The organism is Pseudomonas putida W15Oct28, assembly GCF_000708715.2.
In the GTDB taxonomy this organism is placed as follows: domain Bacteria; phylum Pseudomonadota; class Gammaproteobacteria; order Pseudomonadales; family Pseudomonadaceae; genus Aquipseudomonas; species Aquipseudomonas putida_R.
This window is the reverse complement of the sequence record NZ_JENB01000007.1, coordinates 114,997-171,260: the sequence shown is the minus strand read 5'-3', so window position 1 is coordinate 171,260 and position 56,264 is coordinate 114,997. Positions and strand designations below refer to the sequence as shown.

Here is a 56,264-nt window from a genome sequence, read left to right as displayed (position 1 = left end):
ACGAGATCAAGGAAGTGCTGATGCAGAGCGCGATCTATTGCGGTATTCCGGCGGCCAACGCCACCTTCCACATGGCCGAATCGGTGTGGGACGAGCTGGGTGTAGAGTCTCGAGAGCAGTAATGCCTGCACTGGCCCTATCGCCGGCAAGCCAGCTCCCACAGGGATTGCATCAGGCTTGAGGGCAGTGAATTCCCTGTGGGAGCTGGCTTGCCGGCGATAGGGCCGTGGGATGTTTACATTGCCGTGTTCTTCTGACGCATGGCTACCGGGCCTGCGTTGTTTTCTACGGCCTGTTTCAGGGCCGGGCACAGGCCCAGCATGAACGCCGCTTCTGCCACCACGAACAGCGGCCCGATGATCAGGCCACTGACATCGTCGACAAATGCAGGTTTGCGGCCTTCGTAGTAATGGCCGACGAACTGGATGACCCAGCCCACCACGAATGCCCCCAGCCCGGCGCTAAGCCACAGCGCTGTCGTCTGTACTGCCAGCACCTGGCCGACCCACAGGCACAGGCCCAGCAGCAGCCCCATCACCAGCCCGAAGCGCAGGTCCAGGCGCAGGTAGAACCATACCGAAGCCGCCGCTGCCAGCAGGGCAGGGGACAGCCACATGCCTGCCACTTCCCCGCCAGGGCGCGATAGCAAGATAGTGACTGCCAGCACGATCATCGGGATGCCGACGAAGTGGGTGGCGATGTTGCGTGGGTCGCGGTGGTAGCTGGCATATTGGCTCAGGTGGTCGACGAGGGTTTTCATTGTTGTGCCTCCCTGTTCAGCTTTGTTTTGCCTGTACCGGCCTCTTCGCGGGCTTGCCCGCTCCCACAGGATCACCACACTTTTCAAACCTGGTGGATTACCTGTGGGAGCGGGCAAGCCCGCGAAGAGGCCAGTACAAGCAACCAGTGACCTGATAGTGATCAGGATAGCCCGCAGCCACCACTATCATCAGCTCAGCGAATGGCAGCAGCCCTTACTGGCGTATCCAGCCCCACCAGTGTCTCGATCATCGCCCGCGCCGCCGGCGACAACCGGTAACCGCTACGGCTGACCACCCCGCAGCGCACACTCAACACCTCCAGCGCCGGCGGCAGGTTGCGCCAGTGCAGGCGTACCAGTGTGCCTGCGGCCAGGTCTTCGGCCACGGCCTCCTCGCTGGCCGTGCCGATGGCGTCGCTGGCCTGCACCACGCTGCGCAGTATGGCCAGGTGCTCGGTCTGCAGGTGCGGGAGGAAGTCGCTGCGCCCGCTCAGGTTGGCCAGGCGCTTGCGCACGCCGGGGGCGAGCAGGGCGCTGGCCAGCGGGTAGCTGAACAAATCGTTGGTCGACAGGCTGTCCTTGGCCAGCAACGGGTGGCCCGGCCGGCAGAAGAACAGGCCGGGGCGTGGCGACAGGGGCTCGGTGTGGAAGTTGGGGTCGGCTTCGAACGGGCGGATATCGTCGACGAAAAACTCGATCTGTTCACGGCGCAGGGCCTGGCCCAGGCGTTCGGCATTGTCCACCAGCAGCGAAGTGCGGATGCCCGGGTGGCGCTCGATGAAGTGGCGCAAGGCGTCGGGGACCAGGCGCACGGCCAGCGCCGGGCCACTGCCGAAATGCAGCTCGCCGGCGTCGAGCTTGGTCATTTGCAGCACTTCGTTGCTCAGTTGCGCGGCGCCCTGCACCAGGCGGCGGGCGTGTTGCAGTACCACCAGGCCTTCTGGGGTTGGCAGCAGGGCCTTGCTGGCGCGGTCTACCAGCGGGCAGCCGAACGTGTGTTCCAGGCCCTGGATGGCGCGGCTGAAGGCGGGTTGGGTGATGCCCATGGCCTCGGCGGCACGGACGAAACTGCGGTATTCGGTGAGGGCGATGAAGTAGCGCAGCTGGCGGAGGTCCATGTCACGGCTCTGGGGCGGGAATCAGGGCCCTATTCAAGCTGTTACAGCTTATGTCGTCCAAGAAGGTTTATGGATTTGTTTATATCTTTAAGTTATTTGAATGGGCTTCTGGCCTCTTCGCGGGCGCGCCCGCTCCCACAGGATCGGCACAGCTTCTTAAAACTGTGGCGGTCTTGTGGGAGCGGGCGTGCCCGCGAAGCATTCAAAGGAGATTCAGCGGGTAACTCACAATCAACCGGTTCTCATCGAACGCATTGGTGCTGAAGTCACGGCGCATGGTGGAGTTGCGCCATTTGACCGACAGGTCCTTCAAGCTGCCCGACTGCACCACATAGGCCAGCTCGGTCTCGCGTGCCCATTCCTTGCCATCATCCACGCTGCCCACGGTGACGTTGTCACCCTTGATGTAGCGGTTCATCAGGGTCAGCCCTGGCACGCCGACGGTAGCGAAGTTGAAGTCATGGCGCACCTGCCAGGACCGCTCCTTGGCATTGTCGAAGCTGGCGTTGTAGCTGTCGTTCGCCAGGGTGCCGCCACTGGTACCGTTGACCCGCATCCAGGCATCGTCACCGCTGACCTTCTGCAGGCCGACGTAGAAGGTGTGGCCCTGGTAGCGCGCCGAAAGCATGGCCGAGGCGGTGCGGTTGTCCAGCTTGCCGGCGCGCTCTGCGCCGTCTTCCTTGCCGATGAAGTAGCCCAGGTTGGCGCCCAGGGTCCAGTCGCCCAGCGGCTGGCTGTGCGTCAGGTTCAGGTACTGCTGGCGGTAGATGTCCTTGAGCTGGGCATCCCACAGGCCGATCATGGTGCGCTTGTCGTTGAAGGTGTACTCGCCGCCGCCGAAGTTGAAACGGTCGGAGGTGAACGCGCCTTTGCCGTTCATCGACATGTCTTCCATGCTGGCGTCGTTGCGCGGGCTGTTGCCGCGGAACTGGCCGGCGTACAGCGTCAGGCCGGCAATTTCCTTGGAGGTCAACTGGCCACCGCGGAAGGTTTGCGGCAGCGAGCGGCCATCGTCCGAGCGCAGGATGGGCAGTACCGGCATCCATTCACCGACTTTCAGCTCGGTTTCGGACAATTTGGCTTTCAGCGCCACGCCCAGGCGGCCAAAATCATCGGCCGGGCGGCCGTCGTCATGCACCGGCAGCAGGTTCGTGTTGGTGGTGCCTTTGCCGCCGTCGAGCTTGACCGAGTACATGCCCAACACGTCCACACCAAAACCGACGGTGCCTTGGGTAAAGCCGGAGCGGGCGTCGAGAATGAAGCTTTGCGTCCACTCTTCGGCCTTGCCCTGCGGGTGGGCCGGGTCGACGAAGTTGCGGTTGATGTAGAAGTTGCGCAGGTTGAGGGTGGCCTTGGCGTCCTCCATGAAACCGCCTTCGGCTGCAAACAGCGGGAAGGCGCAGGACATGGCCAACAGGCCGGGCAGCAGCTGGCGTGCGGGTTGCAAAGTGCTCATCTGTCGTGGATCTCTTGTTTTTATGGGGCGAGCCGGTGCACTGCTGGGTCGAGCCTGCAGGTGCGGGTCTTTTTTGATGAACTTGGGCAACGTTGCGTAAGGGGATGTTGCGGGGAAGCGCGGGGGTGAGGCAATTCGTCGCAAACGGAACGGGGCGATAATCGAACGGAATGTTCCAGTTAGTTAATTGTTTTCCTGTATCGCCCTCTTCGCGGGTGAACCCGCTCCCACAGGTACGGCGCAAGGTTCATGACCTGTGCAATACCCGCGAAGAGGCCGGTACAGGCAACAGATAACAAAAAGCCCACCGCGAAGGTGGGCTTGGTGCTGCTACAAACGCAATCAGCCTTTCGGTGTCTCCACCGATGCCTGCTGGTTGGCCTGCCCGGTCTGCTCGTACCAGCCACCACCGAGCGCCTTGTACAGGTTGACCTCGCTGGTCAGCTGCGACAAGCGGTCGGTAATCAGCGACTGCTGGGCGCTGAACAGGTTGCGCTGGGCGTCGAGGAAGGTCAGGTTGCTGTCGATACCGATGCGGTAGCGGCGTTCGGCCAGGCGGTAGTAGTCCTGGTTCGCCTGCACCAGGTCGCGCTGAGCCTGCAACTGCTCTTCGAAGGTCTTGCGCGCGGCCAGGCCATCGGAGACTTCCTGGAAGGCAGTCTGGATGGTTTTTTCGTACTTGGCGACGTTGATGTCCTTCTGGATCTTCGAGTAGTCCAGGCTGGCCTTCAGGCTGCCGGCGTTGAAGATCGGCAGGTTGATCTGCGGCTGGAACAGCCAGGTGCCCTGGCCACCCGCGAACAGGTGCCCCATGTCGGGGCTCAGGCTACCGGCGTTGGCGGTCAGGCTGATGCTCGGGAAGAACGCTGCACGGGCGGCACCAATGTTGGCGTTGGCGGCCTTGAGCAGGTGCTCGGCTTCCTGGATGTCCGGGCGACGCTGGAGGATGTCCGACGGCAGGCCGGCCGGTACTTCGGCCAGCTGGTCGGCATTGAGCTCCAGCGGCTTGGCCAGGTTGGCAGGAACGCCGGTGCCCAGCAGCACGGTCAGGCTGTTGACGTCCTGGGCGACCAGGCGCTGGTACTGCGAGTATTTGACCCGGGCGCCTTCCACGGCGGTGCGCGCCTGGCTGACGTCGAGTGCCGAAGCCACACCCACTTCATTGCTGCGACGGGTGAGGTTGTAGCTTTCCTCGTAGGTCTTCAGCGTTTCTTCGGTCAGCTTGAACAGCGCCTGGTCGGCCTGCCAGGTGTAGTAGGCGTTGGCCACGCTGGCCACCAGGGCGATCTGCGTGGACCGACGCGCCTGCTCGCTGGACAGGTAGGTTTCCAGGGCCTGCTCGGTCAGGCTGCGCACGCGGCCGAACAGGTCCAGCTCATAGGCGCTGACGCCGAGAGTGGCCGAGTACTGGCTATTGATGCTGGATTCACCAGTGGTCGACATGTTCGCTGGCGTGCGCTGGCGGCTGCCGCTGCCGGTGGCCGAAACCGCCGGGAACAGGTCGGCACGTTGAATGCGGTACTGCGCACGGTAGGCGTCGAGGTTCAGCGCCGCGACACGCAGGTCGCGGTTGTTGACCAGCGAAGTCTGGATCAGCTGTTGCAGTGCCGGGTCGTGGAAGAACTGGCGCCAGCCCTGTTCGGCTGCAGCAACGTCTGCCGACTGGGTCGGCGAGTACGCAGGGCCTTGCGGCCACTGCGCGGCCACCGGTGCTTCCGGGGTCTGGTAGTCAGGGATCAGCGAGCAGCCGCCAAGAATGAAAGCGGTTACCGCCAGGGACAACAAAGACTTGGTCATTGCCCAGCCTCATAACGTGGAGTTTCAGGGGTGGCGTCTTTTTCCGGCTCTTTGCTGCCGAACAGCGACGACACTGCGACGAAGAACAGCGGTACCCAGAAGATAGCCAGCACGGTCGCACTGATCATGCCGCCGATCACACCGGTACCGATGGCGTGCTGGCTGCCGGCACCGGCGCCACTGGCGATGGTCAACGGTACCACGCCGAGGATGAACGCCAGCGAGGTCATGATGATCGGGCGCAAGCGCATGCGGCACGCTTCGATGGTCGCGTCGAACAGGCTGCGGCCTTGTTCATGCAGTTCCTTGGCGAATTCGACGATGAGGATCGCGTTCTTCGCCGCCAGGCCGATGGTGGTCAACAGGCCGACCAGGAAGTACACGTCGTTGGACAAACCGCGCAGGCTGGTGGCAATCAACGCACCGATGATACCCAGTGGAACGACCAGCACGACGGCGATCGGGATCGACCAGCTTTCGTACAGGGCTGCCAGGCACAGGAACACGAACAGGATCGAGAGGGCGAACAGCGCCGGCATCTGCGAGCCGGAGAGTTTTTCCTCGTAGGACATGCCGGTCCAGGAGTAGCCGATGCCGGTAGGCAATTCGCCGACAATGCGCTCGACTTCAGCCATGGCTTCACCGGTGCTGTAGCCAGGCGCCGGGGCACCCAGGACTTCGACCGCTTCCACACCGTTGTAGCGCGACAGCTTCGGCGAACCGTAGGTCCATTCGCCCTTGGCGAAGGAGGAGAACGGTACCATCTCGCCTTTGCCATTGCGCACGTACCATTTCTGCAGGTCTTCCGGGCTCATCCGTGCGTTTGGTTCGCCCTGGATGTACACCTTCTTGACCCGGCCACGGTCGATGAAGTCGTTCACGTAGCTGGCACCCAATGCAATCGAAAGGGTGTTGTTGATGTCGGCAATGGTCACGCCCAGGGCGCTGGCACGTTCGTCATCGATGGTCAGCTGGTACTGCGGCTCATCGTTCAGGCCGTTCGGGCGCACGGCCATCAGTATCTTGCTCTGCGCTGCCTTGGCCAGGAACTGGTTGCGTGCTTCCATCAGCTTCGCGTGGCCGACGCCGGCGCGGTCCTGCAGGAACACGTCGAAACCAGTGGCGTTACCCAGTTCCAGTACTGCTGGCGGGGCAAAGGCGAACACCATTGCATCGCGGAAGCTGAAGAAGTGTTGCTGGGCACGTTGCGACAGGTTGAACACGCTGTTCTCGGCCGAACGCTCGCCCCACGGCTTGAGCATGATGAACGCCATGCCCGAACTCTGGCCACGGCCAGCGAAGTTGAAGCCGTTGACGGTGAACACCGAGGCCACGGTATCGGCTTCTTCCTTCAGCAGGTACTCACGCATCTGGTCCACGACCACCTGGGTGCGCTCGGCACTGGAACCGGCCGGGGTCTGCACCTGGGCGAACAGTACGCCTTGGTCTTCTTCCGGCAGGAAGGCGGTGGGAATGCGGGCGAACAGCCAGATCATGCCGACCACGATCAGTGCGTAGGCCAGCAGGAACGGCACCTTGTTGCGCAGGATGGTGCCCACGCTGCGCTCGTAACCCAGCACGCCACGGTCGAAGTTGCGGTTGAACCAGCCGAAGAAGCCACGCTTGGCAGTGTGATGCTCACCTTTCTTCACCGGCTTGAGCATGGTGGCGCACAGCGCCGGGGTGAAGATAAGCGCTACCAGCACCGAGAGGCCCATGGCCGACACGATGGTGATGGAGAACTGCCGGTAGATCACACCTGTGGAACCGCCGAAGAACGCCATGGGCAGAAGTACCGCCGACAGCACCAGGGCAATACCCACCAGGGCGCCCTGGATCTGCTCCATCGAGCGTTTGGTCGCCTCCTTGGGCGGTAACCCTTCCTCGGACATGACCCGTTCGACGTTCTCCACCACGACGATGGCATCGTCCACCAGCAAGCCGATGGCCAGGACCATGGCGAACATGGTCAGGGTGTTGATGCTGAAGCCTGCGGCGGCAAGGATGCCGAAGGTACCCAGCAACACCACCGGTACGGTCATGGTGGTGATGATGGTGGCGCGGAAGTTCTGCAGGAACAGGTACATCACCAGGAACACCAGGACCACGGCTTCGATCAGGGTGTGGATTACCCCGCTGATCGATTCGGTGACCACCGGGGTGGTGTCATACGGGAACACGGCCTTCACGCCAGGCGGGAAGAACGGCTCCAGGTCGGCGATGGTCTGGCGCAAGGCCTTGGCAGTGTCCAGGGCGTTGGCGCCGGTGGCCAGCTTGACCGCAAGGCCGGAGGCCGGCTTGCCGTTGAACTGGGCGCTGACCGCATAGTTTTCACCGCCCAGGCCAACCTCAGCGACGTCGCTCAGGCGTACCTGCGAGCCATCCTTGTTGACCTTGAGCAGGATCTTTTCGAACTGCTCGGCGGTCTGCAGGCGGGTCTTGCCGATGATGGTGGCGTTAAGCTGGGTACCCGGCATGGCCGGCAGGCCGCCAAGTTGGCCGGAAGATACCTGCACGTTCTGTGCGGCAACCGCAGTCTTGACGTCGACCGGGGTCAGCTGAAACTTGTTCAGCTTCGCCGGATCCAGCCAGATACGCATGGCGTACTGCGCACCGAACACCTGGAAGTCACCCACGCCCGCAGTACGCGAGATCGGGTCCTGCATGTTCGAGACGATGTAGTTGGCCAGGTCGTCCTTGGTCATGGTGCCGTCTTCGGACACCAGGCCGATCACCAGCAGGAAGTTTTTCACTGCTTTGGTAACGCGGATACCTTGCTGCTGCACTTCTTGAGGCAGCAGCGGGGTGGCCAGGTTGAGCTTGTTCTGCACCTGGACCTGGGCGGTGTCGGCGTTGGTGCCTTGCTCGAAGGTAGCGGTAATGGTCATGCTGCCGTCGGAGTTGCTCTCCGACGATACATAACGCAGGTTGTCGATACCGTTGAGCTGCTGCTCGATCACCTGCACCACGGTGTCCTGCACGGTTTGCGCCGAAGCGCCCGGGTAGGTCACGGCGATGGCGATGGCCGGCGGCGCGATGCTGGGGTACTGGTTGATCGGCAACTTCAGGATCGACAAGGCGCCGACCAGCATGATCACCAAGGCGATCACCCAGGCGAAGATCGGGCGATCGATAAAGAACTTCGACATGGTTTACTCCGCTTTGGCGTCTGCTTTCGCCGCGTTGGCCTGATCAGGGCTGCCCGGCTTCTTGACGTTGGTGGCTTCGCTGACCTTCACCTCGACGCCCGGGCGCACGTACTGCAGCCCTTCGGTGATCAGGCGGTCACCCGGGTTCAGGCCTTCCTCGATCAGCCAGTCGCTGCCCAAGGTACGGCTGGCCTTGAGCTGGCGCAGTTCGACCTTGTTCTCCTGGTTGACCACCAGTGCGGTCGGTGCGCCTTTAAGGTCACGGGTTACGCCCTGTTGCGGTGCCAGGATGGCGTTGGCGTTGACCCCGGCCTTCAGCCGCGCATGCACGAACATGCCCGGCAGCAGGGTGTGATCGGGGTTGGGGAACAGCGCACGCAGGGTGACCGAGCCGGTGGTTTCGTCAACCGAGACTTCCGAGAACTCCAGGCGGCCTTCCTGCTTGAACAGGCTGCCGTCTTCCAGCACCAACTGCACCGAGGCTGCATTGTCGCCAGCCTTCTGCAGTTGGCCGCTTTCCAGGTCACGGCGCAGCTTGAGCAGCTCGGCGGTGGACTGGGTGACGTCGATGTAGATCGGGTCGAGCTGCTGGATGGTAGCCATGGCGTCGGTCTGGCCATTGCTCACCAGCGCACCTTCGGTAAACGAAGAACGGCCTATGCGGCCGTTGATCGGTGCCAGCACCTTGGTGTAACGCAGGTCGATCTGTGCGCTTTTCAGCGCAGCCTCAGCCTGCAATCGTTTGGCATTGGCGTCGTCGTATTCCTGCTTGGACACGGCCTGCTCATCGATCAGCTGCTTGTAGCGCTCGGCCAGCGAGCGGGTAGCCTGCAGGTTGGCCTGGGCATTGGCCAGGTTGGCTTCGTACACGGCAGGGTCGATCTGGTACAGCTGCTGGCCTTCCTTGACCTCACTGCCTTCCTTGAACAGGCGCTTGAGGATGATGCCATTGACCTGTGGGCGCACTTCGGCGACACGGTAGGACGTGGTGCGCCCCGGCAATTCCGAGGTCAGGGTGAAGGCTTGCGGCTGAAGGGTAACCACGCCGACCTGAGGAGCCTGCGCCGCTGGCGCTGCTTCTTCTTTCTTACAGCCACTGAGCAGGGTTGCCAGGGCGACGGCGGAAACCAGAGCGGTAACGGCTGGCTTGAATTGCATGAGGATCCTCGGGGCGGTGGAGCAGGAAACGCTCAAGAGTAGTGGAAGAGTCTTGATCTGGAAAAATTGCTATCGGGTGGATAAATAGCTTGCTAAGGAATATACTTACATTCATGGTTGTTTGTAAATACCGCTGGGGTGTACTCGGGTACTTCCACAGTCCTTGATTAGCTCATCCGCGAGGCGCCCTGCAGAGGTGCCCCCGGAACGTTCCCCGTACGCGCCGTGCGTTCGGGCCAGATGAGGTTGTACTGCCATGGTCCGTCGAACCAAAGAAGAAGCCCAGGAAACCCGCGCCCAGATCATCGAGGCGGCGGAAAAGGCCTTCTACAAGCGCGGGGTTGCGCGAACCACCCTGGCCGACATCGCCGAGCTCGCGGGTGTGACGCGCGGGGCGATCTACTGGCACTTCAACAACAAGGCGGAGCTGGTGCAGGCGCTGCTCGACAGCCTGCACGAAACCCATGACCACTTGGCGCGGGCGAGTGAAAGCGAGGACGAAGTCGACCCGCTTGGCTGCATGCGCAAGCTGCTGCTGCAAGTGTTCAACGAGTTGGTGCTCGATGCCCGAACCCGGCGTATCAATGAAATTCTGCATCACAAGTGCGAGTTCACCGATGACATGTGTGAAATTCGCCAGCAGCGCCAAGGCGCAGTACTGGATTGCCACAAGGGCATTGCCCTGGCGTTGGCCAATGCCGTTCGCCGAGGCCAGTTGCCTGACACGCTGGATGTCGAGCGCGCAGCGGTGGCGATGTTTGCCTATGTCGATGGCCTGATCGGGCGCTGGTTGTTGCTGCCTGACAGTGTCGATCTGGCGGGCGATGTCGAAAAATGGGTCGACACCGGGCTGGATATGCTGCGCTTGAGCCCGGCCCTGCGCAAATGACACTTTGTTAAGGATTGTGAGGGAGTGTTTCCCGTCTGTATTAAGAGAGGATTAATACTTCCGAGTGCTCTGAACCAAGCACAGGTTCTGTAGGAGCGGCCTTGTGTCGCGATGGGCCGCAAAGCGGCCCCGGCAATCTGTGCTGTATTCAAGATCCTGGGGCTGCTGCGCCCCGCCCATCGCGACACAAGGCCGCTCCTACAGGGCCTGTGCTTCGTTCAGCGGCCGCGTAATTGCCGGTCGGGCAGGGCAAATGCCGCAAACACTCCCAGCACCGCAACCAGCGCACTCCCCATCAGCAAATGCCGGAACGTCTCCGTCAACCGGCCCTGCGTCACCAGGTCCACCTCACCGGCTTTCAAGCTCCCCAGCAAGGGATTCCCCAGCATTTCGAACCCGCCCTGGTGCAGCAGAGTCAGCAACAGGCTGGACATGCAGGCCACGCCCATGGCCCCACCCAACGAACGGAACAGGTTGGTGGTGCTGGTGGCCACCCCGATGTCCTTGCTGTCCACCGCGCTTTGCGTGCCCACCAGCGATGTCGGGAACTGCAACCCGCAGGCAATGCCGGTCAGCAGCATGAACAATGCACTGAGCCACCCGGACTGTGGCGGGGTCAACGCCATGGCAAAAATGGCCAATGGCATCAGCAGCGCACCGGCCAGGATCTGCGGCTTGTAGCGCCCGGTCCGGCTGGTCATGCGCCCGCCGGTGAAGGCGCCCAGGGGCAGCCCCATCGCCAGCGGCAGCAGGTGCAGGGCGGCGCTGTCGGCACCGGCGCCGGTGATGCCCTGGTAGCGCAACGGCATGAGCATGGTCAGGGAAATCGACTGGAAGCTGGCGATAAAGATTACGCCCCAGCACAACACGGCTACCCGGTTGCCGAACAGGCCCAAGGGCAGCAGCGGCTCCGGGCAGCGGCGCTCATGAACGATGAACAGCGCCAGGCCCAGCACGGCGCAGGCGAACAGGGCCACTACGGCCGGGTCGACCCAGGCGTGGCCCTGGCCGACCAGGGTGATGCCCAGTAACAGGCTGCCCAGGCCGAGGATCAGCAGCACGGCGCCGAGGTAGTCCACCTGCGCCTCGCGGCGCTGCGCGGGCATGCCGCCAAGTGCCCGGTGGATCGCCCACAAGGCAACCAGCCCCAGCGGCAGGTTGATCCAGAACACCCAGCGCCATGACAGGTACTCGGTCAACCAGCCCCCCAGCACCGGCCCGGCGACACTCGCCACTGCGTACATGCTGCTGAAATAGCCTTGGTAGCGGCCGCGTTCACGCGGGGGCACGAAGTCGCCGATGATTGCCTGGCTGACCGAGACCATGCCGCCCGCGCCAATGCCCTGCAGCACGCGGGCCAGCACCAGTTGTTGCATGTCCTGGGCCAGGGCGCAGGTGATCGAGGCCAGGGTGAACAGGCTGATGCCGGTCAGGATCATCCGCCGCCGCCCGTACAGGTCACCCAGCTTGCCGTAAATCGGCACGGCCACGGTCATGGCCACCATGTAGCCGGAGATGACCCACGCCAGCAGGCCGACATCGTTGAACTGGCCGAGATCGCGGGCAGCGACACGGCGACGATGGTCTGGTCCAGTGCGCCGAGGAAGATCGCCAGCATCAGGGCGGTCAGCACGTTGCGCAGGGTGGTGGGGGGCAGGGCGGCGGTCACGGGAATACCTTGTTTGTCTGTGGCGGCCTCTTCGCGGGCAAGCCCGCTCCCACAGGTGCAGCACAACTTCGGGCCATGTGTTGTACCTGTGGGAGCGGGCTTGCCCGCGAAGAGGCCTGCGAATTGTAACCTGAGTTAGGTAGCTTCCTATGTACTATCTGCATCCCCTATGCCGAATCGGCATTGGCGCATTCATTCAGTGATGCATGGCTGCGTGATATCGTTGGTATGCCACAGGGGCTGAAATCCGGGGCTTGCACCAGCTTGGTGCAACAATATGCCGCAGGTTTTTCAGGCCGCTGTCTCCCACACCTTTTATTCCTCTGCCTGCATGTCGAGCATGACCGCCCAGATGGCGACGGTTGGAACAGGTCAGGTAGACCCGATTACAGGGGTCGGTAGTTACCGTTCAAATTTCAACTTATTTGCGGAGTGATCATGCCCAAGGCTTCCCATCAAGATCTGCGTTTTGCCTTCCGCGAACTGCTCGCTTCAGGTTCCTGTTACCACACGGCATCGGTGTTCGACCCGATGTCGGCACGCATTGCCGCAGACCTGGGCTTCGAGGTCGGCATCCTGGGCGGTTCCGTCGCTTCGTTGCAGGTACTGGCCGCGCCGGACTTCGCCCTGATTACCCTCAGCGAGTTCGTCGAGCAGGCCACCCGTATTGGCCGGGTAGCGCAATTGCCCGTGCTGGCTGATGCCGACCACGGTTATGGCAACGCGCTGAACGTGATGCGCACGGTGATCGAACTGGAGCGCGCCGGCGTGGCCGGGCTGACCATCGAGGACACCCTTCTGCCCGCCCAGTTCGGGCGCAAGTCCACCGACCTGATCCCGGTTGATGAGGGCGTCGGCAAGATTCGTGCGGCCCTGGAGGCGCGGGTCGATTCGTCGTTGTCGATCATTGCCCGCACCAACGCTGGCGTGCTCACCACCGAAGAAATCATCGTGCGCACCCAGAGCTACCAGAAGGCCGGTGCCGATGGCATCTGCATGGTGGGCGTAAAGGACTTCGAGCAGCTCGAGCAGATTGCCGAGCACCTGACGGTGCCGCTGATGCTGGTCACCTATGGCAACCCCAACCTGCATGATGATGAACGCCTGGCGCGCCTGGGCGTGCGTATCGCAGTCGATGGCCACGGCGCCTACTTCGCTGCGATCAAGGCCACTTACGATTGCCTGCGCTTGCAGCGTGGCAAGCAGAACAAGTCGGAGAACCTGAGCGCCACCGAACTCTCGCACACCTACACCCAGCCCGAGGATTACATCCGCTGGGCCAAGGAATACATGAGCGTCGAAGAGTGACCGGCAGCGCGCCGTCAACTCAACGGACGGCGCTCAAGGTTGCAGTGTGAGGCACGCAATGTGCCTGCTCGCAGCTGGCTGCGGCGCTGGGCTGGCTGCGTAGCAGCTCGGCGCGCCAGCAGGCAGAACCATACAGCCCTGCGACGGCCGTCAGGGCCATGGCAAGGGCGACTCTTCTGGATTTGATGCCCATGGTACTCACCTCCTGTTACAGCGCTAGGTGGTACCTTCCAGCTTAGGCCAATTTCAGCGTTACAGATCGCGATCCCACTCCGGTTCGTCCTTGAACCGCTGCACCAGAAAATCCAGCATGCTGCGCAAGGTCGCCGGCATGTGCTTGCGCGACGTATATACCGCATTCAGGTTCAGTGTACGCGGCTCCGCTTCGGGCAGCAGGCGCACCAGTTCGCCCCTGCGCAGGGCGTCGGCGGTCTGGTAGCTCGGCAGCATGGCGATGCCTGCGCCGGCCAGCGCCGCCTTTTGCAATGTCATCGCTTCGTTGGCGCTGATGTTTCCCGCCACCGGCACGGCGACCTGCTGGCCTGCCACCTCGAAATGCCACAGGCTGTGGCCGAAATAGGCATGGGTAAGGCAGTTGTGCCGGCTCAGATCCTCGACCTGTTGCGGTACGCCGTGCTCACGCAGGTAGGCCGGGGCCGCGCACACTACCGAACGGCACACGCTCAGGCGTCGGGCGATCAGGTTGGGGTCCAGCTCGTTGCTGGTGCGGATGGCCAGGTCGATGCGCTCATCCACCAGGTTGACGGTGCGATCGAGCATCTGCAGCTCCACCTTCACCCCAGGATAACGCCGCACATAGGCAGCCACCGCGTCCACCAGCTGCGCCTGGCCGAAAGAGGTGCTTACGCTGATGCGCAGCGCGCCTTTTGGCGCGTCATCCGGCTGCTGCACCGCAGCCTGCAGGTCGCCGGCCAGTTCCAGCAGTTGCCGGCAGCGGGGCAGGGTTTCCTGGCCGGCGGCGGTGAGGCTGAGCTTGCGAGTGGTGCGCTGCATCAGCCGCGCGCCAACCCAGTCTTCCAGCTCTGCCAGGTAACGCGACACCACAGGGCGAGACAGCTGCAGGTGGTCCGCCGCTGCCGACTGGCTGCCCAGGTCGACGACGGTGACGAAAACGCGCATGGCGTTGAGACGGTCCATGATTTGCCCGTTTTTAGAAACAAACTATGTTCAAGCATGGCATTTTTTGTCACGGATCGGGCAACTAAGCTGTTGGGCATTGTTCAACTGAAGGCCTTGCCCATGTCCCTGTTCACCCCCCTACGAGGCCTGCTACTGGCCTGCGTCACCCTGGCCGGCCCGGCGCTGGCTGCCGAACCTTTGCAACTGGACGTCTACAACCCTGGGCACGCGGCCATTTTCCCGGTCAGCTCGGTGATTGTCAGTGGCGAGCACGATGCCGTGCTGGTCGATGCCCAGTTCGGCAAGGCCCAGGCCCAGCAACTGGTGCAGCGCCTGCAGGCTGGCGGCAAACACCTGACCACCATCTACATCAGCCACGGCGACCCGGACTATTACTTTGGCCTGGACACCCTGACCCAGGCCTTCCCCGACGCCAAGGTGCTGGCCTCTGCCGCCACGGTTGCACATATCCGCCAGACCATGGACGCCAAGCTGGCGTACTGGGGGCCGCAGATGGGGGCAGACAAACCGGCGCGGCTGGTGGTGCCGCAGGTGCTCGAAGGCCAGCGCCTGACCCTGGAAGGGCAGGCCCTCGACGTCGTTGGCCTGGACGGCCCGCAGCCAGACCGCAGCTTCGTGTGGATCCCGTCCATCAAGGCGGTGGTCGGTGGTGTGGTGGTGTCCGAGAACATTCATGTGTGGATGGCCGATACTCAATCGGCCAAGTCCCATGCCGACTGGCTTGGCACCTTGGCGCACATCGAGGCGCTGGGGCCACGCACGGTTGTCCCAGGGCACTACCTGGGAGACAGCAGCCGTTCGCTGCAGGCTGTGCGCTTCACGGCAAATTACATTCGTGATTTCGATGTTGAAACCGCCAAGGCGAAAGACGCCAACGCGTTGATCGAGGCCATGAAGCAGCGTTACCCGGGCCTGGCCGATGAAAGCTCGCTGGAGCTCGGGGCCAAGGTCGCCAAGGGCGAGATGAAGTGGTAATTCCGTTCAATTGATGGAGAGTATTCCCATGAGCAAGATCGCAATCATCGGTGCCACTGGCCGCGCTGGCAGCCAGTTGCTGGAAGAAGCCCTGCGCCGTGGCCACAGCGTATTGGCCATCGCCCGCGACCCTTCGCAATTGCAGGGCCGGGAAGGGGTGACCGTCAAGGCGCTGGATGCCAAGGACAGTGCGGCCCTGCAAGCGGCGGTAACGGGTGTGGACGCCGTGTTGAGCGCGGCGCATTTCTCGACCATCGAGCCGCAGGCGATCATCGAGCCGGTCAAGCGGGCCGGGGTCAAGCGCCTGCTGGTGGTCGGCGGGGCCGGCAGCTTGTTGCTGCCGTCGGGGCACCGTGTGATCGACAGCCCGGATTTCCCGGAAGCCTACAAGGCCGAAGCCACTGCCGGGGTGCGTTTTCTGGAGACGTTGCAGCGCGAGCCAAACCTTGACTGGACCTTCCTCTCGCCGTCGGCGGAGTTTGTCGAAGGTGAGCGCAGCGGGCGTTATACGTTGGGCAAGGATCATCTGCTGATCGGTGCGGATGGCAAAAGCTCGATCACCTTTGCCGATTATGCGATTGCCATGCTCGACGAGCTGGAAAAGCCCGCGCATTCGCGCCAGCGGTTCACGGTCGGCTACTGAGTCGCTTGCTTCGTTTGCATGAATGTATCTGGTGCAGGCAGCTCGCCTGTAGGAGCGGCCTTGTGTCGCGAAAGGGTCGCGCAGCGGCCCCAGGATATCCGCCACAGTGCAATATCGCCGGGGCTGCTGCGCAGCCCTTTCGCGACACAAGGCCGCTCCTACAAGGGCTTGTGCACATCGGCGAATAGGGGGAAACGGGCCTTAGAAGCTGGCCTGTCCCTCCAGCCAATCCAACAACTCCACCAGCCCCGGCGGCAAGCTCTTGCTCTGGCTCACCAGGTAATACCCTTTCCCGGTCACCACCTTCAGCGCAAACGGCATGCACAGCCGCCCCCCGCGCAAATCATCGCCAATCAGCGACCAGTCGCCAATGGCTACGCCCGTCCCCTGCGAGGCCATGGCCATCGCCATGTCCAGCGTCTCGAAATGCTGCCTGGGCCCATGAGTGGCCAACGTCACCCCAGCGGCCTGTAGCCACAACTGCCAGTCATGTTCATCCCGCGAGGGGTGCAGCAGCATGTGCCGCGCCAGGTCTTCCACCTGCTGCAACGGTATTGGCCCCTCGCGCAGCGAGGGTGCGCACACCGGCGTGAGTTGTTCATCGAACAGCTTTCGTACATGCAGCCCGTGGTTCGGCGCATCGCCATAGACCACCGCCGCATCGAAGCCCTCGCGACTAAAATCCACCCCATGCTGCACCGTGGTGGTCAATTCGACCGGTACATCCGGGCGCAGTGCCTGCCACTCCACCAGGCGCGGCAGCAGCCAGCGCATCACGCAGGTGGGGGCTTTGAGCTGCAAGGTCGTGCTGCGTCCACCCACTTCACGCACGCCTTGCTCGATCAGCGCGAACACCTGCTGCACCCGAGGCAGCCAGTCCTGGCCTTCACGGGTCAGGCTCAGCCCGCGGGCCTGGCGCTGGAACAGGGCATAACCCAGATGCTCTTCGAGGGCGGCGATCTGGCGGCTGACGGCGCCTTGGGTGATGTGCAACTGTTGCCCTGCACGGGTGAAGTTGCAGTGCTGGGCGGTGACCAGAAAGGTGTGCAGGGCGGGCAGGGGCGGGAGGCGTTTCATCGCACTGAGCCATGATGACAAGACATGGCTAGTATGTGTTTTTTTGCATTGTGGCGATAGCCGTGGCTTGGGTCCAATAAGGGCATACTCCAACAAGATTCATGGTGAAACACGATGGCAACCTGCGGCGAAGTACTGGTCAATCTCCTTGAAGGCTATGGCGTCGACCATGTCTTCGGCATTCCCGGTGTACATACCGTTGAGCTCTACCGTGGCCTGGCGGGCTCGTCCATTCGCCACATCACCCCGCGCCACGAGCAGGGTGCCGGGTTCATGGCTGACGGCTATGCGCGCACCCGTGGCAAACCCGGGGTGTGCTTCATCATTACTGGCCCGGGCATGACCAACATCACCACTGCCATGGGCCAGGCCTATGCCGACTCGATCCCGATGCTGGTGATTTCCAGCGTGCAGTCCCGTGACCAGCTGGGCGGTGGCCGCGGCAAGCTGCACGAACTGCCCAACCAGTCGGCGCTGGTGTCGGGTGTGGCTGCGTTTTCCCACACCTTGATGAGCGCTGCAGACCTGCCACAGGTGCTGGCGCGGGCATTCGCCGTGTTCGAGAGCGCCCGGCCGCGCCCGGTGCATATCGAAATCCCGCTGGACGTGCTGGTCGAACCGGCCGACTTCCTGCTGCCGGGCCGTCCGGTGCGTGGTAGCCGGGCAGGGGCAGCGCCACAGGCCGTGGCACAGATGGCTGAGCGCCTGGCAGGTGCCAAGCGGCCGTTGATCCTGGCGGGCGGTGGTGCGTTGGCCGCGGGTGCTGCGCTGGCGCGCCTGGCCGAACACCTTCAGGCCCCGGTGGCGCTGACCATCAATGCCAAGGGTTTGCTGCCTGCCAGCCACCCGCTGCAGATCGGTTCGACCCAGTCGCTGCCGGCTACACGAGAGCTGGTGGCTGAAGCCGACGTGGTGCTGGCGATCGGTACCGAACTGGCTGAAACCGATTATGACGTGACCTTCAAGGGTGGTTTCGAGATCCCGGGCAGCCTGCTGCGCATCGACATCGACCCGGACCAGACCGTGCGTAACTACCTGCCGGAGCTGGCGCTGGTAGCCGATGCCGAACTGGCCGCCGAAGCGTTGCTTGGTGCGTTGCAGGCCCAGCCGCAACCCGTGAGCGAAAGCACTTGGGGGGTGGCGCGCGTAGCCCGCCTGCGCCAGGCACTGGCGGCAGATTGGGACCAGGCAACCTTGAGCCAGACGCGTTTGCTGAGCGCTATTCTCGAACGCCTGCCCAACGCCGTGCTGGTGGGCGATTCGACCCAACCGGTGTACACCGGCAACCTGACCCTGGACATGGACCAGCCGCGCCGCTGGTTCAACGCATCGACTGGCTACGGCACCCTGGGTTATGCGCTGCCTGCGGCAATGGGCGCCTGGCTGGGGAGTGCGGAGCAAATCGGCCAGCGTGCGCCTGCGGTGTGCCTGATTGGTGACGGCGGTTTGCAGTTCACCCTGCCGGAGCTGGCCAGTGCGGTGGAGGCGCAGGTGCCGCTGATCGTGCTGCTGTGGAATAACCAAGGGTACGAGGAGATCAAGAAGTACATGGTCAACCGGGCCATCGAGCCGGTCGGGGTCGATATCCATACCCCTGACTTCATCGGCGTTGCGCGGGCACTGGGGGCTGCCGCGGAGCATGTGGCGGATGTGGCGCAGTTGCAGGCGGCGCTGGGGCAGGCGGTGGAGCGCAAGGGGCCGACCTTGATTCAAGTTGACCAGAATCAGTGGCAAGGGACAGTTTCGGGTTGAAGTGAAGCTGTTGTCTGTACCGGCCTCTTCGCGGGCTTGCCCGCTCCCACAGGTGCTGCACATACGCTGAAAGTTGTGCTGTACCTGTGGGAGCGGGCAAGCCCGCGAAGAGGCCGGTACAGCCACCAAGAAGTTCTAGCCAGCAGTGGCTCTCAATCTGGCCACATCCCGAATCGGCGGCGCACCATACAGCCGGCTGTATTCACGGCTGAACTGCGACGGGCTTTCATACCCCACCCGATAGGCCGCCACCGCCGCCTCTAGCCCGTCGTTGAGCATCAACCGCCGCGCCTCCTGCAGGCGCAGCTGCTTCTGGTACTGCAACGGGCTCATCGAGGTTACGGCCTTGAAGCGATGGTGCAAGGTCGAAGTGCTGAGGTTGACCTCCCGGGCCAGGTCCTCGATGCGCAGGGGCAACTGATAGTTGTTGTTTAGCCAGGTAATGGCCTGGCAAACCCGGTGTGTCTGGCTGTTGGCCAAGGCAATCTCATACAGCCGGCAACCCTGCGGCCCACGCAGCAGGCGGTAGAGAATCTCGCGGCGGAACAGTGGCGCGAGCATGGCGATGTCGCGCGGGGTGTCCAGCAGGCGTAGCAGCCGCAGCAAGGCGTCGAGCAATGCGGCATCGGTCTTTTCCACATACAAACCACGGCCCGAAGGCCGGTTGGGTACCAGCATCGGCCCGCTTTCGGCGATCAGCTGGCTGATCTCGGCCGGGTCCAGGTCCATGCGCAGGCCAAGGCTTGGGTTCTCCGGGCTGGCGTCGAGCTTCACGCCGCTCAGCGGCAAGGTCACCGACACCACCATGTAGTGCAGCGGGTCGTAGGCGTACTGCTCGTCACCGAGGAACAGGGTTTTGCTGCCCTGAGCAAGGATGCACAGCGCAGGTTGGGCCAAAGTCGGCACCGAGCGCACGTTCTCGGTGTAGCGCACCAGGTACAGGTCATCGATGGCCGATGCCGGGCCATAGGGTTCGCCGGCGTAGCGGCGGATCAGCTCGGCCAGCTCCAGGCGCTGCAGTTCAAGGGGCGGGTCGATGGACGTGGCGGTGGTCATGATGGCTTTCCTCTACTGACCGACGCAGCATAGGTTTGGGCAAAGACGGGCGCTAGTCGAAAGCTGCACGTCGATTGCCTGATCCTGCCGCGCTGCAGGATCAGGCAATCGGCGAGCAGTAATGGCCTAACGCGCCGCGCGGGTGAGCCCCTAACCTTGGCAGCCTGGCTTTTCCGTCCGCCTGCTTCAAGGAGATTGTGCAATGACCCTAAAACAACCGGTCACCCATCTTGCTTTCATCCGTGCCAGCAGCGGGCGCTCGGCAGAGCTGGGCGTGCGCCTGCGCGACCTGCTCGAGCCCTCGCTGCGTGCGCCGGGTTGTCTGAGCTTCACGGTACAGCGCTCTCAGGCCGATGCGGACCTGTGGTTGCTCAGTGGCAGCTGGCAGGATCAGCAGGCGATGAGTGGCTACTTTGCCTCGCCGACCCTGGACGTGTTTGGCGAGCTGGTGCAGGCGCAGGTGGTCAGCAGCCTGGACTTGCATACCTTCGACTGAGGGTGGATGAGGTAAAGTGACGCCCTTGTTCAACCAAGCGGATAGCAACATGGCACGTAGGGAATTCACTCATTTCGAAGCGGTATCGGCGATGGTGCCGGTGGAAGGTGGCGGCTACAACGCGGCCATAGCGGTCAAGGCCCTGAGCATGGGCGGTGCGCCGCGCTTTCACAAAGTCCTCGACGGGCAGGTGTTCAAGGGCGCCGTGGCTGCTGACGAAGCGGCCACGGCCGAGCTGCAACGCCTGCAAGGCGTCAGCGAAGAGGGTGAACTGATCTGGTGATCAGGCCGGCGGGCGGGCCATCTTGAACAGGTTGCCCAGTTCGAAATAGTCCGCCGGGCCGCCACCGCGCAGGATCGGTTCGGCGGCAGCGGTATCGTAGATGCCGTTTTTAAGCAGGTGCTCGGCAATGTGCACCGCCACCACTTCACCGAGGATCAGCCAGCTGGGCACCAACTCCTGGTCGGCCCGCTTGAGCTGGACGATCTGGCTGACCTTGCACTCGAACGCCACCGGGGTTTCGCCCACGCGGGGGACGCTGACGATGCTCGACGGCGTGGCGGTGAGGCCGCTCAATTCGAACTCGCTCACCTCGGCAGCAACCGGCGCGCAGCTCTGGTTCATCTGCTCGGCCAGTGGGCGGGTGGCCAGGTTCCAGACGAATTCGCCGGTCTGCTCGATGTTGTTCAGGCTGTCTTTGCGCCCGACGCTGCAGAAACCGATGATCGGCGGGATGTAGTTGAAGGCGTTGAAGAAGCTGTAGGGCGCCAGGTTCAGGCGGCCTTCGCGGTCTTGCGAGGAAATCCAGCCGATAGGGCGTGGGCCGACGATGGCGTTGAACGGGTCGTGGGGCAGGCCGTGGCCTTTGGCAGGTTCGTAGTAATACATCTGTGCTGGGCTTGTGGGCCCTACCTCCTGGTGGACAAGGTGCCTAGTGTGCCAAGCCTGTGCTCGCCTGCAAATGATCAAGCCCGGCCGAAGCCGGGCTGGTTGCTCGCATCAGCTTTTAGCTGATGCGGTGGGCGTTGGTGCGGTCGAAGCCGTCTTCGGCAAAACGTTGGCCGCCAGTGCGGTCGAAGCCATCTTCAGTAAAGCGCTGGCCACCAGTGCGGTCGAAACCGTCTTCAGCGAAACGTTGGCCACCGGTGCGGTCAAAGCCGTCTTCGGCGTAGCTGGCGGACTGGGTTTGAGCGGCGGCAAAGGTATGAGCGTTGGTATGGTCGAAGCCATCTTCGGCGAAGGCGCCAGCTGCGAAAACCGAGAGGGCCAGGGTGAGGATCAGTTTGTTTTTCATGGTCATTGCTCCGGGGTTCGAGAAGTTGTTTGTTTCTATGGGTTTAATCCTACGCCGATTAATTTGATTAAAAAGCGCAAATAATAGCGTTTAAGAATCGAATTAATCGATGCATCTGGGCGCGCTTCGCGTGGGTCAGGCAGCGGTGTCACTCAGTCGCCGCGAGCCCTCACGTCGTCGTTCTGTCAGCCATTGCAGCTTGACGGGCGGGCATTAATGGGGCGTTAAGAGCGAAATATCTTGTTTCAAAGTCTGATCAACACTTTTTTCATACCTCACCAACCGATTTTTCAGACCTGGCTCAGCACCATCGCCGCATCTCAAACTGGAGCGGCACAACAATGAACAAACTCCCGCAAATCACCCTGGCCTTCTGGGTCATGAAGATCTGCGCTACTACCCTTGGCGAAACGGCAGGTGACTTGCTGTCGATGACGCTGAACATCGGCTATGCCCTCAGTTCGTTGATGCTGATCAGCGTGTTCCTGCTGACCTTGCTCGGCCAGCTTTACTCGCGCCGCTACCACCCGATGCTGTACTGGCTGGTGATCCTCTCCACCAGTACCGCTGGGACCACCATGTCCGACTTCATGGACCGCACCCTGGGCCTGGGTTATGCCACGGGTTCGGCCCTGCTCATCGGTATCCTGCTGCTGACCTTCCTGGTCTGGCGCCTGAGCGGCAACCCGCTGGATGTCACCCGCATCAAGAATCGCTCGGGCGAGCTGTTCTACTGGGTAGCGATCCTGTTTTCCAACACGCTTGGCACCGCCCTGGGTGATTACCTGGCCGATGATTCGGGGCTTGGTTTTGCCGGCGGCGCGCTGCTGATCGGCAGCGCCATCGCATTGGTGGTCGTGGCCCGTTACTGGACGCGCATCCCTGGCGTGGTGTTGTTCTGGGTGGCGTTCGTACTCACCCGCCCGTTTGGCGCCACCTTGGGCGATTTCCTCACCAAACCACATGAAAAGGGCGGCCTGGACTTCGGCACAATCGGTTCGTCGGCGGTGCTGGGCGGGGTGCTGCTGGTACTGGTGCTGATGGCCAGCTGGTACCAGCGCCGTGAGCCGCGTCAGGCGTTGGAGATGTCCTGAGTGTTGATGCGATAGCGGGTACTGCGGCCCCCGGCTGGCAAGCGAACCAGACAAGCCTTGTCGAGCAGGTCGGTAAGGTGGCGGGTCGCAGTGGCCTTGGAAACCTTTGCCACTGCCTGGTACTGCGTGGCGCTGATGCCTTCCTCGAAACCGCGGGGGCCGCCATCAAGCAACCTGTTGAGCACCTTGACCTGTTCGGGCAGCAAGCCATCTGCGCGATGCGCCTGCCAGAACCTGGCCTTGGCCAGTATCCGGTCGATGTTTGCCAGTGCCTGTTCGAAGCTGCGCAGCAACGTGGCAAGGAACCAGGACAACCAGCGGGTGATATCCAGATCGCCTTTCTGGCTGCTCTCCAGGACCTGATAATAGCCGGCCCTGTCTTCGAGGATGCTGGCGGACATGGCATAGAAGCGAATGGCCTGGCGCTCACCTTGAGCCAGCGCCAGGTCGGTGATCGCCCGGGTCAGTCGACCATTGCCATCGTCAAACGGATGCAGCGTGACAAACCAGAAGTGGGCAATACCGGCGCGTAGTAGCGGGTCCAGCCCGGCGATATCGAGGCTGTTGGCAAACCAGTCGAGAAACGCCGCGAGCTGTGGTTCAAGACCATCGCGCGGTGGTGCCTGGAAATGCACGGTGGGCTTGTCCAGGCGACCAGAGATCACCTGCATCGGCACTTCATCACGTAACTGGCCGACCAGCACCGCCTTGCTCAAGGTGCCTTGCTCCAACGGGAATAGCCACTGGTGCCAAGTGAACAGACGCTGCAGGGTCAGCGGTCGGTCATACCCCTTCGTTGCATCCAGCATCAGTTCCGCCAGCCCTTCACTGCGGGCACTGGTAGCGCCCTGTTCTTCCATGCCCAGCCGGCGGGCAAGAGAAGAACGGACTGAGCCCACATTCAACTGTTCACCTTCGATTGCCGAGGAAGTGACGATGTTTTGCAGCAGCGTATCCAGCATGTTCTGGCACTCGCTGAGCTCATCGACGCTGCCGATCTTGCCCAGCAGACGCCCTTGCATGTCGATGCAGTTGCGCAGGAGTGGGGCGATGGCTTCGTTTTGCCATGTGAATTGGGGCCAGGCAGGCTGCTGCCAGATCCACAAAGGGCTGTTCATAATTGTGCCGATTCATCCTGTGAGCCGAATAAGCCGGCTATTCGGCTCATTGAGTGAGCCGAATAATAGCGTTATTCGGCTCAACCTGTGAGCCGAATAGCTCCATCAATCGGCTCACAGGTTGTCGAGAGTCATGAAAAAGGGGCGCCCCATGCAATGGAGCGCCCCTTTCAATATTGCCCGGCCAGCGTCAATCAGTGGTAATCCGCGAGTGCTGCTTGGTGTCCTTCATGGTCGCGTAAACCAGCAGCGAACAGGCGATGCAGGCGGTGACGTACCAGTAGTAGCCGCTCTCCATGCCAGCGCTCTTGAACCACAGTGCCACGTATTCGGCGGTGCCGCCGAAGATCGACACGGTCAGGGCGTACGGCAGGCCCACACCCAGGGCGCGGATTTCTGTTGGGAACAGCTCTGCCTTGACCACGGCGTTGATCGAGGTGTAGCCGCTGACGATGATCAGCGCCGCCATGATCAGGAAGAACGCGCCCCACCAGGTCTCGATGGTGTGCAGGGTGCTGAGGATCGGTACGGTGAACAGGGTACCGAGCACACCGAAGGCGATCAGGATCGGGCGTCGGCCGATCTTGTCGGACAGGCCGCCGATCACCGGCTGCAAGCACATGAACAGGAACAGCGTGGCGGCCGAGATGGTGGTCGAGTCGCTGATGCTCATGCCCACGGTGTTGACCAGGTACTTCTGCATGTAGGTGGTGTAGGTGTAGAAGGCCAGGGTGCCGCCCATGGTCAGGCCGACCACGGTCATCAGTTCCTTGGGGTGGCGCAGCAGGGTGCGCATCAGGCTTTCCTTGGCCTTTTCCTTCTTGGTGAACGAGGCGGTTTCTTCCATGCCGCGACGCAGGTACAGGGCAACCACGGCGCACAGCGCACCGATCACGAACGGCACGCGCCAGCCCCAGGAATACAGCTGCTCTGTGGTCAGGGTCTGCTGCAGGACGATCAGTACCGCCAGGGCGATGAGCTGGCCGGAGATCAGGGTCACGTACTGGAAGCTGGAGAAGAAGCCACGGCGTTCCTTGCTGGCCATTTCGCTGAGGTAGGTGGCCGAGGTGCCGTATTCGCCACCCACCGACAGGCCTTGTAGCAGGCGTGCGATGACCAGCAGGACCGGAGCGGCAACGCCGATGGTTTCATAGCCCGGGGTCAGGGCAATGACCAGCGAGCCGGCGCACATCAGCAGTACCGAAGCCATCAGCGCGGCCTTGCGGCCTTTGCGGTCGGCGTACAGGCCCATCAGCCAGCCACCGATCGGGCGCATGAGGAAGCCCACGGCGAAGATCGCAGCGGTGTTGAGCAATTGTGCGGTGGAGTCACCGGCCGGGAAGAAGGCCTTGGCGAAGTACAGCGAGAATGCGGCGTAGACGTACCAGTCGTACCATTCGACCATGTTGCCGATGGACCCGCTGAAGATCGACTTCAAACGGCTGGCGGTGGTTTTTTCTGCGGCAGGCGCAGTGGCCGCCCCAGCGGGCAGGGAGGTGGCGTTATCCATCAGGGATACCTTCTCGTTGTTTTTGTGGAGCGCGCCGTGGCGCAGCTTGCCAAGGCAATTGCAGAAGGTGTGCCAAATGGGTGCGGCGTGATTCATTTGAGGGCGCCGCATGCCCCAAAACCCGCGATATAGCAGCTTTACATCGCCCCTTGTAGGAGCGGCCTTGTGTCGCGATGGGCTGCAAAGCAGCCCCAAAATCTTGAGTGATAAGCGAATTCTCGCCTATCAATCCATGCCCATAAGCGGATTTCCGCTCATTCGCGCCCGACAAAATCCTCGCGCACCAACCCATGCCGCTGCATCTTTTCGTTAAGCGTGCGCCGAGGCAGCTGCAACGCCTCCATCACCGCGCTGATAGCCCCGCCATGCTGACGCAGCGCCGCGCGCAAGCATTGCGCTTCGAACGCTTCCATCTGTTCGCCCAGCGACTGCCCCGCAGGTGCCGCTTCGATGTTCGGCGAACTCAGCCCCAATGCATGCCGTTCTGCCGCATTGGCCAGCTCACGCACGTTGCCCGGCCAGTCATGGGACAGCAGCTGTGCCAGTTGTACACCCGACAGCAGCGGGGCGGCGCGGCCAAGCTTTTCGCCAGCAGCGCGGGCAAAGTGCTCGAACAGCAAGGGAATGTCCTCACGCCGCTCACGCAGCGGCGCCAAGCGCAGCTCGGCCACATTCAGGCGATACGCAAGGTCTTCGCGAAAGCGCCCGGCGCGGGCTTCTTCGAGCAGGTCGGGCTTGGTCGCGGCAATGACACGCAGGTCGACGCTGATGCTCTGGTTCGCACCCAGGCGCTCCAGCTTCTGCTCCTGGATCACGCGCAACAGCTTGGCCTGTTGCGCCAGCGGCATGCTCTCGATTTCGTCGAGAAACACCGTGCCACCGTTGGCGTACTCCAGCTTGCCAATGCGCTTCCCCTGGGCGCCGGTGAAGGCGCCGCTTTCATGGCCGAACAGCTCGGCCTCGAACAGCGCCTCAGGGATGGCCGCGCAGTTGAGCGCGACGAAGGGTTTGCCGGCGCGCGGCCCAAAATCGTGCAGGCAGCGGGCCACGCGTTCCTTGCCGCTGCCGGTTTCGCCACGGATCAGCACGTTGACCGGCAGGCTGGCCAGCTCCAGTACTTGTCGGCGCAGCTGTTGCAGGCCCTGTGACATGCCCAGCAAGGTGCCTTCCAGGCGGGACTTGAGATCTGCCTGTTCGTGCAGCCGGCGGTTTTCCAGCACCAGTTGGCGCTTTTCCAGGGCACGGCGCAGGCTGCCCAGCAGGTGCTGCGGGGTGAAGGGCTTTTCGAGGAAGTCGTAGGCGCCACTGCGCATGGCCTCCACTGCCATGGGGACGTCGCCGTGGCCGGTCAGCAAGATCACTGGCAAGTCGGGGTCGTCCACCTGCAGGCGTTCGAGCAGTTGCAGGCCATCCATGCCCGGCATGCGCACATCGCTGATGATTACCCCGGGAAAGTGCTGCGGCAGGTGCGCCAGGCACTCTTCGGCACGCGCGAACAGTTGCACACTGAAGCCGGACAGGCTCAGCCATTGCTCGACCGCCGTGCGGATACTGGCTTCATCATCGACGACGATCACTGAATTCAACATACAGGCTCCAGGTCACGGGGCAGGGTAAGGCTCAAGCGTGCACCACCGGGCAGGTTTTCGGCCTGCAGCTGGCCACCGGCCTCGTGGACGATGCCATAGGAAATGGCCAGGCCCAGGCCCAGGCCTTCGCCCACCGGTTTGGTGGTGAAGAACGGGTCGAAGACCTTGGCCAGGTTGGCCTCGGCAATGCCGCCACCCGAATCCAGCACACTCAGGCGCCACTGCTCGCCGTCGAGTTCGATGCGGACCTCCAGGCGTTTGTAGCGCTTGTCGGCCATGGCGTCGAGGGCATTGCGCAACAGGTTGATCAGCACTTGCTCAAGGCGAATGGCATCGCCGCGTACCCAGGCCGGGCGCGCCAGGTACAGGGCAACCTCTACCTCTTCGCTGCGAATGCGGGTTTCCAGCAGGTGCAGGGCCTGGTCGACCACGGTGGCCAGGTCGAGGCGCTCGCGCAGGCCGACCGGGCTGTTGCGGGCAAAGGTTTTCAGGTGGCTGGTGAGCGCGGCCATGCGTGTCAGCATCTGCTCCAGTGGCTCCAAGGCCTGGCGCGCTTCGTCATGGCGGCCATGGTCGAGCAGCAGGCGCAGGGTTTCCAGTTGCATGCGCTGGGTGGTCAGCGGCTGGTTGATTTCGTGGGCCATGGCTGCCGACATCTGCCCGAGCGCCGCCAGCTTGGCGGATTGCACCAGGCCCTCTTGAGCGGTACGCAGCTCGCGGGTGCGTTCCTCGACCTGGCGCTTGAGCTCTTCGCGGCTGCGCTGGCGCAGGCGCGCCAGGCGCAGCCGCTGGCTGACGAACAGCGCGGCGAACACCAGGCTCAGCCACACGGCGGCGGCGCCCAAGGCGGCATTGCGGCCGTCGGCAGTGACCTGCGGTTTGCGCAGGAGGTGCAAGGTCCAGTCTTCGCCCTCCAGTGGCAGGCTTTCCCACAAATACTCGGTACTGCCTTCCGGGCCTTGCACGCGGCTTAGGGTGCTGTTGGCGGCAAAACGGGTCAGCGCCTGGTGCTGCAGGGGCACCAGTGGCTGCTTGTCGTACTGGCGGGTTTCTGCGAGCTCGGCACGGTCGGCACCACTGAGCGGTTGCAGCTCGCGGTAGCGCCAGCCGTCCTGGTTGGAGATGAAGGTGATGCCGCGGGCGTCGCTCACCAGCAGGATGTCGCTGCCCTGGCGCCACTCGCGTTCCAGTTCGGGGAACTCCAGCTTCACCACCATGGCACCAAGGAAGCGGCCATGCTCGTCGTTCACCGCGCTGGCGAGGAAGTAGCCCGGCACGCCACTGGTCACGCCCACGGCATAAAAGCGGCCACTGCCCTGGCTGCGGGTTTGCTTGAAGTAGGGCCTGAAGCCGTAGTTGGAACCGACGTAGCTGCTGGGCAGCCGCCAGTTGCTGGCGGCGATGGCCAGGCCGGTGCGGTCGAGCAGTTCGAGGGTGGAGGAGTTCGCGGCGCCGTTGATGCGCTCAAGCTTGCGGTTCAGGGCGTCCTGCACCTGTTCGCTGACCGGGTCGCGCAGGGCGGCGATCAGCTCCGGGTCCAGTGCCAGCACGGCAGGCAGGGCGCGGTAGCGGTCGATCAGAGTGTGCAGGGTATTGGCGTACAGGCCCAACTGCTGGCTGGCACGCTGGGCGTCGTCTTCCATGGCCTGGCGCTTGGCCTGGTGCATGGCCCAACCGGCACTGAGGACGGTACCCAGCACGATCAGCAGGGTGATCAGCCCCAGACGCAGGGCGCGAAAGGAAAAGGGCATTGGGGCGGATCCGGTAATGGGATATCGGGCCCGGCCCCTTCGCGGGCTTGCCCGCTCCCACAGGATACTCACAGCCCGATGGAGCTGTGCAGTACCTGTGGGAGCGGGCAAGCCCGCGAAAGGGCCGGTACAGGCTACCTTTCAGTTACAGCAGTTCGAAGCTCTGCTGCTGCACCGCCTGGGAATCCAGCCCGACCTGGACATTGAATTCCCCTGGTTCGGCAACCCGTTGTAGCTGGCCATTGTAGAACTTCAGGTCTTCTTCGCTGATGCGGAAGGTCAAGGTGCGCGACTCGCCCGGCTTGAGCATCAGCTTCTGGAAGTTCTTCAGTTCCTTGACCGGGCGGCTCATCGACGCCGACACGTCTTGCAGGTACAGCTGTACCACGGTCTCGCCGGCTACCTTGCCGGTATTCGCCACCGTCACCTTGGCCTCCAGTGTGTCGCCGCGCTTGAGGTCCTTGTTCGACAGCGTCAGGCCCGACAGCTCGAAGCTGCTGTAGCTCAGGCCATAGCCGAACGGGTACAGCGGGCCGTTGGGCTCTTCAAAGTACTGCGAGGTGTAGTTGCCCGGCTTGCCAGGGGTGAACGGCCGACCGATGCGGGTGTGGTTGTAGTACATCGGGATCTGCCCGACCGAGCGCGGGAAGGTGATGGCCAGCTTGCCGGACGGGTTGTAGTCGCCAAACAGCACGTCGGCAATGGCATTACCGCCCTCGGTACCGGCGAACCAGGTTTCGAGGATGGCGTCGGCCTGCTCGCGTTCCCAGCTGATCGACAGCGGCCGGCCGTTCATCAGCACCAGCACCAGCGGTTTGCCGGTGGCCTTGAGGGCCTTGATCAGCTCGCGCTGGCTGGCCGGGATTTCCAGGGTGGTACGGCTCGACGACTCGTGGGACATGCCGCGGGACTCGCCGACCACGGCCACCACTACATCGGATTGCCTGGCCGCCTTGACCGCTTCATCGATCAGCACCGCAGGCGGGCGCGGGTCGTCGACGATTTCCGGGGCATCGAAGTTGAGGAAGTTCAGGTAATCGAGAATTGCCTTGTCGCCCGTGACGTTGGAGCCTTTGGCGTAGACCAGCTTGGCCTTGCCTTCCACGGCGCGGCGCAGCCCTTCGCGCACAGTCACCGAATGCTCGGGTTTTCCGTCGGCGGCCCAGCTGCCCATCATGTCGATCGGCGCATCGGCCAGCGGGCCGACCAGGGCGATGGTGCCGCCCTTTTTCAGCGGCAGGGTCTGGTTGCGGTTTTCCAGCAGTACCAGGCTGCGGCGTGCCACGTCACGCGCAGCTTCGCGGTGCAGGCGGTCGTTGCCGTAATAGTCTTTCAGGTCAGTTTCGGCTTTGCCGATGCGCACGTACGGGTCCTTGAACAGGCCCATGTCGTACTTGGCGCCGAGCACTTCGCGTACTGCCTGGTCCAGTTCGCCCTGGGTCACTTCGCCGGACTTCAGCAGGCCTGGCAGCTCTTCGCCGTACAGGGTGTCGTTCATGCTCATGTCGATGCCGGCCTTGATCGCCAGCTTGGCCGCTTCACGGCCGTCGCGGGCGACGCCATGACGGATCAGCTCCTGGATGGCGCCGTGGTCGCTGATGGTCACGCCCTTGAAGCCCCACTCCTTGCGCAGCAGGTCGTTCATCAGCCAGGTATTGGAGGTGGCCGGCACACCGTTGATCGAGTTCAGCGCCACCATCACCCCGCCAGCACCGGCGTCGAGCGCGGCGCGGTAGGGCGGCAGGTAGTCGTTGTACATTTTCGGCAGGCTCATATCGACCGTGTTGTAGTCGCGCCCGCCTTCCACTGCACCATACAGGGCGAAGTGCTTGACGATGGCCATGATGCTGTCGGGGTTGGCCGGGCTGCTGCCCTGGAACGAGCGCACCATCACCTGGCCGATCCTCGACGTCAGGTAGGTGTCCTCGCCAAAGCCTTCACTGGTGCGGCCCCAGCGCGGATCGCGGGCGATATCGACCATCGGTGCAAAGGTCATGTCCAGGGCGTCGGCCGAGGCTTCGATGGCGGCCGTGCGGCCGACCTTGGCGACGGCGTCCATGTCCCAGGTGGCGGCCATGCCCAGGCCGATCGGGAAAATGGTGCGTTCGCCGTGAATGGTGTCGTAGGCGAAGAACATCGGGATCTTCAGGCGGCTGCGCATGGCCGCATCCTGCATCGGGCGGTTTTCGGGCGCGGTGCGCGAGTTGAAGGTACCACCGATGCGGCCTGCGGCGATTTCCTCGCGGATCTTTTCGTGAGGCATTTCCGGGCCGATGCTGATCAGGCGCAACTGGCCGATTTTCTCGGCTTCGGTCATCTGGCTGATCAGGTGCTCGATGAACGCCTGCTTGTCCTGCAGGGGCGGGGCATAGGGGGCGGCAAGGGCCGCCTGACTGGCAAGGCCCATGGCCAGGCCCAGCAAAGACAATTTCATCATCAATTCCGTTGTGGGGCCTCTGCCGTATCCAGGGTGATACGCGCGCGGCCGAGTTTTTCAGGCGGCTATTGTTGTACGATTCGCAGGCTTACGTTCCAGCAGCGGATTATGCCTGAATATGTCGGCTGCGGATGAAGCCCCGAGTGCCGGGACAACAACTATAAGAACGCTCAAGAGACCGACGGCATGACCCCCTTCGACGAGTACCATCAACGGCAGATTGCCGAAGCCATTGCGCGTGCCGAACGGCGCACCGATGCCGAACTGGTGACGGTGCTGGCCCGCCGCGCCGACGATTACGCCTATTGGCCGCTGCTGTGGGCCGCCGTGCTGGCGCTGGTGGTGCCGGGCCTGTTGCATTGGCTGCTGGGTTGGCCCAGCGTGCGGGGCTTGCTGGTGGCCAACGTGCTGCTGTTTGTCGGCTTGTGCCTGCTGCTGCGCAACCCGCGCCTGGCCGGCTGGCTGATCCCCCGTGCCCTGCGTCGCTGGCGCGCTTCACGGCTGGCCCGCCAGCAGTTTCGCGAGCAGAACCTGCAGCGCACCGCAGGCGCTACGGGTGTGCTGATTTTTGTCAGCGAGGCGGAGCGGCATGTGGAGATCCTGGTCGACCGGGGTATCGAGCACTGCCTGGATGCCGAAGCCCGCGCAGCGATCGGTGCCCGCCTTGCCGAACAGGTGCGCCAAGGCCGGACCTTGCAGGGCTTTGTCGAGTGCATCGAGGCGTGTGGCGAGCTGCTTAGCCAGCACGTGCCGCCAACCCATGCGCGTAACGAGCTGCCCAACCGCTTGGTAATCCTCGACTGACCAGCGGCTCACGGATTCAACTCCCTCCCACAGGGTGTAGAATGCGCTTCCCGCTATTCGAGGCACCGTTTCTCCATGTCCGCCAGTACTTCCGCCCCTTCCGCGCCGGATGCGCGCGCTCAGTTTCTCGACCTGCTGAACGCCGCCCTGCACGGCGATACCTTGGTCAAACTGGTGCTGGCGCGCCATGTCGGTGCCGATCAGACCTTGCAACGGATCATCGCCAAGCCGCTGCAGGTCAAGGGCCAGCCGTGCCTGTCGCTGGTCTACCGCCACCAGATCCGCGACATCACCCGCAACCTGCCGCTGGACCAGGCCCAGGCGCTGGTTGCCGAACTGCTGCCCGACACCTTCCGCAACGCCCACCTGTTCGATGCTGATGGCGAAGTGCAATTGACCTTCAGCAAGAAGGGCAAGCCGATGCTGCAGCGCCACGGCGCGCAGGCACCGCGTGAGGTTACTGCCAGCAGCGGCCATGACCGCGAGAAGAAGCGTTACCTGGAGTTGTCGCGCCCGTTCCTGCGTGATCTGGGCGTCACCGATGCACAAGGCGCGTTGATTCCGTCGATGTCGCGCAAGTGGAAGCAGATCAACAAGTTCATCGAGGTCTTCGACCACGCCCTGGCCAACGCCCCGGTGCCGGCCGGGCAGGCACTGCGGGTGGCCGACTTTGGCTCGGGCAAGGGCTACCTGACCTTCGCCATGCACGACTACCTGAGCAACAGCCTGGGCCGTGACGCACAGGTGACAGGTGTGGAATTGCGCCAGGACATGGTCGACCTGTGCAACACCGCTGCTGCACGGCTGGAGCACCCGGGCCTGGAATTCCAGTGTGGTGACGTGCGCAGCGTGGTGCCGGAGGCCATCGAGGTGATGATTGCCTTGCATGCCTGTGACATCGCCACCGACTACGCCATCCATACCGGCATCCGCTGCAACGCCGCGATCATCATGTGCTCGCCGTGCTGCCACAAACAGATCCGCCCGCAACTGCACAGCCCGGGGCTGCTGCAACCCATGCTGCAGTACGGCCTGCACCTGGGCCAGCAGGCCGAAATGCTGACCGACAGCCTGCGCGCGCTGTACCTGGAAGCCTGCGGTTACGAGACCAAGGTGTTCGAGTTCATCTCGCTGGAACACACCAACAAGAACAAGATGATTCTTGCGGTGAAGCGGCAGAAGGCGGGGGACAACGGGGCGTTGCTGGAGAAGATTGGCCAGCTGAAGGCGTTTTATGGGGTGCAGGAGCATTGCCTGGAGACGTTGCTGCGGGCGGATGGGTTGCTCTGACGGCTGCACGTCGGATCTGTTTGAGACGCACACTGGGTATGAGTCTCGGATTGGTGTAGGGGATTTCCTATTCACGCTTTACCGCGATTTCTTTCATCAGCCTTTCTGTAGTGTGGCGTGCACGCTTGTCGAGAGTTTTGGTTGTCATTTGACAACTCTCGAGTTGCGGGCTCACACTGGAGAAAGCTGATGGCACGCCCCTGTCACGCCAAGAAAGAGGTCGAGCAGGCCTTGAGGCACGCCGAGTGAAAGGGTTGGAAAATCGCAGTGGGTGGTGGGCACTGCTGGGACAAGATGTATTGCCCCCTCAATGATGCCGATTGTCTGTGCGGGGAATTCTGCATTGTCAGCGTATGGAGCACGCCGAAGAGTGCTGGCAATTTTGCGCGACAGCTACGGCGTGTGGTCGACAACTGTTCGGGCAGCCTGAAGGCATCTCCCGCGCCGAATGCTGGGAAGGAGTAATCGCAATGGAGTACGAGTTCACCCTGAAGTATCAATTGGGCGAAAACGAAGATACCGATGTGCTATTGGAGCGTCTGGCTGAAGGCGGGTGTGATGATGCGTTGGTTGGCGTAGGTCAGCCGGGACGATTGGCACTGGCATTTATCCGCGAATCTACCTCTGCAAAAGAGGCTATCGAGAGCGCGCTCGATGACGTTGAAAGGATCGTTCCGGGGGCTCGCCTGATCGAAGCGACGCCCGATCTCGTAGGGCTTACCGATGCGGCTGAGATCATCGGCGTGTCTCGGCAAAACATGCGGAAATTGATGCTGGCGCATTCAATCAGCTTCCCTGCACCCGTTCACGATGGCAGTACTTCTCTCTGGCACCTTGCCGACATTTTGCTCTGGTTGCAGGAGCGAGGCAGCTACTCGATTGCTCAGGGCACCTTGGAGCTGGCTCGCATAGCGATGGCTGTCAATGTTTCCAGTTCATACAAGCGCGTCTTCGGCGAGCCTGGCTTGGCCCAGTGAGCTTGGGCTACAACTCCACCTCATCTCCGGGTAAGTGGCATCTCAATAGCTAATGCCGCCAGCCCCAACGGATGCGTACTGGCATCAAAGAAATGCACCTGCGTCCCCGCCAGATCCCCGAACCGATCAACATAGTGTTGCTTCTGGTTGATCACCGAGGCCTCGCTCAATGGCCTTATGGCAATCGACAGATGCTGCGGCCGGGCCTGACGGATGGCTTCGAGCAGGTGCTGGTCGCTGCTGTCCAGGTGCTGCCCGAACAGGCATAGCCCCTGGCTCTCCCGTGCCAGCTGCCCCAGGCACCAGCCCAGATAGTCCGAGTTGCGGATGGCGCGCAGCTTTTCGTCGCTGCGGTCTTCGTTGACGAACAGCGGTACCTCTCCCGGGATGTTCACCGCAAAGCCATCGAGCAGTTCGGCGTTGTCGGCGCTGCGTTGGCGAGTGGTGCCGTCGGGCAGCTTGAGCAGGTGTAGCCCGCCATGCAGGTGCAGCACGCGGGTGCCTTCACTGCGGGTGCGGCGTACATCGAAGAAGCCTTGCTCGTCGAACAGGTTGGCGAAGCCGTGCGGGGCGTGTTGCACAGCCCATGGCAGCAGCAGGTCGTAATTGCTGGTGTAGACGCTGCGGTAGCCGCGCAAGGCCTGGTTGAGGGCTGCCAGGGTGGTGGCTGGCATCAGTGACCACGGCAGGTGCACCGTGCGCACGGCGTGGATCAACGCTTCCTTGATCGAGTAATAGCGGTTCAGCGGCGCGGTGGAGTTGATGGCCAGTGCGGCGTTGGCGCGCACGGTGGTGTTGAGGGCGCTGAGCACGGGCTCGAACAGCTCTGTTCCCAAGGATTTGAACAGCGCCTGGTCACTGATCGCCAGGCCTTTCTTGCGGCCGGCGCGTTGCGCTTCCTCGAACAACGAGAAGTAGCCGAACGGCTTCCACACTGCGCGGCTGGCACCGTTGCCCAGCAGCAGGGCGTCGCAGGGGTGGCGGGCAACGAGTTCTGGCCAGGGAGTGAGGGTGGCGTCAAGTGCAGGCATGCTGGGGTCCGTTGGGTGGAGCGGAGAACGGGGGCGACTTTAGCATGTCATGCAAGGTGTGCGAGGGTTGGTGTCCTGGCAAGGGTATTATGTTGCCTGCGCTGGGTTCTTCGCAGGCAAGCCAGCTCCCACAGGTACTGCACAAGGCTCAGGCCTGTGGTGATCCTGTGGGAGCTGGCTTGCCGGCGATAGGGTCAATGGCAGCAAAACACCTCTTCAGCCCTGCTCGGCAGCCGGCACACTGCGGCTCCGGTTACGCCAAACCCGATACGCCCGAATGCCCGCGCGCACCGAGCCGAACAGCAGCTTGTCTTCCATTTCCCGCGCCATCCCCGAGCGCACCAGCATGCGCAGGAACGTACCCCGGGCGCGTGCGATGGCAAAGAAGATGCCCTGCGCTGCCAGGGTGTCGCGCACTTCGCGCAGGGCAGCGATGCCGCTGACGTCGATGTTGGTGACTGCTTCGGCATCGAACAGCACGGCCTTGGGCTGGTCCTGGCTCTGTACCGCCTCGAGCAGGCGCATCTTGAAGTAGTCGGCGTTGAAGAACAGGATCGCGTCGTCGAAGCGGTAGACCACCAGGCCGGGCACGGTGCGCGCATCCTTGAATTTGCGGATGTCGACCTGGCCTTCGGTGCCCGGCAGCCAGCCCAGCACGGCATCGGTGGGCTGGTAGATGCTGTACAGCAGGCGCAGGATCGCCAGGGTGACGGCAAACACGATGCCGGGCAGCACGCCCAGGCCCAGCACGCCGACCGTGGTCAGCAGGCACAGCCAGAACTCGAAGCGGCTCAGGCGACGGATGCGCCCCAGCGACTTGATGTCGATCAGCCCCCAGCCGGCCATCAGCAGTACCGCACCCAATGCCGCCTGTGGGATCCACGCCATGGGCGCGGTGAAGAACAGCAGGATCAGGGCAATGACCAGCGCAGCGATGATACCCACCAGCTGGCTTTTGCCACCCACCATGTCATTGACGGCAGTACGCGAGTCGGCGCCGCTGATGGCAAAGCCCTGGGAAACCCCGGCCGCCAGGTTGCTCACGCCCAAGGCGACAAATTCGTGGTTGGCATTGATTGCGTAGCCGTGCCGGGCGGCAAAGCTGCGTGCGGTGAGCATGGCGCTACAGAAGCTGACGGTGGCGATACCCAAGGCATCGCGTAACAGGCTCTTCATTTCCGTCAGGTTGCTGTGTGGCCAGGCCAGTTGCGGGATGCCGGCAGGTACCGGGCCAAGGATGGCGACGCCGAAGCGGTCGAGGCCAAACAGGCCGACAAGCAGCATGAACAGTGCCACCACCATCAGTGCTGCAGGCAGGCGCGGGTAGCGCCGCGGCAGCCAGATCAGCAGGCCCAGCGCAGCCAGGCCGATAAGCAATGTAACCCAGTGAATTTCGCCCAGGCGCTGGAAGAAGTTGATCAGGCTGAGGATGAACCCGTCACCTTCGATCTTGAACCCCACCACCTTGGACAGTTGCCCGGCGATCAGGCTCAGGCCGATGCCGTTGAGGTAGCCGATCAGGATCGGCCGCGAGAAGAAGCTGGCGATGAAGCCGGCACGGGCCAGGCCGGCGGCAATCAGCATCACGCCGACCAGTACGGTGACGATCACCGACAGTTCGACGATGCGCTGCGGGTCGCCCATTGCCAGCGGTGCCACGGCGCCGGCGATCATCGCGCAGGTGGCGGCGTCCGGGCCGACCATCAGTTGGCGCGAGCTGCCGATCAGGGCATAGACCATCATCGGCAGGACGCAGGCATACAGGCCGTATTGTGGCGGCAGGCCGACGATTTGCGCGTAGGCGATGGCGATGGGGATCTGGATCGCCGCGACCGAGAGCCCGGCCTGCAGGTCGGCATGCAGCCACTCGCGGCGGTAGTGCAGCAGGTTGGCAAGGCCCGGTAGCCAGCGGGAAAGAAACATGCGTCGTCCTTTCGAAATATTTCACGAATCCATTCAGCATATCCGCCACAAGCCGTTTCGCTTGCACGCGCATACACCCGATGCGCATTGAAGCGGATCGGCAGGCAAATGGCCATGGGCGAAATCAAGAGGAAGAGCAGAAACGAAAAAAGGAGCCATGGCTCCTTTTGACTGCGATGACGTTGCTGGAACGCCATGCCGGAATGCGATGTGGAGCGGGTAGAGGGAATCGAACCCTCAACTAAAGCTTGGGAAGCTTTCGTTTTGCCACTAAACTATACCCGCGTCTGCGCAGCACTTTTTACCAGAACCCTCCAAGAATTAGAAGCCCAAGTTATAAAAAAGCTTGTCGGCACCCTATAGCCTGCGGGTATCAGCCACAGAGTGCCGATGCGCTCAGATGGCCAATGCATGCTGCCCCTGTTGAACGTGGTGGTAGCGTTGACGAGGTTCACGCACGGTCGGCTTGAGGAAGCCAAGCAAGACGCTGCGGGTGTTTGCGCAGGCGGTCTTGTTTTCCATGTCGAGGAAATGGCCCGCGTCGCGGATCACACTGAACTGGCTTCTGCCCACATGCTTGCCAAACTGCCGGGCATCTTCGGCCGTGGTGTACTCGTCGCGGTCACCGTTGACGAACAGCACCGGGATGTCGATATTGCGCGCTCCATCCAGCGCTCGCTCCAGGTCGTGTTGCAGCACCTGGTTGATGTGGAAGTGCATCTGCGCGTACTCGTGGCTGTCCAGGCTGCTGACGTGCCGGTAGTTGAAGCGCTTGAACAGTGACGGCAGGTGCTTGCCGATGGTGTCGTTGACCAGGTTGCCGACCTGATACCGGTCGCAGGCGGCCAGGTACTGGCAGCCACGGTCCAGGTAGTCGCGCATCGGCTCGTTGATCACCGGCGAGAACGAACTCACCACTGCCTTCTTCACGCCCCGCGGCTGGTGCGCCAGCGCCAGCAGCGTGCTTGCACCACCCCACGAGAAAGACATCACGTGGTCGGCCTGGAAGCGCTCGATCAGTTCAAGGAGGATTTGCGCCTCGGTCTCCTTGCTGATCAGCCGTTCCTGGCGGTTGTGCGGTTTGGATTTGCCGGCATACGGCTGGTCGAACAGTACTACGTTGAACTGCGGGTGCAGGTTACGTACCGTTTGGGCGAACGAGGCGGTGGTGGCCAGCGAGCCATTGATCAGGATGATCGTATTCTCGGCCGCCTCCGCGCGATAGAACTCCGTGTAAACCCGATACTGACCTTGGATATCAAGTACAGCGATTTCTGGCCTCATGTCATCGACTCCTGGCGCAAAAAGGGTATTCGCGTCACCTAGGGTGCACGTTCTTTATGACAGGTAGGCATTTGCCTGAAGAGAAACCGGGGGGCCCTGTGTCGATCCTTGGCACTTGCGTCGACGGTATTGTTTTTGGCGGGGCAATTTGCCGTGCCCCAAGGCATCTAGGCCTTGGGTAGCCGGCAAAAGGTGTCTTCGACTGCAGGCGTGACTTGGTAGTCACATGCAGACTGACGATTTGGATTCAAGCAGTGGGTTGGGAATCGCGCAAGTGCCGTTCGGGGAGAATTGTGACTTTTGTTGCTGAGCGGTCGTATGACGACCCTGCGCTGTCTGTTCCGGCCCTTTCGCGGGCGCGCCCGCTCCCACAAGGAAAAGCCTATTCCTTGGGCAGTGTCGGTATCTGTGGGAGCGGGCATGCCCGCGAATAGGCCGGCACAGGCGGCCTAGACAGTGGCTATTTCTTCCGCTGTCAGTTCACGAAACGCCCCAGGTGCCAACCCAGGGTCCAGCCGGATCGCCCCCATGCTCTCCCGATGCAGCCCCACCACCTTGTTGTCGAAGAACCCGAACATGCGTTTTACCTGGTGATAGCGCCCTTCGACGATCGCCAATCGAGCGCGTCGCGGGCCTAGGATGTGCAGCTGGGCAGGTTGGGTGGTGAGGTCTTCGAAGGCGAAGTAGAAACCCTCGTGGAACTTGGCCACATAGTGCTCGGCAATGTCGTCCTCGGTTTCCACCAGATAATGCTTCGGCAGCTTGGTCGCAGGCTGAGTCAGGCGCCGTGACCACTGGCCATCGTTGGTCAGGATCATTAGCCCGGTGGTGTTGAAATCCAGGCGCCCGGCAATGTGCAGGTCATCACGCAGCGCTGTTGGCAGCAGCTCGAGCACGGTGGGGTGTTGCGGGTCCTGGGTGGCGCTGACGCAACCTTGTGGCTTGTGCAGCATCAGGTATCGCGCGGGGCGGCCGGCCTGGAGCAACTGGTCGTCCAGCTCGACACGGCTGAATTCGCGCACCTCCGTCAGCGGGTCGCTGACCACCAGGCTATCCACCCGCACACGGTGTTGCGCCAGCATCAGGCGAACTTGCTGGCGGTTGTAGCTGGGGAGATTGGCGAGGAAACGGTCGAGGCGCATTGGAACAGGTCAGTAGGAAGTGGTTGATCGGAGTTGTTCTTCGACGGCGGCGCAGCGCGGGCACAGGCAGGCTTTGTCCCGCAACTCGGCGGGCAGGGCCTGCAGCACGGCCGGGTCGATGGTGACGCTGTAGCACCAGCAGGCCTGGGTGGCGCGGCGCGGGTCGGCCAGGCTGCATTGGTTGAGGGCACCGCAAGCGGGGCAGTGTTGGCTGTCATTCATGGCGGGTTTCACTGCAGACGCGGTTGCGGCCGGCCTGCTTGGCACGATAGAGCGCACGGTCGGCGCGGGTCAGCAGGGCGTGCAGGGTATCCCCTGGCTGCAGGCTGCTCAAGCCGATGCTGGTGGTCAGGCGCAGCGGCTTTTCCTCATAACTGAAGGTCAGCTGTTCGGTGCGGCGGCGGATCTTTTCCGCCACCTCGATGGCCTGCCGGCCTTCGGCTTCGCGCAGCAGCACGATGAATTCCTCACCGCCCCAGCGGCACAGTATATCCGACTGGCGCAGGCTGCCTTGCAGTACATTGGCGAATTGGCGCAGCACTTCGTCGCCTGCCAGGTGGCCGTGGGTGTCGTTCAGTGCCTTGAAGTGGTCCAGGTCGATCAGCAATGCCACCAGCGGACCACTGTCGCGCTGGGCTTCGTGCAGGGCCTGTGCGGCGAGCAAGTCGAAGCTGCGGCGGTTGGGCAGGCCGGTGAGGCTGTCGAGGGTGGCCAGGGCTTCGGTGCTGGCCTGGTGACGGCGGACCATGGCATGCACCAGCGCCAGCACCACCAGGGTGATCATCGCGCAGATGGCCAGGTTCAGGTACAGGGAGTGGCGGATGCGATCGAGTGCGCCGGTTTCGCGCTTTTCCACCAACAGGTACCAGTCCAGTTCGGGCAGGTGGCGCACGTTGAGGAAGTGGCTGTGGTTGTCGCTGTCGCGGTATTCGTGGCTGCCTTCACCAGGCACCAGTTGCTCGGCCAGTACGTCATTCAGTTCAGGGTTGTCGCTGAGCGGCTGGCCGACCCGCAAACCATGCGGGCCACCTTCCGAGCCGGTCATCAGCACCTTGCCCTTGGCGTCGGTGAACAGCACCGAACGCTGGTAGCGGCGCTGATACTGGTCGATCAGCTTGACCACCGACGATACGCTCAGCCCGACACCGGCGGCACCGATGAAGCGGTGCTGGTAGTCATGTACCTGGTAGTTGATGAACACCGTCAGGCTGTCCTGGTTGGCCATGTCCAGATCGACGTTGATCTCGTAGGGGGCCTTGAGGTCGCGCAGGCGGAAATACCAGGCATCGCGCCAGGTACCGGGTTCTACCTTCTTGAGCACGCCTTTGGCCTGGTAGTAGGTGAGGGTGCGGTCGGACACGAAAAACGACGTGAAGGTGTCCTGCTTGCCCATGATTTCGCCAAGGTAGCGTGTCATGCGCTCGGTATCCTGCTCGCCGGACAGCACCCAGTCGCGCAGGAAGGTGTCCTGGGCCATCATCGAGGCGATCAGCACCGGGCGGATAAGGTCTTTCTGGATTTCCGAGTAGACCGTGTCGGACGTCAGCGGCAGTTCGGTATTGATGATGCCGTCGCGGATGGCGCTGCGTGAGGAGAAGTAGCTGAGCAAGGATGTGGCGAGGAAGCCGCAGGCCAGTAGAACCAGCAGGGTAAAGATCAGCGAGCGCTGCGAGAACAGAGCGGAACGTAGCGGCATGATCTTCCCATGATGTGTGCCTGGGCGCCCATTCTAGTGAGATGACCGGCAAATGACTGCAAGTTTTTCAGGGTTATCGCACCTGTATCAAATTATTGCAAAAATGGCACTGCACCTCGGCTTCACTGTCTTATTCAGTGTCGATGAACGCATTACGCATCGACGCTCGCCAGCGCCGCTGTTCGGGCACTCCAGCGGTCCAGGAGGCCGCCATGTCCTATCGAATCCTGTTGATCGCCCTGCTAGGGCTGATGACTTCTGCCTGCGCCCCGTACTACGAGAGCGGGGGCTATTACCGTTCGGATTACTACTCCACCGACCGCTACGTGTCGCCAGGGTATTACCGCTACGACCGCTACTACGTGACGCCGCAACCGCGCTATTACTACCAGCCGGCACCGCGCTATTACCATCGGTCGGCGCCCGCGCCGCAATACCGGCCCTATCCGCAGCCTGGGGTTAACAAGTGGCACGGTAACCCGCGCAATGATTATGGCAACCGCCAGCGGCAGGACTACAGGCAGGATCGCGACCGGCATGATTATCGTGGTGGCAGCCAGCGCTACCAGCATGGCAACTGGAACTCCAATGGGCAGCGCAATGACGGCGGGCGCTGGGATGGCCGACGCGGGCAGGGGCGAGGTGGCAACTGGCAGCGTTAGGTGAATTAACGCGGGGGCGCTTTGCGCCCCTATCGCGACGCAAGGCCGCTCCCACAGGTACAGCGTTGGATTGCGCTCTACCTGTGGGAGCGGCCTTGTGTCGCGATAGGGCTGCAAAGCAGCCCCAGGTTCTTTAGGTCAACTCAGATCCGCCAATGGATGCCGCCCCTCCCACGCCTTGGAAAAATGCGCCTCGACCACCGCCGCCGGCACCTGAGCCACATCCGGCCAGTGCCAGCGGGGGTGGTTGTCCTTGTCCAGCAAGCGGGCCCGCACGCCTTCGCTGAACTCCGGATGGCGGCAGCAATTCAGGCTCATGCAGTATTCCATCTGGAATACTTGCGCCAATGAGAGGTGCCGGGCGCGGGGAATCTGCTCCCATACCAGATGGGCGGTCAGCGGGCAGCCCTCGTGCAGCCGTTGGCCGGCTTCTGCAAGCAGTGGGTCGTCATGGTGCTTGAGCCCCTCCAGCGCACGCCAGGCCGCCGCAGTATCGGCCACGTCGAGCAACGCATCGATCACCTGCCGGCGCGGCAACCACTGGGGTTCGGGCAACTCGGCGCAGGCGCGGTGCTGTTCGGCCTTGAGCAGGCTGTTCAGTTGCAGGGCGGTCTGCTCCTGCCAGTTCAGTTGCAGCAGCTCTTCGATCAGCGCCTCTTGCTGGTGCTCGCCAAAAAAACGGTCGGCCAGGCCCAGGTCAAGGGCGTCGCGTGCGTTGATCGGCGCGCCTGTCAGGCCGAGGAACAACCCCAGCTTGCCCGGCAGCCGCGCCAGGAACCAACTCGCACCCACGTCGGGGTACAGGCCGATACTGATCTCCGGCATGGCCAATCGGCTGCTGGGTGTGACGATGCGTACATTGGCGCCCTGCAGCAGCCCCATGCCGCCGCCCAGCACATGCCCGTGGCCCCAGCACAGCAGCGGTTTGGGGTAGGTGTGCAGGGCATAGTCCAGGCGGTACTCGGCGGCAAAGAAGGAGGCGGCCAGGGGCGGTACACTACCGGGGTGGTCACGGCAGGCCTGCACCAGCGCCCGCACATCGCCCCCGGCGCAGAAGGCTTTGGCGCCGTTGCCGCGCAGCAGCACGCAGACAACCCCCGGGTCGCGCGCCCAGGCGTGCAGTTGTTCGCCCAGCACCTCGATCATCGGCAGGTTCAGGGCATTGAGCGCCTTGGGCGCATCCAGGGTGGCGATGCCGATGCGGGCGCCGTCGGCGCCGGTGAGTACCTCACAGTGAATGGCCATGGACTACCTCGCTCAGTCATCGCACAAGTATGGCCTGCCTGACCGAACATGCCGGTCGTCGGTCGGATCGTTTGACAAGCGGGAAGGGCTTACCTAGTGTCGCGCCATTGTTTACGGATGGCCCCATGACTGACGACGATCGCATCAAACTCGAACCCAGCTGGAAAGCCGCATTGCGCGCTGAATTCGACCAGCCCTACATGCATCAATTGCGCGAGTTCCTGCGCAGCGAGCGTGCCGCCGGCAAGGAAATCTACCCGCCAGGGCCGCTGATCTTCAATGCGCTGAACTCGACGCCGCTGGACCAGGTGAAGGTGGTCATACTCGGGCAGGACCCTTACCACGGGCCCGGCCAGGCGCACGGCCTGTGTTTCTCGGTGCAGCCGGGCGTGGCCACACCGCCGTCGCTGGTCAATATCTACAAGGAGATGCAGCGCGACCTGAACATCCCGATCGCCAGCCACGGCTACCTGCAGAGCTGGGCCGAGCAGGGCGTGCTGCTGCTCAACACGACCATGACCGTGGAGCGTGCCAATGCGGCGTCGCATGCCAAAAAGGGGTGGGAGTCCTTTACCGATCGGGTGATCCAGGTAGTCAGCGAGCAGTGCCCGAACGTGGTGTTCCTGCTGTGGGGGGCGCATGCGCAAAGCAAGCAGAAGCTGATCGACGGGACCAAGCACCTGGTGTTGAAGTCGGTGCATCCGTCGCCGTTGTCGGCATACCGCGGGTTCCTGGGGTGTGGTCATTTCAGCCGGACCAACAGCTTCCTCGAACAGCGTGGGCTGGCGCCGATCAACTGGGCGGTGCCGCCGCTCTAATCACCTGAAACACCGCGTCGCCTTCTTCGCGGGCTTGCCCGCTCCCACAGGGATGGCGCCTGCCTTGAAGGCGGTGCAACACCTGTGGGAGCGGGCAAGCCCGCGAAGAAGGCGACGCGATTATTCCTGGTTTGCATTCCACAAGCGGAACAACGGCTCCGCCAGAAACAGCACAAACAGCAAGCGCATCACCTGCAGCGCCGTCACCAACGGCACGGACAGTTGCAGGGTCTCTGCTGTCAGGCTCATTTCCGCGATCCCCCCCGGCATCATCCCCAGCGTCAGCGAGCGCAGGTCAAGCGCAGTCATCACACTCAACACCCACGCGGCACTGCCGGCAATGGCCATGCACAGCGCCGTGGCCAGCAGCGTGCGCCCCAGGAACGACGGGGCCCGGCGGAAGAAGGCGCGGTTGAAGTGGCAGGCCAGGCCACTGCCGATCAGCCACTGGCCGATCTGGCTGGCGCCATTGGGCAGGGCGATCTGCAAGTTGCCGGCCAGGCTGACCGTGGCCGCCACCAGCAATGGCCCGAACAGCCAGGGGTTGGGCTGGCGCAACCGTTGCCAGAGCAGCGCAACGGCAACGCCGAGCGGGGTGACCAGGGCCAGCCAGCCCCAGCTGACACTACCGGCATGATTGAGCGGCACCCCGTCACCCAGCAGAAACTTGAACAGCGCGGGCACGCACAGCACCACCGCCAGCACCCGCAGGCTCTGCGCCGCCGCCACCTGGCTGAGCACTGCACCGTTACGGGCACCCAGGTTGACCATCTCCCCCGAGCCGCCAGGCATGCTGGCGAAAAATGCCGTGGCGCGGTCTTCACCGGTGCGCCGTAGCAGCCACACGCTGATCACGCTGGAAAGGGTGGTGAACAGGGCACCGAAGAAGATCAGCGCGAAATGGCTGCCCACCTGCTCGATCACCGCCGGCGTAAAGTGCAGGCCAATGCCGATGCCGATGATGCATTGCCCGCATTTGCGGCCGTTGGGAATTTCCGACAGCTGCCAGGGCGTCAGGCAGCGCACCAGGATGATGGCCAGCAGCGAACCCACCATCCATGGCAAAGGCCAGCCGACCTGGCTGGCGAGGTAACCGCCAGCAAGGCCGACCAGCCCGGTTGCGACAAACAGCGGCAACGGTCGATCAGGCATCGGCCAGGGCCCGACGCTGCTGGCTGCGTTTGCGCCAGATGCGCAGCAGCGGCAGGGTGAGCATCAACGCCACCAGCGCCCAGACGCCCATGCTGATCGGGCTCGACCAGAGGATGCCCAGCTCACCGTTGGAAATCGACAGTGCGCGGCGCAGGTTCTGCTCCATCAGCCCGCCCAGGATGAAACCGAGCAGGATCGGCGACAGCGGGAAGTCCAGCTTGCGCAGGATGTAACCCATGATGCCGATGCCGACCATCAGGAACAGGTCGAAGGTGGTGGCATGCACGGCGTATACGCCGATGGCCGTGATGATGGCGATCACCGGCACCAGCGCCCAGTTCGGCACGGCGAGGATGCGGGTGAAGATGCGGATCATCGGGATGTTGAGGATCACCAGCATGATGTTGGCGATGAACAGCGAAGCGATCAGGCCCCAGACGATGTCCGGCTGCTGTTCGAACAGCATTGGGCCGGGGGTGATGTTGTACAGGGTCAGGGCGCCGATCATCACGGCGGTGGTGCCAGAGCCTGGTACCCCCAGGGTCAGCATCGGGACCAGGGCGCCACAGCAGGACGCGCCGATGGCGGTCTCGGGTGCGGCCAGGCCACGGGCATCGCCCTTGCCGAACTTGCCGCTTTCACCGGCCAGGCGTTTCTCGGTCATGTAGGCCACGGCACTGGCCAGCGTTGCACCGGCGCCGGGCAGCACGCCCATGATGAAACCAAGCAGGCCGCAACGGATGTTGACCACGAATACCGAAGCCGCTTCCTTGAAGTTGAACAGCATGCGCCCGGTGGCTTTTACCGCCTGGTGACCGTGGTGGGTCTTTTCCAGCAGCAGCAGGATTTCACTGATGGAGAACAGGCCCAGCACCAGCACCACGAACTGGATGCCGTCGGCCAGGTGCACGCTGTCACCGGTGAAGCGGTACACGCCACTGTTGGCGTCGATGCCGACCGCCGACAGGAACAGGCCGATCAGTGCGGCAATGAACGTTTTCAGCGGTTTGTCACCCGCCATGCCGCCCAAGGCGACGATGGCGAATACCATCAGTACGAAGTACTCCGCAGGGCCAAAGGCGATAGCCCATTTCGCCAGCAGCGGGGCGAACAGCACCATGCCGCAGGTGGCGATGAAGGCACCGATGAACGAGCTCCAGGCCGACAGCGACAGCGCGACGCCCGCCAGGCCTTGGCGGGCCATCGGGTAGCCGTCCAGGGTAGTCATCACGGTCGAAGCTTCGCCCGGGATGTTCAGCAGGATCGAGCTGATACGCCCGCCGTACTCGCAGCCCAGGTACACCGCGGCCAGCAGGATCAGCGCCGACTCTGGCGGCAGGCCCAGGGCGAAGGCGATGGGGATCAGCAGGGCCACGCCGTTGATCGGGCCCAGGCCCGGCAGCAGGCCGACCACGGTGCCGATCAGGGTACCGCAGAGGGCGGTGACCAGGTTGTAGGGGGACAGGGCAACGCCGAAGCCCTGGCCCAGGTAGCTCAAGGTATCCATGTGTCAGTTCTCCAGTACGCTCAGCAGGCCAAGGGGCAGGGGCACGTCCATCACGCGGTCGAACAGCCAGTAGAGCAGCAGGCTCATGCCGACCACCACGATGGCGCTGTGCAGCCAGCGGCCGCCGTACAGACGGGCCATGGGCAGGCCCACCAGGATGGCGCTGAGGATGAAGCCCAGTGCTTCGAAGGTGGCCGCGAAGACGATCAGCAGGCCGACGCAGGCGGTGATCTTGGTCAGGGTTTCGCGGTCCAGTTCCGGTTCATCGTCCTTGCGCACGATGGGCGTGGGGCGGAACACCAGGTACAACAGGCCCAGGCCCATCAGGCCGAGCATCAGCAGCGGATAGGCGCGCGGGCCCACCGGTTCATAGGAAAACGCCGCCTGGTAGGGCCAGGCCATCACGGCCAGGGCGGCGCACACCGCCAGCAGGACCAGGGCGAAGATGCGTTGCAGGATCATTGGGGAATCCTCGTTGGGATTGCTCAAGTGAGATGCAAATCCTGTGGGAGCGGCCTTGCGTCGCGATCGGGCGCGAAGCGGCCGCAAAACCTGCCGATGCAATCTGCCCGAAGCTTCGCATTGGCTGTGCCAGGGGCCGCTGTGCGGCCCATCGCGATACAAGGCCGCTCCCACAGGGGTGGTGGTGAGTCCGACAGGCTTACTGAATCAGGCCAAATTCCTTGGCCAGTGCCTTGTAGTCGGCCACTTGCTTCTTCACATAGCCGTCCAGCTCTTCGCCGGTCATGGCGAACGGGAACAGCTCGCGCTGGTCACGCAGCTCGGCGAAGTCTTGCGAAGCCAGCATCTTGTCGAACGAAGCCTTCCACCACGCGTAGTCCTCGTCGCTCACCTTCGGCCCCAGGTAGAAGCCGCGTACTACCGGCCAGACAATGTCGTAGCCCTGCTCCTTGGCGGTAGGGATGTCTTTCATCTCGGGCTCGTCCAGGCGGTTTTCCGAGAACACCGCAAGGATGCGCATGTTGCCGCTCTGGATGTGCGGCATGGAGTCGGAGATATCGGTAGAGCCGACCTGGATGTGACCGCCCAGCAGCGCCGTGGCAATTTCGCCACCGCCTTCCAGGGCCACGTAGCGCAGGTCACGCGGGTTGATACCGGCGGCCTTGGCGATCAATGCGGTTTGCATCCAGTCCTGGCTGCCGACGGTGCCGCCGGAGCCGATCACCACCTTGCTCGGGTTTTTCTTCAAGGCCGCGACCAGGTCGTCGAGGGTTTTGTAGGGCGAGTCGCTTTTCACCGCGATGGCGCCGTAGCTGGTGCCGACGGCCGCCAGCCACTTCACGGCGTTCTCGTCGAAGCGGCCGAACTTGCCTTGGGCAAGGTTCAGCAGCGAGCCGCTGGACCAGGCCACCAGGGTGCCGGCATCGCCCGGGCGCTGAGCGACCACGGCGTTGTAGGCCACCGCGCCGACACCGCCGGGCATGTAGGTGACGCGCATTGGCTTGCTGAGGATCTTTTCCTGCACCAGGGCGCTTTGCACCAGCTTGCAGGTCAGGTCGAAGCCACCGCCGGGGGAGGCGGGGGCGATACATTCAGGGCGTTTCGGTTCGGCAGCAAGGGCGTTGCCGGCCAACAGCAGGCAGCCGGTAGCGAGGACGAGGCGGCGCAGTGAAAAGGTCATCGTCTATCTCCGTGAGCGTTGTTGTTTTTGGATTACCGCTATGGGGTTACCACAGCGCTACGCTGTAGCTGACCAACAGCCTCACTTCGTCCGCGTCGCGGGCGAAGTTGGAGCGGAAGGTGGCGTTGCGCAGGCGCACGGCGACGTTCTTCAACGGGCCGCTTTGTACCACGTACTTCAGTTCGGTGTTGCGTTCCCACTCCTTGCCCTCGCCACCGGCGGCGCGGCTGACGTTGTCACCGCTGATGTAGCGGGTCATGAAGGTCAGGCCGGGTACGCCGAGCGCGGCAAAGTTGTAGTCGTAGCGCGCCTGCCAGGAACGCTCGTCGGCCCCGGCGAAGTCGTTGATCTGGACGAAGTTGACCAGGTACGGGTCGGCGCCATCGACATACGGGAAGGCGCTGTCGCCGGACAGCTGCTGCCAGGCGGCGCTGACCTTGTGCCCGCCCAGGGCGTAGCTGAGCATGCCGTTGACCGTGGTGTTGTCGATGTTGCCGGCTTTGGCGGCGCCTGCATCGTCACTCACCGCCAGGCGCAGGTCTGCGCCCAAGGTGCCCGGGCCCCAGGGTTGGGTGGCGACCATGCCGATGAAGTGCTGGCGGTAGATGTCGTCGAGCTGGGCGAAGTGGTAGCTGCCGGTGATGCGGTCGGTGAACTGGTAGTCCAGCCCGCCCAAGGCCAGGTTGTCGGCGCTGAACGTGCCACCAAAGCGGCCGTTCTTGTTGTTCAGCGCCAGGTCTTCCCAGTTGGTGTCGTTGCGGTCCTTGGCCTTGTCCAGGCGCCCGCCGGTGAAGGTCAGGCCCTTGATCTCTTTCGAAGTGAGCAGGCCGCCCTCGAAGGTTTGCGGCAGGATGCGCCCATCGTTGGGCTGCAGCGTCGGCAGCTCGGGGATCAGGGTGCCGATCTTCAGCTCGGTCTGGGAAATCTTCACCTTGCCGGTGAGGCCCAGCTTGGAGTATTCGTCGGCGGCCTTGCCGTCATCGTGGGTCGGCAGCAGGCCGGTATCGGTGCGGTCGGGGCTGGAGTCGAGCTTGATGCCGAGCATGCCCAGTGCGTCCAGGCCGAAGCCTACGGTGCCATCGGTGTAGCCGGACTCGAAGTTGAGGATGAAGCCCTGGGCCCATTCGTCGCGCTTGGATTGTTGCGCGCTGGTGCCATCGCGGAAGTCGCGGTTGAAGTACATGTTGCGGGTTTCGAAGGTGGCCGTGCTGTCTTCGAAGAAGGCGGCCTGGCTCATCGGGGCGACACCGGCAAGCGCGAGGGCGCTGGCGATGGCAGAGGGGCGTGCGGCAAAGGAACGGGTAGGCGCGAACGCCTGCGGCTGCAATGACAGCATCGTCGATGACTCCGTTTATTGTTCTTATTCGTTGCACCTTGCTGGTGCTTTTTTCGGCGCGAGGAGCGACCGTGGTGCGATGCTAGGCAACGAACCTTTCGCTAACCTTTCAACGAGAAAGGTTTGTTAGAAGGGGCTTCACAGGCCTGACGACAGCGGTACACTCCGCGCCACCGCCCCACCCGAGCAGGGAGAAACCGATGCGTGTGCTGCTGGTCGAAGACCACCTGCAACTGGCTGAAAGCGTGGCCCAGGCCTTGAAAAGCCACGGCCTGACCGTGGATGTGCTGCATGACGGCGTGGCTGCCGACCTGGCCCTTGCCAGCGAGGAATACGCCGTGGTCGTGCTGGATGTCGGCTTGCCGCGCATGGACGGCTTCGAGGTGCTGGCGCGCCTGCGCGGCCGTGGCAAGACCGTGCCGGTGCTGATGCTGACTGCGCGCAGCGACGTCAAGGACCGGGTCCACGGCCTGAACCTGGGCGCCGACGACTACCTGGCCAAGCCGTTCGAGCTGACCGAGCTGGAAGCACGGGTCAAGGCCTTGCTGCGCCGCAGTGTGCTCGGTGGCGAGCGCCAGCAACGCTGCGGGCCATTGGTTTACGACCTGGATACCCGGCGCTTCGCCCTGGGCGACGACAACCTGACCCTGACCTCGCGCGAGCAAAGCGTGCTGGAAGCGCTGATCGCCCGCCCGGGCCGGGTGATGAGCAAGGAGCAACTGGCTGCCCAGGTGTTTGGCCTGGACGAAGAAGCCAGCCCGGACGCCATCGAAATCTACATCCACCGCCTGCGCAAGAAGCTCGACGGCCACCCGGTGGCCATCGTCACCTTCCGCGGCCTGGGCTACCTGCTAGAGCACCGCGATGCGTGACAACGGCAGCTTGCGCGGGCGCCTGCTGGGCAACCTGGCCTTGCTGCTGGTGGTGCTGATGCTGGCCAGCGGCCTGAGTGCCTACTGGAATGGCCGCGAAGCCGCCGACACGGCCTACGACCGCACCCTGCTGGCCTCGGCGCGCACGATCGCCGCCGGCCTGTCGCAGCGTGACGGTTCGTTGAGCGCGGATGTGCCCTACGTGGCACTGGACACCTTCGCCTACGACAGCGCCGGGCGCATTTACTACCAGGTGCTGGACATCAAGCAGCGGCTGATTTCCGGCTACGAGAACCTGCCACCGCCGCCGCCCGGCACGCCACGTACCGATGACTACCCGGCCTTGGCGCGGTTCTACAACGCCACCTACCTGGGCCAGGACGTGCGCGTGGTCAGCCTGCTGAAGGCAGTGAGCGAGCCGAACATGAACGGCATGGCGGAAATCCGCGTGGCCGAGACCGAGGAGGCACGGGTGCGCATGGCCCGTGGGTTGATGGCCGACACCCTGCTGCGCCTGGGCATGCTGGCGCTGGGAGCGCTGGTGATGGTGTGGTTTGCCGTGAGCGCGGCGTTGCGGCCGCTGGAGCGCCTGCGCACGGCGGTGGAGGAGCGCCAACCGGATGATTTGCGGGCGTTGCCGGTGGTGCAGGTACAGCGGGAGCTAAGCCCGCTGGTGCGGGCCTTGAACCACTTTACCGAGCGTTTGCGCGGCCAGTTCGAGCGCCAGGCGCAGTTCATCGCCGATGCAGCCCATGAGTTGCGTACGCCGCTGGCTGCCCTGAAGGCGCGGGTGGAGCTGGGCCTGCGCTCGTCCGAGCCGCAGGAGTGGCGGCAGACCTTGGAGTCTGCGGCCCAGGGCACCGACAGGCTGACCCACCTGGCCAACCAGCTGCTGTCGCTGGCGCGGGTCGAGAACGGTGCGCGGGCGATTGCCGAAGGCGGCGCGCAGCGCCTGGATTTGAGCCAGCTGGCCCGCGAACTGGGCATGGCCATGGCGCCCCTGGCGCACAAGCGCGGGGTGGCGTTGGCGCTGGAGGCCGAGGCCCCTGTATGGCTCAAGGGTGAACCGACGCTGCTCAACGAGCTGTTGAGCAACCTGGTGGACAATGCCCTGGCGCATACGCCAGCTGGCGGCAACGTGATTTTGCGGGTGGTGGCGCCAGCGGTGCTGGAGGTTGAAGACGACGGGCCGGGTATTCCCGAGGACGAGCGCGAGCGGGTGTTCGAGCGGTTCTATCGGAGAAGCGCGCAGGGTAGCGGGTTGGGGCTGGCGATTGTTGGCGAGATTTGCCGCGCGCACCTGGCGCAGGTGAGCCTGCATGATGGCGAGAAGGGCGGGTTGCGGGTGCGGGTGAGTTTTATCGCAGATTGATGTGCAGCTGTGCTGGCCCTATCGCCGGCAAGCCAGCTCCCACAGGTATTACACAGCCTTCGAAAACCGTGGGGTACCTGTGGGAGCTGGCTTGCCGGCGAAAGGGTCGGCACAGGCTGAGGCAAGTCAGCGCAACATGCTCCGCGCCTCGAGCAGTTCATCCACTTCCAGCTCGGTACCGAACGGCAGCCCAAGATGGCGGTACGCCGGCAGTGCCGCCAGCGGCCGGTTGCGACCACGCTGACTGATGCAGCGGGCAATCTGCACGATGTCGATGTAGTCGACCTTGTCGGTCTGCCGGTCCAGGTCCTGAACCTGGCTCGGCAGGTTGACCAACTGCTCCGGAAACTCCCAGGCCTTCAGGATCTTGTCTCCCAGCACCGGCTGGATCTGCTCGATCACGTAATGCAGGCAAACCGGGTCGGACAACAGTTCATTGTGCTCCTCGGCATAGATGAGCACCGGCAGTGCGCCAATCTGGTTGACCAGCCCGCCCAAGGTGGCCTGGTCTGGCTTGAGGTGGGTAAAGCGACGGCAGACTTCGTAACTGATGCCGGCAACTTCAAGGCTGTTGGCCCATATGTCGCGCAGCTTTTGCTCAACTGCTGACGAGCGTGCGTGGAAAATCTGCTCGATCACCAGGCCAATGGCCAGGTTGCAGCTGTAGTTGATGCCCAACCGCGTGATGGCGGTATGCAGGTCGGTGACCTCGACCGCCGCGCGCAGCAGCGGGCTGTTGACCACCTTGATCAGGCGCGCTGAAAGGGCCGCGTCGCGACCGATCACCTTGCTCAGGGCCGCTACGCTGATCTCGCTGTCTTCCGCCGCTTCGCGGATGCTCAGGGCAACCTCGGGCAGGGTCGGCAAGACCAGGTCATCCTTTTCGATGGCATCGAGCAACTGTGCTTGAACCATCTCGGCCAGCTTGTTCATGGTCGTGTCTACCGCAGTGGTGGTGCGGCCCCGCCACGAGGGCGGGGCAGGCTGGTCAGCGCTGGATTTCCCGGTCGCGGTCCAGTTCGTAGGGCAGGGTCAGTACCTGCAGGCGCGGGCCTTCGAGGCTGCCCAGGTGCAGGTTGTCGTCTGCCACCGCGTCGGCGCTGAGCACCGCCAGCAGTTCGCAGCCGGCGCCGTTGCCGGCAGCAATGACCACTTCACCGACCGACGAACCATGGGTGGGCGAGAAGATCTCGGCACCCGGGGCCGGAATGGCCTGCTGGTCCAGTGCCAGTCGGTACTGGCGGCGTTTGAGCTTGCCCAGGTACTGCATGCGGGCGACGATTTCCTGGCCGGTGTAGCAGCCTTTCTTGAAGCTGACGCCGTCGACGGCTTGCAGGTTGATCATCTGGGGGATGAACAGCTCACGGGTCGGCCCCATGACCTGGCCGATACCGGCACGCACCTGGCCAAGCAGCCAGTCGTTCAGGCTGCCTTCAGGCAGCGCGCCGGCGAGGGCCTGGTGTACCGTATCGGCGTTTTCCGCCGGTACCCACAGCTCCACACGCCCCTCGGACACGGCAATGGCGATCAGGCCTTCATGGCGCACGGTGCTGCCAGCGCCTGCGGGCACGTCGAACCCCAGTGCCTGCAGCGCAGCGTCACCGCCTTGCAGCCCGAAGCGTGCCCAGGCGGCGCTTTCATCGGTCAGCGTGGCCTTGGAGAACACAGCGTACTTCTTCAGGTCGGCCAGTTGCGCCTCAAGCAGTTCGCTGGCCATGGCCAGCAGGTAGCCGTTGCCTTCGGGCAAGATGCGGAAGCTCGATTGCATGCGCCCCTTGACCATGCAGCGGGCGCCCAGGCTGGCGTGTTCCTGGCTGAGGTAGTTGATGTTGCAGGTCAGCTGGCCTTGCAGGAACTTGCCTGCATCGGAGCCGCGGACGGCGAGGATGCCCTCGTGGGACAGGGGGCAGAAGAAAGCGGAATCGGCCATGGGTCATCGCGGTGGCTAAAGACTGGCGGCCATCATAGAACGCCGGTAACAAAATAGGTAGGTGACTAGACCAACGCCCGGTGTCGCTGCGCTCGCCGGGCTGTATACTGGCGGGCCATTCGAGGAGGGCCCCATGGTCGAACAAACTGAACTCAACCGGCTTTTCTGGCACAGCCGCCGCGGCATGCTGGAACTGGACGTACTGCTGGTGCCTTTCACCCAGGAAGTCTACTCCACCCTCAATGAGACCGACCGCGAACTGTACGTGCGTCTTTTGAGCTGCGAGGACCAGGACATGTTCGGCTGGTTCATGGAGCGCAACGAGTCCGAAGACCCGGAGCTGCAACGCATGGTCCGCATCATCCTGGACCGTGTCCAGCCCAAGTGAGTGTTTCGAGTGCCGCTGGCAAGGCTCGCGCCTGCTGCTAGCGGCCTACCTGGCTTGCCAGGTGCTGGCGTGGCTTGCCGTATGGGCGAGCACGTTGCCTGATTGGCTGGCCCTTTCCATCGTCGCCGCCTGTATCGCCCACGCTGGCTGGGCCATTCCCCGACGAATCCTGTTGACCCATGAGCATGCCGTTGTTGGCCTGCGCCGCGATGTGCGCGGCTGGCAGGTGTTCAGCCGTGCCCGTGGCTGGCAACCGGTGCGGCTGTGCCGGGACAGCGTGGCGTTGCCGCGGCTGGTGGTATTGCGCTTTGAGCGGGCGGGGCGATGGCTGGGGCAGAGCCAGTGCATACCGCAGGATGCGCAGGGGGCTGATGAGCATCGGCGCTTGCGGGTGCGTTTGAAGTTCAGCCGACGGCGCTGGGCTGAGGTGAGCCGGGCATAGATCAAAACCCGGTAGGTTTCTTCGCGGGCTTGCCCGCTCCCACAGGTACTGCGCAAGGTTGCAAGGCAGTGAAAATCCTGTGGGAGCGGGCGAGCCCGCGAAGGTCGCGACACTATTTTCAGAGCGGGCTGAGGATGGTGTCCTTGGCCTCGTCGAGCATGCCCGGGTAGTCCAGGGTGTAGTGCAGCCCACGGCTTTCCTTGCGCTGCATGGCCGACAGGATCATCAGTTCGGCCACCTGCGCCAGGTTGCGCAGTTCGATCAGGTCCCGGCTGACCTTGTAGTTGCTGTAGAACTCGTCGATTTCGTCCAGCAGCAGGCGAATGCGGTGCTGGGCCCGCTGCAGGCGCTTGCTGGTACGCACGATACCCACGTAGTCCCACATGAAGCGCCGCAGCTCGTCCCAGTTGTGCGCGATGATCACGTCCTCGTCCGAGTCGGTAACCTGGCTGGCGTCCCAGCCGGGCAGCGCTTTGGGCATGGCCACTTGTTCCAGGTGCGCCTCGATGTCGGCAGCGGCAGCACGGCCATAGACAAAGCATTCCAGCAGCGAGTTGCTGGCCATGCGATTGGCACCGTGCAGGCCGGTGAAGCTGGTTTCGCCGATGGCGTACAAGCCTGGCACATCGGTGTGGCCGCGATCGTCGACCATCACCCCGCCACAGGTGTAGTGCGCCGCCGGTACGACCGGGATCGGCTGGCGGGTGATATCGATGCCAAAGGCCAGGCAGCGCTCGTACACGGTGGGGAAGTGGGCCATGATGAAATCGGCCGGCTTGTGGGTGATGTCCAGGTACACGCAGTCAACGCCCAGGCGCTTCATCTCGTGGTCGATGGCGCGGGCCACGATGTCGCGCGGGGCCAGCTCTTCGCGCGGGTCGAAGCGTGGCATGAAGCGTTCGCCATTGGGCAGGCGCAGCAGCGCACCCTCACCGCGCAAGGCTTCGGTGACCAGGAAGCTCTTGGCCTGCGGGTGGTACAGGCAGGTCGGATGGAACTGGTTGAATTCCAGGTTCGCCACCCGGCAGCCTGCCCGCCAGGCCATGGCGATGCCGTCACCGCAGGCACCATCGGGGTTGCTGGTGTAGAGGTAGACCTTGGCTGCACCGCCAGTGGCCAGCACGGTGAAACGCGCGCCAAAGGTGTCTACCTCACCCGTGTTGCGGTCGAGCACGTAGGCGCCCAGGCAGCGCTCACCAGGCAGGCCCAGGCGGCGTTCGGTGATCAGGTCGACCGCCACGCGCTGCTCCAGCAACTGGATGTTCGGGCGCCGGCGCGCCTGCTCCAGCAGCGTGGTGAAGATGGCTGCGCCAGTGGCGTCGGCGGCGTGGATGATGCGCCGGTGGCTATGGCCGCCCTCACGGGTGAGGTGGAATTCGAAGCCGCCATCGTCAACGCTGGAGTGCTCGTCGCGGGTAAAGGGCACACCTTGCTCGATCAGCCACTGGATGGCTTCACGGCTGTGTTCGACGGTGAAACGCACTGCATCTTCA

At 63.2% G+C, this 56,264-nt stretch carries 49 protein-coding genes, 1 tRNA gene and 1 pseudogene (2 of these 51 only partly in view); 18 read left to right on the top strand and 33 right to left on the bottom strand.

Annotation, left to right across the window (positions count from 1 at the left end; translation table 11 throughout):
* Window positions 1–122, top strand: the 3' end of a protein-coding gene (gene pcaC / locus AK81_RS06855; protein WP_043197765.1) for a 4-carboxymuconolactone decarboxylase. 274 nt of this gene lie to the left of the window's left edge; only the last 122 of its 396 coding nucleotides appear in the window; its start codon lies off the left edge, out of view; it ends in the stop codon at window positions 120–122.
* Between the two features lie 113 nt (window positions 123–235).
* Here the strand turns inward: pcaC and AK81_RS06850 are convergent, their stop codons facing one another.
* The 6 genes from AK81_RS06850 to ttgA form a co-directional block, all read right to left on the bottom strand.
* The gene (locus AK81_RS06850; protein ID WP_043197763.1) at window positions 236–760 is read right to left on the bottom strand and encodes a DUF962 domain-containing protein; all 525 of its coding nucleotides are present in this window, start codon (window positions 758–760) and stop codon (window positions 236–238) included.
* A gap of 194 nt (window positions 761–954) precedes the next feature.
* Window positions 955–1,878 carry a LysR family transcriptional regulator gene (locus AK81_RS06845; RefSeq protein WP_043197762.1) on the bottom strand — a complete coding sequence of 308 codons (924 nt, stop codon included), beginning with the start codon at window positions 1,876–1,878 and terminating at the stop codon, window positions 955–957.
* Window positions 1,879–2,080: 202 nt separating this feature from the next.
* A complete protein-coding gene (locus AK81_RS06840; protein ID WP_043197761.1) occupies window positions 2,081–3,334 on the bottom strand; it encodes an OprD family porin in 1,254 nt (417 codons plus the stop codon).
* 342 nt (window positions 3,335–3,676) lie between these two features.
* Entirely contained in the window at window positions 3,677–5,131 is a 1,455-nt protein-coding gene (locus AK81_RS06835; protein ID WP_043197760.1) for an AdeC/AdeK/OprM family multidrug efflux complex outer membrane factor, read from the bottom strand.
* The gene (ttgB, locus tag AK81_RS06830) at window positions 5,128–8,280 is read right to left on the bottom strand and encodes a multidrug efflux RND transporter permease subunit TtgB (protein WP_043197759.1); all 3,153 of its coding nucleotides are present in this window, start codon (window positions 8,278–8,280) and stop codon (window positions 5,128–5,130) included. Before ttgB ends, AK81_RS06835 begins: the two co-directional genes overlap by 4 nt.
* A gap of 3 nt (window positions 8,281–8,283) precedes the next feature.
* Window positions 8,284–9,438 carry a toluene efflux RND transporter periplasmic adaptor subunit TtgA gene (gene ttgA, locus AK81_RS06825; protein WP_043197758.1) on the bottom strand — a complete coding sequence of 385 codons (1,155 nt, stop codon included), beginning with the start codon at window positions 9,436–9,438 and terminating at the stop codon, window positions 8,284–8,286.
* A gap of 256 nt (window positions 9,439–9,694) precedes the next feature.
* Between ttgA and ttgR the strand changes: the two genes are divergently transcribed.
* On the top strand, window positions 9,695–10,327 hold the full coding sequence (gene ttgR, locus AK81_RS06820; RefSeq protein ID WP_043197756.1) for an efflux transport transcriptional regulator TtgR: 633 nt from the start codon (window positions 9,695–9,697) through the stop codon (window positions 10,325–10,327).
* Window positions 10,328–10,545: 218 nt separating this feature from the next.
* On the opposite strand, the pseudogene AK81_RS06815 reads toward ttgR, so the two are convergent.
* Window positions 10,546–11,996, bottom strand: a pseudogene (locus AK81_RS06815) (MDR family MFS transporter).
* Window positions 11,997–12,434: 438 nt separating this feature from the next.
* Here AK81_RS06815 and AK81_RS06810 point away from each other — a divergent pair.
* Window positions 12,435–13,304: an isocitrate lyase/PEP mutase family protein gene (locus tag AK81_RS06810; protein ID WP_043197755.1), complete on the top strand. Its 870-nt coding sequence runs from the start codon at window positions 12,435–12,437 to the stop codon at window positions 13,302–13,304.
* Window positions 13,305–13,556: 252 nt separating this feature from the next.
* Here AK81_RS06810 and AK81_RS06805 read toward each other — a convergent pair whose 3' ends face one another.
* Window positions 13,557–14,462, bottom strand: coding sequence for a LysR family transcriptional regulator (locus tag AK81_RS06805; protein WP_043197754.1), 906 nt, complete (start codon window positions 14,460–14,462; stop codon window positions 13,557–13,559).
* Between the two features lie 102 nt (window positions 14,463–14,564).
* Between AK81_RS06805 and AK81_RS06800 the strand changes: the two genes are divergently transcribed.
* A complete protein-coding gene (locus tag AK81_RS06800) occupies window positions 14,565–15,440 on the top strand; it encodes an MBL fold metallo-hydrolase (RefSeq protein WP_043197753.1) in 876 nt (291 codons plus the stop codon).
* 28 nt (window positions 15,441–15,468) lie between these two features.
* On the top strand, window positions 15,469–16,083 hold the full coding sequence (locus AK81_RS06795) for an NAD(P)-dependent oxidoreductase (protein ID WP_043197751.1): 615 nt from the start codon (window positions 15,469–15,471) through the stop codon (window positions 16,081–16,083).
* A 201-nt stretch (window positions 16,084–16,284) separates the two neighbouring features.
* On the opposite strand, the gene AK81_RS06790 is transcribed toward AK81_RS06795, so the two are convergent.
* A complete protein-coding gene (locus AK81_RS06790; protein WP_043197748.1) occupies window positions 16,285–17,160 on the bottom strand; it encodes a LysR substrate-binding domain-containing protein in 876 nt (291 codons plus the stop codon).
* Window positions 17,161–17,274: 114 nt separating this feature from the next.
* Between AK81_RS06790 and AK81_RS06785 the strand changes: the two genes are divergently transcribed.
* Window positions 17,275–18,912 carry a 5-guanidino-2-oxopentanoate decarboxylase gene (locus AK81_RS06785; protein ID WP_043197746.1) on the top strand — a complete coding sequence of 546 codons (1,638 nt, stop codon included), beginning with the start codon at window positions 17,275–17,277 and terminating at the stop codon, window positions 18,910–18,912.
* Between the two features lie 135 nt (window positions 18,913–19,047).
* On the opposite strand, the gene AK81_RS06780 is transcribed toward AK81_RS06785, so the two are convergent.
* Window positions 19,048–19,968, bottom strand: coding sequence for an AraC family transcriptional regulator (locus AK81_RS06780; protein WP_043197744.1), 921 nt, complete (start codon window positions 19,966–19,968; stop codon window positions 19,048–19,050).
* 202 nt (window positions 19,969–20,170) lie between these two features.
* On the opposite strand from AK81_RS06780, the gene AK81_RS06775 reads away from it, so the two are divergent.
* Both AK81_RS06775 and AK81_RS06770 read left to right on the top strand, forming a co-directional pair.
* A complete protein-coding gene (locus tag AK81_RS06775; protein ID WP_043197742.1) occupies window positions 20,171–20,464 on the top strand; it encodes a putative quinol monooxygenase in 294 nt (97 codons plus the stop codon).
* A gap of 16 nt (window positions 20,465–20,480) precedes the next feature.
* Complete coding sequence (locus tag AK81_RS06770; protein ID WP_043197741.1) at window positions 20,481–20,747, top strand: hypothetical protein; 267 nt, start codon at window positions 20,481–20,483, stop codon at window positions 20,745–20,747.
* On the opposite strand, the gene AK81_RS06765 is transcribed toward AK81_RS06770, so the two are convergent.
* Window positions 20,748–21,353 carry a flavin reductase family protein gene (locus AK81_RS06765; protein WP_043197739.1) on the bottom strand — a complete coding sequence of 202 codons (606 nt, stop codon included), beginning with the start codon at window positions 21,351–21,353 and terminating at the stop codon, window positions 20,748–20,750. It abuts the gene before it with no gap.
* A gap of 118 nt (window positions 21,354–21,471) precedes the next feature.
* Window positions 21,472–21,759 carry a hypothetical protein gene (locus AK81_RS06760; protein WP_043197737.1) on the bottom strand — a complete coding sequence of 96 codons (288 nt, stop codon included), beginning with the start codon at window positions 21,757–21,759 and terminating at the stop codon, window positions 21,472–21,474.
* A 341-nt stretch (window positions 21,760–22,100) separates the two neighbouring features.
* On the opposite strand from AK81_RS06760, the gene AK81_RS06755 reads away from it, so the two are divergent.
* Window positions 22,101–22,853 (top strand): COG4705 family protein, encoded by a 753-nt coding sequence (locus AK81_RS06755; RefSeq protein ID WP_043197735.1) that lies wholly within the window; start codon window positions 22,101–22,103, stop codon window positions 22,851–22,853.
* Here AK81_RS06755 and AK81_RS06750 read toward each other — a convergent pair.
* From AK81_RS06750 to bglX, 5 genes are all read right to left on the bottom strand, one after another.
* On the bottom strand, window positions 22,832–23,971 hold the full coding sequence (locus AK81_RS06750; protein WP_043197734.1) for a Fic family protein: 1,140 nt from the start codon (window positions 23,969–23,971) through the stop codon (window positions 22,832–22,834). The two genes, AK81_RS06755 and AK81_RS06750, sit on opposite strands and share 22 nt — an antisense overlap.
* Before the next feature lie 190 nt (window positions 23,972–24,161).
* Window positions 24,162–25,481, bottom strand: a complete 1,320-nt coding sequence (locus AK81_RS06745; protein ID WP_043197789.1) for an MFS transporter — start codon at window positions 25,479–25,481, stop codon at window positions 24,162–24,164.
* 254 nt (window positions 25,482–25,735) lie between these two features.
* Window positions 25,736–27,070: a sigma-54-dependent transcriptional regulator gene (locus tag AK81_RS06740; RefSeq protein ID WP_043197730.1), complete on the bottom strand. Its 1,335-nt coding sequence runs from the start codon at window positions 27,068–27,070 to the stop codon at window positions 25,736–25,738.
* A complete protein-coding gene (locus AK81_RS06735) occupies window positions 27,064–28,821 on the bottom strand; it encodes a sensor histidine kinase (protein ID WP_043197727.1) in 1,758 nt (585 codons plus the stop codon). The genes AK81_RS06740 and AK81_RS06735 overlap by 7 nt, the downstream gene beginning before the upstream one ends.
* A gap of 145 nt (window positions 28,822–28,966) precedes the next feature.
* Window positions 28,967–31,258 carry a beta-glucosidase BglX gene (gene bglX / locus AK81_RS06730; RefSeq protein ID WP_043197724.1) on the bottom strand — a complete coding sequence of 764 codons (2,292 nt, stop codon included), beginning with the start codon at window positions 31,256–31,258 and terminating at the stop codon, window positions 28,967–28,969.
* A gap of 186 nt (window positions 31,259–31,444) precedes the next feature.
* Between bglX and AK81_RS06725 the strand changes: the two genes are divergently transcribed.
* The 3 genes from AK81_RS06725 to AK81_RS06715 all read left to right on the top strand — a co-directional run bounded on the left by AK81_RS06725 (window position 31,445) and on the right by AK81_RS06715 (window position 34,329).
* Window positions 31,445–32,062 carry a TPM domain-containing protein gene (locus AK81_RS06725; protein WP_043197722.1) on the top strand — a complete coding sequence of 206 codons (618 nt, stop codon included), beginning with the start codon at window positions 31,445–31,447 and terminating at the stop codon, window positions 32,060–32,062.
* Between the two features lie 75 nt (window positions 32,063–32,137).
* Window positions 32,138–33,352, top strand: a complete 1,215-nt coding sequence (locus AK81_RS06720; protein ID WP_043197720.1) for a class I SAM-dependent methyltransferase — start codon at window positions 32,138–32,140, stop codon at window positions 33,350–33,352.
* Between the two features lie 470 nt (window positions 33,353–33,822).
* Entirely contained in the window at window positions 33,823–34,329 is a 507-nt protein-coding gene (locus AK81_RS06715; protein ID WP_043197717.1) for a helix-turn-helix transcriptional regulator, read from the top strand.
* Window positions 34,330–34,349: 20 nt separating this feature from the next.
* On the opposite strand, the gene AK81_RS06710 is transcribed toward AK81_RS06715, so the two are convergent.
* The 7 genes from AK81_RS06710 to AK81_RS06680 all read right to left on the bottom strand — a co-directional run bounded on the left by AK81_RS06710 (window position 34,350) and on the right by AK81_RS06680 (window position 41,405).
* Window positions 34,350–35,360: a DUF4917 family protein gene (locus AK81_RS06710; RefSeq protein WP_043197715.1), complete on the bottom strand. Its 1,011-nt coding sequence runs from the start codon at window positions 35,358–35,360 to the stop codon at window positions 34,350–34,352.
* 216 nt (window positions 35,361–35,576) lie between these two features.
* The gene (locus AK81_RS06705; protein ID WP_043197712.1) at window positions 35,577–37,283 is read right to left on the bottom strand and encodes a SulP family inorganic anion transporter; all 1,707 of its coding nucleotides are present in this window, start codon (window positions 37,281–37,283) and stop codon (window positions 35,577–35,579) included.
* A 211-nt stretch (window positions 37,284–37,494) separates the two neighbouring features.
* Window positions 37,495–37,568: transfer RNA gene (locus AK81_RS06700), tRNA-Gly, on the bottom strand.
* Window positions 37,569–37,679: 111 nt separating this feature from the next.
* Window positions 37,680–38,567, bottom strand: coding sequence for an alpha/beta fold hydrolase (locus tag AK81_RS06695; protein ID WP_043197710.1), 888 nt, complete (start codon window positions 38,565–38,567; stop codon window positions 37,680–37,682).
* 449 nt (window positions 38,568–39,016) lie between these two features.
* Window positions 39,017–39,709 carry a pseudouridine synthase gene (locus tag AK81_RS06690; protein WP_043197709.1) on the bottom strand — a complete coding sequence of 231 codons (693 nt, stop codon included), beginning with the start codon at window positions 39,707–39,709 and terminating at the stop codon, window positions 39,017–39,019.
* Between the two features lie 9 nt (window positions 39,710–39,718).
* On the bottom strand, window positions 39,719–39,931 hold the full coding sequence (locus tag AK81_RS06685) for a cysteine-rich CWC family protein (protein ID WP_043197708.1): 213 nt from the start codon (window positions 39,929–39,931) through the stop codon (window positions 39,719–39,721).
* Window positions 39,924–41,405, bottom strand: coding sequence for a sensor domain-containing diguanylate cyclase (locus AK81_RS06680; RefSeq protein ID WP_043197707.1), 1,482 nt, complete (start codon window positions 41,403–41,405; stop codon window positions 39,924–39,926). The genes AK81_RS06685 and AK81_RS06680 overlap by 8 nt, the downstream gene beginning before the upstream one ends.
* A gap of 212 nt (window positions 41,406–41,617) precedes the next feature.
* Here AK81_RS06680 and AK81_RS06675 point away from each other — a divergent pair, with 212 nt between their 5' ends.
* The gene (locus AK81_RS06675; protein WP_043197705.1) at window positions 41,618–42,067 is read left to right on the top strand and encodes a hypothetical protein; all 450 of its coding nucleotides are present in this window, start codon (window positions 41,618–41,620) and stop codon (window positions 42,065–42,067) included.
* A gap of 138 nt (window positions 42,068–42,205) precedes the next feature.
* On the opposite strand, the gene AK81_RS06670 is transcribed toward AK81_RS06675, so the two are convergent.
* Window positions 42,206–43,312, bottom strand: coding sequence for an enoyl-CoA hydratase/isomerase family protein (locus AK81_RS06670; RefSeq protein ID WP_043197702.1), 1,107 nt, complete (start codon window positions 43,310–43,312; stop codon window positions 42,206–42,208).
* A 125-nt stretch (window positions 43,313–43,437) separates the two neighbouring features.
* Here AK81_RS06670 and ung point away from each other — a divergent pair, with 125 nt between their 5' ends.
* Window positions 43,438–44,130 carry a uracil-DNA glycosylase gene (gene ung / locus AK81_RS06665; RefSeq protein WP_043197701.1) on the top strand — a complete coding sequence of 231 codons (693 nt, stop codon included), beginning with the start codon at window positions 43,438–43,440 and terminating at the stop codon, window positions 44,128–44,130.
* Between the two features lie 120 nt (window positions 44,131–44,250).
* On the opposite strand, the gene AK81_RS06660 is transcribed toward ung, so the two are convergent.
* The 5 genes from AK81_RS06660 to AK81_RS06640 form a co-directional block, all read right to left on the bottom strand.
* Window positions 44,251–45,282: an AbrB family transcriptional regulator gene (locus tag AK81_RS06660; protein WP_043197699.1), complete on the bottom strand. Its 1,032-nt coding sequence runs from the start codon at window positions 45,280–45,282 to the stop codon at window positions 44,251–44,253.
* A complete protein-coding gene (locus tag AK81_RS06655; RefSeq protein ID WP_043197696.1) occupies window positions 45,275–46,789 on the bottom strand; it encodes a tripartite tricarboxylate transporter permease in 1,515 nt (504 codons plus the stop codon). Before AK81_RS06655 ends, AK81_RS06660 begins: the two co-directional genes overlap by 8 nt.
* A 3-nt stretch (window positions 46,790–46,792) precedes the next feature.
* Window positions 46,793–47,251 (bottom strand): tripartite tricarboxylate transporter TctB family protein, encoded by a 459-nt coding sequence (locus tag AK81_RS06650; protein ID WP_043197695.1) that lies wholly within the window; start codon window positions 47,249–47,251, stop codon window positions 46,793–46,795.
* 199 nt (window positions 47,252–47,450) lie between these two features.
* Window positions 47,451–48,431: a Bug family tripartite tricarboxylate transporter substrate binding protein gene (locus AK81_RS06645; protein WP_043197693.1), complete on the bottom strand. Its 981-nt coding sequence runs from the start codon at window positions 48,429–48,431 to the stop codon at window positions 47,451–47,453.
* Between the two features lie 46 nt (window positions 48,432–48,477).
* A complete protein-coding gene (locus AK81_RS06640) occupies window positions 48,478–49,767 on the bottom strand; it encodes an OprD family porin (RefSeq protein WP_043197691.1) in 1,290 nt (429 codons plus the stop codon).
* A 200-nt stretch (window positions 49,768–49,967) separates the two neighbouring features.
* Between AK81_RS06640 and AK81_RS06635 the strand changes: the two genes are divergently transcribed.
* Together AK81_RS06635 and AK81_RS06630 are read left to right on the top strand one after the other, a co-directional pair.
* Window positions 49,968–50,639, top strand: a complete 672-nt coding sequence (locus AK81_RS06635; protein WP_016498165.1) for a response regulator — start codon at window positions 49,968–49,970, stop codon at window positions 50,637–50,639.
* On the top strand, window positions 50,632–52,011 hold the full coding sequence (locus AK81_RS06630; protein ID WP_043197688.1) for a sensor histidine kinase: 1,380 nt from the start codon (window positions 50,632–50,634) through the stop codon (window positions 52,009–52,011). The genes AK81_RS06635 and AK81_RS06630 overlap by 8 nt, the downstream gene beginning before the upstream one ends.
* Before the next feature lie 126 nt (window positions 52,012–52,137).
* On the opposite strand, the gene AK81_RS06625 is transcribed toward AK81_RS06630, so the two are convergent.
* Together AK81_RS06625 and AK81_RS06620 are read right to left on the bottom strand one after the other, a co-directional pair.
* Window positions 52,138–52,944 carry an HDOD domain-containing protein gene (locus tag AK81_RS06625; protein ID WP_043197686.1) on the bottom strand — a complete coding sequence of 269 codons (807 nt, stop codon included), beginning with the start codon at window positions 52,942–52,944 and terminating at the stop codon, window positions 52,138–52,140.
* Between the two features lie 55 nt (window positions 52,945–52,999).
* Window positions 53,000–53,941 (bottom strand): YgfZ/GcvT domain-containing protein, encoded by a 942-nt coding sequence (locus AK81_RS06620; protein WP_043197685.1) that lies wholly within the window; start codon window positions 53,939–53,941, stop codon window positions 53,000–53,002.
* A 133-nt stretch (window positions 53,942–54,074) separates the two neighbouring features.
* On the opposite strand from AK81_RS06620, the gene AK81_RS06615 reads away from it, so the two are divergent.
* A complete protein-coding gene (locus AK81_RS06615; RefSeq protein ID WP_043197682.1) occupies window positions 54,075–54,329 on the top strand; it encodes a succinate dehydrogenase assembly factor 2 in 255 nt (84 codons plus the stop codon).
* Window positions 54,313–54,771, top strand: a complete 459-nt coding sequence (locus tag AK81_RS06610; RefSeq protein WP_043197680.1) for a protein YgfX — start codon at window positions 54,313–54,315, stop codon at window positions 54,769–54,771. The genes AK81_RS06615 and AK81_RS06610 overlap by 17 nt, the downstream gene beginning before the upstream one ends.
* Window positions 54,772–54,889: 118 nt before the next feature.
* Here the strand turns inward: AK81_RS06610 and nadB are convergent, their stop codons facing one another.
* Window positions 54,890–56,264, bottom strand: partial view of an L-aspartate oxidase gene (gene nadB / locus AK81_RS06605; protein WP_043197678.1) — the 3' portion only. The gene runs 230 nt beyond the window's last position; 1,375 of the gene's 1,605 nt are visible here — the last part of the coding sequence; the start codon falls outside the window, past its right edge; its stop codon occupies window positions 54,890–54,892.

Excerpts from the sequence above, each read along its gene's own strand:
- AK81_RS06695 (WP_043197710.1), bottom strand. The coding sequence starts at position 38,567 with ATGAGGCCAGAAATCGCTGTACTTGATATCCAAGGTCAGTATCGGGTT.
- AK81_RS06710 (WP_043197715.1), bottom strand. The coding sequence starts at position 35,360 with ATGCCTGCACTTGACGCCACCCTCACTCCCTGGCCAGAACTCGTTGCC.
- AK81_RS06635 (WP_016498165.1), top strand. The coding sequence starts at position 49,968 with ATGCGTGTGCTGCTGGTCGAAGACCACCTGCAACTGGCTGAAAGCGTG.
- AK81_RS06850 (WP_043197763.1), bottom strand. The coding sequence starts at position 760 with ATGAAAACCCTCGTCGACCACCTGAGCCAATATGCCAGCTACCACCGC.
- AK81_RS06795 (WP_043197751.1), top strand. The coding sequence starts at position 15,469 with ATGAGCAAGATCGCAATCATCGGTGCCACTGGCCGCGCTGGCAGCCAG.
- AK81_RS06615 (WP_043197682.1), top strand. The coding sequence starts at position 54,075 with ATGGTCGAACAAACTGAACTCAACCGGCTTTTCTGGCACAGCCGCCGC.
- AK81_RS06845 (WP_043197762.1), bottom strand. The coding sequence starts at position 1,878 with ATGGACCTCCGCCAGCTGCGCTACTTCATCGCCCTCACCGAATACCGC.
- AK81_RS06690 (WP_043197709.1), bottom strand. The coding sequence starts at position 39,709 with ATGCGCCTCGACCGTTTCCTCGCCAATCTCCCCAGCTACAACCGCCAG.
- ung (WP_043197701.1), top strand. The coding sequence starts at position 43,438 with ATGACTGACGACGATCGCATCAAACTCGAACCCAGCTGGAAAGCCGCA.
- AK81_RS06660 (WP_043197699.1), bottom strand. The coding sequence starts at position 45,282 with ATGCCTGATCGACCGTTGCCGCTGTTTGTCGCAACCGGGCTGGTCGGC.
- AK81_RS06835 (WP_043197760.1), bottom strand. The coding sequence starts at position 5,131 with ATGACCAAGTCTTTGTTGTCCCTGGCGGTAACCGCTTTCATTCTTGGC.
- AK81_RS06720 (WP_043197720.1), top strand. The coding sequence starts at position 32,138 with ATGTCCGCCAGTACTTCCGCCCCTTCCGCGCCGGATGCGCGCGCTCAG.
- AK81_RS06750 (WP_043197734.1), bottom strand. The coding sequence starts at position 23,971 with ATGAACAGCCCTTTGTGGATCTGGCAGCAGCCTGCCTGGCCCCAATTC.
- AK81_RS06800 (WP_043197753.1), top strand. The coding sequence starts at position 14,565 with ATGTCCCTGTTCACCCCCCTACGAGGCCTGCTACTGGCCTGCGTCACC.
- AK81_RS06740 (WP_043197730.1), bottom strand. The coding sequence starts at position 27,070 with ATGTTGAATTCAGTGATCGTCGTCGATGATGAAGCCAGTATCCGCACG.
- AK81_RS06715 (WP_043197717.1), top strand. The coding sequence starts at position 33,823 with ATGGAGTACGAGTTCACCCTGAAGTATCAATTGGGCGAAAACGAAGAT.
- ttgB (WP_043197759.1), bottom strand. The coding sequence starts at position 8,280 with ATGTCGAAGTTCTTTATCGATCGCCCGATCTTCGCCTGGGTGATCGCC.
- ttgR (WP_043197756.1), top strand. The coding sequence starts at position 9,695 with ATGGTCCGTCGAACCAAAGAAGAAGCCCAGGAAACCCGCGCCCAGATC.
- AK81_RS06655 (WP_043197696.1), bottom strand. The coding sequence starts at position 46,789 with ATGGATACCTTGAGCTACCTGGGCCAGGGCTTCGGCGTTGCCCTGTCC.
- AK81_RS06680 (WP_043197707.1), bottom strand. The coding sequence starts at position 41,405 with ATGCCGCTACGTTCCGCTCTGTTCTCGCAGCGCTCGCTGATCTTTACC.
- AK81_RS06685 (WP_043197708.1), bottom strand. The coding sequence starts at position 39,931 with ATGAATGACAGCCAACACTGCCCCGCTTGCGGTGCCCTCAACCAATGC.
- AK81_RS06765 (WP_043197739.1), bottom strand. The coding sequence starts at position 21,353 with ATGTATTACTACGAACCTGCCAAAGGCCACGGCCTGCCCCACGACCCG.
- AK81_RS06790 (WP_043197748.1), bottom strand. The coding sequence starts at position 17,160 with ATGAAACGCCTCCCGCCCCTGCCCGCCCTGCACACCTTTCTGGTCACC.
- AK81_RS06705 (WP_043197712.1), bottom strand. The coding sequence starts at position 37,283 with ATGTTTCTTTCCCGCTGGCTACCGGGCCTTGCCAACCTGCTGCACTAC.
- AK81_RS06640 (WP_043197691.1), bottom strand. The coding sequence starts at position 49,767 with ATGCTGTCATTGCAGCCGCAGGCGTTCGCGCCTACCCGTTCCTTTGCC.
- AK81_RS06805 (WP_043197754.1), bottom strand. The coding sequence starts at position 14,462 with ATGGACCGTCTCAACGCCATGCGCGTTTTCGTCACCGTCGTCGACCTG.
- AK81_RS06735 (WP_043197727.1), bottom strand. The coding sequence starts at position 28,821 with ATGCCCTTTTCCTTTCGCGCCCTGCGTCTGGGGCTGATCACCCTGCTG.
- AK81_RS06670 (WP_043197702.1), bottom strand. The coding sequence starts at position 43,312 with ATGGCCATTCACTGTGAGGTACTCACCGGCGCCGACGGCGCCCGCATC.
- AK81_RS06780 (WP_043197744.1), bottom strand. The coding sequence starts at position 19,968 with ATGACCACCGCCACGTCCATCGACCCGCCCCTTGAACTGCAGCGCCTG.
- AK81_RS06760 (WP_043197737.1), bottom strand. The coding sequence starts at position 21,759 with ATGAAAAACAAACTGATCCTCACCCTGGCCCTCTCGGTTTTCGCAGCT.
- AK81_RS06755 (WP_043197735.1), top strand. The coding sequence starts at position 22,101 with ATGAACAAACTCCCGCAAATCACCCTGGCCTTCTGGGTCATGAAGATC.
- ttgA (WP_043197758.1), bottom strand. The coding sequence starts at position 9,438 with ATGCAATTCAAGCCAGCCGTTACCGCTCTGGTTTCCGCCGTCGCCCTG.
- AK81_RS06650 (WP_043197695.1), bottom strand. The coding sequence starts at position 47,251 with ATGATCCTGCAACGCATCTTCGCCCTGGTCCTGCTGGCGGTGTGCGCC.
- AK81_RS06745 (WP_043197789.1), bottom strand. The coding sequence starts at position 25,481 with ATGGATAACGCCACCTCCCTGCCCGCTGGGGCGGCCACTGCGCCTGCC.
- AK81_RS06625 (WP_043197686.1), bottom strand. The coding sequence starts at position 52,944 with ATGAACAAGCTGGCCGAGATGGTTCAAGCACAGTTGCTCGATGCCATC.
- AK81_RS06645 (WP_043197693.1), bottom strand. The coding sequence starts at position 48,431 with ATGACCTTTTCACTGCGCCGCCTCGTCCTCGCTACCGGCTGCCTGCTG.
- bglX (WP_043197724.1), bottom strand. The coding sequence starts at position 31,258 with ATGATGAAATTGTCTTTGCTGGGCCTGGCCATGGGCCTTGCCAGTCAG.
- AK81_RS06620 (WP_043197685.1), bottom strand. The coding sequence starts at position 53,941 with ATGGCCGATTCCGCTTTCTTCTGCCCCCTGTCCCACGAGGGCATCCTC.
- AK81_RS06675 (WP_043197705.1), top strand. The coding sequence starts at position 41,618 with ATGTCCTATCGAATCCTGTTGATCGCCCTGCTAGGGCTGATGACTTCT.
- AK81_RS06775 (WP_043197742.1), top strand. The coding sequence starts at position 20,171 with ATGACCCTAAAACAACCGGTCACCCATCTTGCTTTCATCCGTGCCAGC.
- AK81_RS06785 (WP_043197746.1), top strand. The coding sequence starts at position 17,275 with ATGGCAACCTGCGGCGAAGTACTGGTCAATCTCCTTGAAGGCTATGGC.
- AK81_RS06725 (WP_043197722.1), top strand. The coding sequence starts at position 31,445 with ATGACCCCCTTCGACGAGTACCATCAACGGCAGATTGCCGAAGCCATT.
- AK81_RS06840 (WP_043197761.1), bottom strand. The coding sequence starts at position 3,334 with ATGAGCACTTTGCAACCCGCACGCCAGCTGCTGCCCGGCCTGTTGGCC.
- AK81_RS06810 (WP_043197755.1), top strand. The coding sequence starts at position 12,435 with ATGCCCAAGGCTTCCCATCAAGATCTGCGTTTTGCCTTCCGCGAACTG.
- AK81_RS06630 (WP_043197688.1), top strand. The coding sequence starts at position 50,632 with ATGCGTGACAACGGCAGCTTGCGCGGGCGCCTGCTGGGCAACCTGGCC.